The sequence below is a fragment of the Veillonella sp. 3913 genome (genome assembly GCF_003992235.1).
Taxonomy (GTDB): Bacteria; Bacillota; Negativicutes; order Veillonellales; family Veillonellaceae; genus F0422.
In genome coordinates, this window is sequence record NZ_RQVF01000004.1 from 1 (window position 1) to 57671 (window position 57671).

General features: G+C 38.8%; 40 protein-coding genes and 1 tRNA gene (1 of these 41 running past the window's edge). 7 read left to right on the plus strand and 34 right to left on the minus strand.

All coding sequences use genetic code 11. From position 1 onward, the window contains the following. Window positions 1-736: 736 nt before the first annotated feature. The 5 genes from EO113_RS05780 to EO113_RS05795 all read right to left on the minus strand — a co-directional run bounded on the left by EO113_RS05780 (window position 737) and on the right by EO113_RS05795 (window position 8047). On the minus strand, window positions 737-1867 hold the full coding sequence (locus EO113_RS05780) for an efflux RND transporter periplasmic adaptor subunit (protein WP_127135776.1): 1131 nt from the start codon (window positions 1865-1867) through the stop codon (window positions 737-739). 241 nt (window positions 1868-2108) lie between these two features. Continuing rightward, window positions 2109-2189 carry a putative holin-like toxin gene (locus EO113_RS08330; RefSeq protein ID WP_369688082.1) on the minus strand — a complete coding sequence of 27 codons (81 nt, stop codon included), beginning with the start codon at window positions 2187-2189 and terminating at the stop codon, window positions 2109-2111. Between the two features lie 330 nt (window positions 2190-2519). Next, window positions 2520-5411, minus strand: a complete 2892-nt coding sequence (locus tag EO113_RS05785) for an AAA family ATPase (protein ID WP_164726340.1) — start codon at window positions 5409-5411, stop codon at window positions 2520-2522. Beyond that, window positions 5401-6645, minus strand: a complete 1245-nt coding sequence (locus EO113_RS05790; RefSeq protein WP_127135778.1) for a DNA repair exonuclease — start codon at window positions 6643-6645, stop codon at window positions 5401-5403. Before EO113_RS05790 ends, EO113_RS05785 begins: the two co-directional genes overlap by 11 nt. A 1-nt stretch (window position 6646) precedes the next feature. Next, window positions 6647-8047: a PLP-dependent aminotransferase family protein gene (locus tag EO113_RS05795; RefSeq protein WP_127135779.1), complete on the minus strand. Its 1401-nt coding sequence runs from the start codon at window positions 8045-8047 to the stop codon at window positions 6647-6649. 699 nt (window positions 8048-8746) lie between these two features. Between EO113_RS05795 and bioB the strand changes: the two genes are divergently transcribed. Continuing rightward, window positions 8747-9763: a biotin synthase BioB gene (bioB, locus tag EO113_RS05800; RefSeq protein WP_009353994.1), complete on the plus strand. Its 1017-nt coding sequence runs from the start codon at window positions 8747-8749 to the stop codon at window positions 9761-9763. Between the two features lie 283 nt (window positions 9764-10046). Here the strand turns inward: bioB and EO113_RS05805 are convergent, their stop codons facing one another. From EO113_RS05805 to EO113_RS05815, 3 genes are read right to left on the minus strand one after another with little or no spacing between them, the layout of a single operon-like run. Then, window positions 10047-11363, minus strand: a complete 1317-nt coding sequence (locus EO113_RS05805; protein ID WP_127135780.1) for a DUF445 domain-containing protein — start codon at window positions 11361-11363, stop codon at window positions 10047-10049. Beyond that, on the minus strand, window positions 11360-12589 hold the full coding sequence (locus EO113_RS05810; RefSeq protein ID WP_127135781.1) for a DUF445 family protein: 1230 nt from the start codon (window positions 12587-12589) through the stop codon (window positions 11360-11362). The genes EO113_RS05805 and EO113_RS05810 overlap by 4 nt, the downstream gene beginning before the upstream one ends. Next, window positions 12590-13420: an MBL fold metallo-hydrolase gene (locus EO113_RS05815; RefSeq protein ID WP_127135782.1), complete on the minus strand. Its 831-nt coding sequence runs from the start codon at window positions 13418-13420 to the stop codon at window positions 12590-12592. Between the two features lie 233 nt (window positions 13421-13653). On the opposite strand from EO113_RS05815, the gene EO113_RS08335 reads away from it, so the two are divergent. Continuing rightward, window positions 13654-13743, plus strand: a complete 90-nt coding sequence (locus EO113_RS08335) for a putative holin-like toxin (protein WP_370466892.1) — start codon at window positions 13654-13656, stop codon at window positions 13741-13743. A 335-nt stretch (window positions 13744-14078) separates the two neighbouring features. Here EO113_RS08335 and pta read toward each other — a convergent pair whose 3' ends face one another. The 13 genes from pta to EO113_RS05880 form a co-directional block, all read right to left on the minus strand. Next, window positions 14079-15077 (minus strand): phosphate acetyltransferase, encoded by a 999-nt coding sequence (pta, locus tag EO113_RS05820; protein WP_009353978.1) that lies wholly within the window; start codon window positions 15075-15077, stop codon window positions 14079-14081. Between the two features lie 121 nt (window positions 15078-15198). After that, on the minus strand, window positions 15199-15984 hold the full coding sequence (locus EO113_RS05825) for an HAD-IIB family hydrolase (RefSeq protein ID WP_127135783.1): 786 nt from the start codon (window positions 15982-15984) through the stop codon (window positions 15199-15201). A 9-nt stretch (window positions 15985-15993) separates the two neighbouring features. Then, on the minus strand, window positions 15994-16248 hold the full coding sequence (locus EO113_RS05830; protein WP_127135784.1) for a DUF1653 domain-containing protein: 255 nt from the start codon (window positions 16246-16248) through the stop codon (window positions 15994-15996). Window positions 16249-16547: 299 nt separating this feature from the next. Next, on the minus strand, window positions 16548-17243 hold the full coding sequence (locus EO113_RS05835; protein WP_127135785.1) for a hypothetical protein: 696 nt from the start codon (window positions 17241-17243) through the stop codon (window positions 16548-16550). Window positions 17244-17510: 267 nt separating this feature from the next. Next, entirely contained in the window at window positions 17511-27923 is a 10413-nt protein-coding gene (locus EO113_RS05840; protein ID WP_127135786.1) for an ESPR-type extended signal peptide-containing protein, read from the minus strand. A gap of 2612 nt (window positions 27924-30535) precedes the next feature. Beyond that, on the minus strand, window positions 30536-31546 hold the full coding sequence (ilvC, locus tag EO113_RS05845; RefSeq protein ID WP_127135787.1) for a ketol-acid reductoisomerase: 1011 nt from the start codon (window positions 31544-31546) through the stop codon (window positions 30536-30538). Between the two features lie 164 nt (window positions 31547-31710). After that, the gene (locus EO113_RS05850) at window positions 31711-32514 is read right to left on the minus strand and encodes an ABC transporter ATP-binding protein (RefSeq protein WP_127135788.1); all 804 of its coding nucleotides are present in this window, start codon (window positions 32512-32514) and stop codon (window positions 31711-31713) included. After that, the gene (gene ilvN, locus EO113_RS05855; RefSeq protein ID WP_009353959.1) at window positions 32514-33008 is read right to left on the minus strand and encodes an acetolactate synthase small subunit; all 495 of its coding nucleotides are present in this window, start codon (window positions 33006-33008) and stop codon (window positions 32514-32516) included. Before ilvN ends, EO113_RS05850 begins: the two co-directional genes overlap by 1 nt. Further along, window positions 33001-34722 (minus strand): biosynthetic-type acetolactate synthase large subunit, encoded by a 1722-nt coding sequence (gene ilvB, locus EO113_RS05860; RefSeq protein ID WP_127011132.1) that lies wholly within the window; start codon window positions 34720-34722, stop codon window positions 33001-33003. The genes ilvN and ilvB overlap by 8 nt, the downstream gene beginning before the upstream one ends. 32 nt (window positions 34723-34754) lie before the next feature. After that, window positions 34755-35981 carry a threonine ammonia-lyase gene (ilvA, locus tag EO113_RS05865; protein WP_127135789.1) on the minus strand — a complete coding sequence of 409 codons (1227 nt, stop codon included), beginning with the start codon at window positions 35979-35981 and terminating at the stop codon, window positions 34755-34757. Between the two features lie 116 nt (window positions 35982-36097). Next, window positions 36098-37768, minus strand: a complete 1671-nt coding sequence (gene ilvD, locus EO113_RS05870) for a dihydroxy-acid dehydratase (RefSeq protein WP_127135790.1) — start codon at window positions 37766-37768, stop codon at window positions 36098-36100. 1065 nt (window positions 37769-38833) lie between these two features. Next, window positions 38834-40168, minus strand: coding sequence for an NAD(P)-dependent oxidoreductase (locus tag EO113_RS05875; protein WP_127135791.1), 1335 nt, complete (start codon window positions 40166-40168; stop codon window positions 38834-38836). 332 nt (window positions 40169-40500) lie between these two features. Next, window positions 40501-41304, minus strand: coding sequence for a MetQ/NlpA family ABC transporter substrate-binding protein (locus EO113_RS05880; protein ID WP_127135792.1), 804 nt, complete (start codon window positions 41302-41304; stop codon window positions 40501-40503). Window positions 41305-41595: 291 nt separating this feature from the next. Between EO113_RS05880 and EO113_RS05885 the strand changes: the two genes are divergently transcribed. After that, window positions 41596-42879 (plus strand): PepSY domain-containing protein, encoded by a 1284-nt coding sequence (locus EO113_RS05885; RefSeq protein WP_240633670.1) that lies wholly within the window; start codon window positions 41596-41598, stop codon window positions 42877-42879. A gap of 83 nt (window positions 42880-42962) precedes the next feature. On the opposite strand, the gene EO113_RS05890 is transcribed toward EO113_RS05885, so the two are convergent. Both EO113_RS05890 and EO113_RS05895 read right to left on the minus strand, forming a co-directional pair. Beyond that, window positions 42963-43039: transfer RNA gene (locus EO113_RS05890), tRNA-Arg, on the minus strand. A 565-nt stretch (window positions 43040-43604) separates the two neighbouring features. Next, a complete protein-coding gene (locus tag EO113_RS05895; protein ID WP_127061661.1) occupies window positions 43605-43919 on the minus strand; it encodes a hypothetical protein in 315 nt (104 codons plus the stop codon). Window positions 43920-44137: 218 nt separating this feature from the next. Between EO113_RS05895 and EO113_RS05900 the strand changes: the two genes are divergently transcribed. Both EO113_RS05900 and EO113_RS05905 read left to right on the plus strand, forming a co-directional pair. Further along, complete coding sequence (locus tag EO113_RS05900; RefSeq protein WP_127011135.1) at window positions 44138-44386, plus strand: type II toxin-antitoxin system Phd/YefM family antitoxin; 249 nt, start codon at window positions 44138-44140, stop codon at window positions 44384-44386. Continuing rightward, on the plus strand, window positions 44386-44646 hold the full coding sequence (locus EO113_RS05905; RefSeq protein WP_127061657.1) for a Txe/YoeB family addiction module toxin: 261 nt from the start codon (window positions 44386-44388) through the stop codon (window positions 44644-44646). The genes EO113_RS05900 and EO113_RS05905 overlap by 1 nt, the downstream gene beginning before the upstream one ends. Window positions 44647-44727: 81 nt before the next feature. On the opposite strand, the gene EO113_RS05910 is transcribed toward EO113_RS05905, so the two are convergent. The 11 genes from EO113_RS05910 to dnaA form a co-directional block, all read right to left on the minus strand. Then, window positions 44728-46077, minus strand: a complete 1350-nt coding sequence (locus tag EO113_RS05910) for a hemolysin family protein (RefSeq protein WP_127135794.1) — start codon at window positions 46075-46077, stop codon at window positions 44728-44730. Window positions 46078-46290: 213 nt separating this feature from the next. Further along, window positions 46291-46608, minus strand: a complete 318-nt coding sequence (locus EO113_RS05915; RefSeq protein WP_062402264.1) for a YbjQ family protein — start codon at window positions 46606-46608, stop codon at window positions 46291-46293. An 83-nt stretch (window positions 46609-46691) separates the two neighbouring features. Then, window positions 46692-47021: a branched-chain amino acid transporter permease gene (locus EO113_RS05920; protein WP_127135795.1), complete on the minus strand. Its 330-nt coding sequence runs from the start codon at window positions 47019-47021 to the stop codon at window positions 46692-46694. Next, on the minus strand, window positions 47018-47749 hold the full coding sequence (locus EO113_RS05925) for an AzlC family ABC transporter permease (RefSeq protein WP_240633671.1): 732 nt from the start codon (window positions 47747-47749) through the stop codon (window positions 47018-47020). The genes EO113_RS05920 and EO113_RS05925 overlap by 4 nt, the downstream gene beginning before the upstream one ends. A gap of 286 nt (window positions 47750-48035) precedes the next feature. After that, the gene (locus EO113_RS05930; protein WP_127135797.1) at window positions 48036-49478 is read right to left on the minus strand and encodes an amino acid permease; all 1443 of its coding nucleotides are present in this window, start codon (window positions 49476-49478) and stop codon (window positions 48036-48038) included. A gap of 11 nt (window positions 49479-49489) precedes the next feature. Beyond that, entirely contained in the window at window positions 49490-51391 is a 1902-nt protein-coding gene (gene gyrB, locus EO113_RS05935; RefSeq protein WP_127135798.1) for a DNA topoisomerase (ATP-hydrolyzing) subunit B, read from the minus strand. Between the two features lie 108 nt (window positions 51392-51499). After that, on the minus strand, window positions 51500-52393 hold the full coding sequence (locus EO113_RS05940; protein WP_127135799.1) for a DUF721 domain-containing protein: 894 nt from the start codon (window positions 52391-52393) through the stop codon (window positions 51500-51502). Next, window positions 52383-53474 carry a DNA replication/repair protein RecF gene (gene recF, locus EO113_RS05945; protein WP_127135800.1) on the minus strand — a complete coding sequence of 364 codons (1092 nt, stop codon included), beginning with the start codon at window positions 53472-53474 and terminating at the stop codon, window positions 52383-52385. The genes EO113_RS05940 and recF overlap by 11 nt, the downstream gene beginning before the upstream one ends. Before the next feature lie 2 nt (window positions 53475-53476). Further along, the gene (locus EO113_RS05950) at window positions 53477-53701 is read right to left on the minus strand and encodes an RNA-binding S4 domain-containing protein (protein WP_126941295.1); all 225 of its coding nucleotides are present in this window, start codon (window positions 53699-53701) and stop codon (window positions 53477-53479) included. A 16-nt stretch (window positions 53702-53717) separates the two neighbouring features. After that, window positions 53718-54830, minus strand: coding sequence for a DNA polymerase III subunit beta (dnaN, locus tag EO113_RS05955; protein ID WP_062402241.1), 1113 nt, complete (start codon window positions 54828-54830; stop codon window positions 53718-53720). Between the two features lie 268 nt (window positions 54831-55098). Beyond that, on the minus strand, window positions 55099-56739 hold the full coding sequence (gene dnaA, locus EO113_RS05960) for a chromosomal replication initiator protein DnaA (RefSeq protein ID WP_164726341.1): 1641 nt from the start codon (window positions 56737-56739) through the stop codon (window positions 55099-55101). A 523-nt stretch (window positions 56740-57262) separates the two neighbouring features. Between dnaA and rpmH the strand changes: the two genes are divergently transcribed. Then, window positions 57263-57397, plus strand: a complete 135-nt coding sequence (gene rpmH, locus EO113_RS05965; protein ID WP_004692946.1) for a 50S ribosomal protein L34 — start codon at window positions 57263-57265, stop codon at window positions 57395-57397. A 70-nt stretch (window positions 57398-57467) separates the two neighbouring features. Next, window positions 57468-57671: the 5' portion of a ribonuclease P protein component gene (gene rnpA, locus EO113_RS05970; protein WP_062402236.1), read on the plus strand. It continues 150 nt past the right edge of the window; only the first 204 of its 354 coding nucleotides appear in the window; the start codon lies at window positions 57468-57470; the stop codon falls past the right edge of the window.

The window sequence follows — 57671 nt, forward strand, 5'->3', positions numbered from 1 at the left end:
ACAACACTGTGTTGTGGCGACTAGATTATAATAACAGATTCACAATATCGTGTCAACAGTTATTTTTAATCTTTTTTTCATTCAATACTCTTACGAGTATGAACGCTCAGTTCTCTCGAACATGTTTAATAGTATATTCCATTTCCAAGCAAAAAGCAACCCCCAATTTTAAATTTTTATGCCCATCCTCTATATGTATATAATAATTCAACACTCCTAGTAGACAACGAAGTTATACCTATAGCATCTTAAAACTTTCATCAAATAATATCCTTATCTCTACGCAAATAGGATGTCGTACTCTACCAATATTTTATCTCTTCATTAACCAACCCTCTCATGTGTTGAACCTTTATATCTATATTATTAACTACATCATACAAATATATGAACATTCCCCCTACCAACCACTCATAAACTTTCCTTCTGAGGAACGCTGTTTTGAGTAGTAGCCTTGTGGTGTTATTATTGACTAAATCAAGCAAACACAAAAAGAGCACGGCCTACTCCGAACATAATAAGTCTAGGTCACGTTCATATGTATCATAATCGCATATTCCCTAGAAGAGCAGGGCATGTTCCTGAAGAAACATTATGAAATACCGTTTCTGAAGGAATGTGCCCTGCTCTTCTTTTTACTTCATAGAATATTAACTAAACGTGACAACGCTATACAGGGGTATACCGTGCTCTTCCCTTTATCACATATAGTTAAACCACCACAGGCTACATAACATCACAAGTGAACGCTTTCGCCCAGTTCAAAGTTCCCTTTACTTGTGACTACTCGATCTGTCGGATTTAACCCATCAAGTATTGTCACAGCACCATCCACTTCTAATCCAATCTCAATTGTCTTAATATCAATTGTATTTTCATCTGTTAACACATATACAAACTTACCATTCTCACCATCACGAATAACTTCTTTAGGCAAAGTAAGCGCCGGCGCTTTCGCTTTCGTTTCAATCACCAAAGTATAGAACTCACCAATCGTCACTTGTCCAGGTTGTACGTTGAAAGTGGCTTTTACCGTGATACTCGGTCCTGATTCGGTTCCCACAAATGTAATTTGTCCCGGCACCTGTGTTCCATTTACATCTAAATAGACTTCCACGCCACCAGTGATGCTGGGCTGCTTCAAAATAGATCCAAAGCTTTGTGGGACACTCAATGTGGCCACCACTGGAGAATCTTGTTGTATAAGAATAAGTGGCTTCCCTTCGATGGCAATCTTTCTATCTTCATTATAAATAGCTGCTACTCTCCCTTCCATCGGTGAAAGCACTTGCGCTGCCGCCATTTGTGCTTGTATTTTAGCGATGGCTGCTTCAATACCCGAGGTATCCGCCCCAGATCCGCCTGAATAGGAAGGAACCGTTACCACTTGTGATTGCGCCCTCGCCGCAATCGTTTCAAACTCGCGATTCGTAATAATGCCAGCATCACGCATATATCGTGCCCTCTCCACATCCGCTGATGATACGCTACCACCCACCACTGTAGTCGATGCACTCTGTTGTGGCGCTCGACTCCGCGCCTCCTGCAACTGTCCTAATAAAGATTGCAGTTGTTGCTGTAGTGATGTGGTATCAATCATAGCTAGCACTTGACCAGCTTTTACCATGTCACCTACTTTCACAGTGAAAGTAGACACCGGCCCCGATACCGTCGGTTCTACACTAGCCTTATGCAATGCCGTAATATTTGCCTCATGACTGATGCGTACTGGCATTTGACGTTCCACAGGATTCATCACTTGCACCGTTTTGGGCTGCATCCATGTGAATACACCACCTGCAATGAGTAGTGCCGCCACCACTGTTATATATATCCAATATTTCCGTATCCAAGAATAGTTCATCATGCACTCCTCTCATATAGAGAGTATTATACTACTCTTACATCGGAATATCTAGCACACGAACCCCCATCACATATGTTAGTCTTGTAATACATTTATAAATCGTGCTATAATGAAAATAACAAAAGAAGAGCCATCAACGTGTGAAGGCGTTAGGCTCATCTAGAACATTAAAAATGATGGCCTAACGTGCATAAGTAGTGCGAATACTTATTAAATCGTTAGGCCTTTCACATGCTAAAAATTACTTTTTTAAGTATGTGAGTAATGCTAATAATAAAATACCGAAACCAATCATTAATGATAATGCTTCAAATACCGTCATATTACCCACCTCCTTTACTAAGTAAAGAAGATGAACCCAACATTACGTCAATGACTCTTCTGATTTATATTATACTACAAAAATTTCTCGTATCGTGAACTTTTTACTAAATAAATCTATAAGCCAACCTGTGCTATAATGAATCTAACAAAAAAGAGCCCCCCAGAGGAACGCCGTCACGCGTAGTAGCCTTGTGGCGGACCTTTCTACCTAAATCACACAAACACAAGAAGACCGTAACATACCCCTGAACAAACATAACCACTGTATAGTTTGAGAAGGGTGTGTTACGGTCTTCTCTTTATCATATTTAGTTAACCCCGCCACAGGCTACATAGCGTTAGAAGTGATGCCCATACCTATAGCCTCAAGATTATATGTATGCACTTTTTCACTAGCTAACTGGCTCGTCGTCTCATGGCAAGTAAATAAAAATACTTGTGTATGTTCACTAATTCTTTCTATTACCTGTAACGTCAACTTTTGCCGTTCTAGATCGAATCTAACTAACACATCATCTAACAGTAACGGTAAAGATTCTACTTTTTCAGCAAATGACTCCGCCAAGCTAAGTCGCAATGCCAAATACACTTGATCTCCCAGTCCACTACTCCATTTGCCTAAAGGAATCTCTCGTCCCGTTGTATCTTTTACATATGCCCCTTTATGCGCATCATCCATATGCAGAGTATAGATACCACCTGTCATGGCTTTCACATAGGCAGACGCTCTTGCTAGCATCGCCGGTTGCCGATCTGTTTCGTATTCTTGTTGTGCTAGTTCCATGCCATGGTTGATGAATACATAAGTCATCCACTCTTCTAAAGCTTCTCGAAGCTCCGCTTCTAACTGTTCTTTTTTCAACAATGCTTCGGACACTGCATGAGATGTGCTCAAGTGGCGCATAGATTCCTGCAAGGTCCCCCGCTCTTCATACAATGCCTGTAAGGATGATTCAATATTCGCTAATTCCGTTTCACTGCGGGAGTACTCTAATTCCCACTTCCCTTTATCATTGCCTTGTAAACGACGATACCACACATCCTTATGAAATTCTTTCGGTGCCAACAAATCCAATTGTCGCTGACTTTGCCGATAAATCGTCTCCCACTGCTTATATTGATCCTGTTCCAATAAACGCTGACGATATTCTGCCGCACTCTTAGCACCACCTTTTTGAATCAACTCTTCTTGGGCTAAGAATAATTCTTTTTCTTTCTTGCTCCACGTAGCATATTCTTCACGATAGTTTTTACGCTGGCTTTCCTTTTGCTCCCACCGCGCACGATTCTGCTTATGTAATTGCAATTGATGATAGACTACACGCAGCTCTACGATAGATGGCAATGTCTGCAACTGCAAGGAGCTCCACAATTTTCGACACCGATTCACAATCGCATCCAATTGTTCATGATGCAAGCCCACTTGCTTTTGGTAGCCCTCAAACTCACGTAATCGCTCATGATACGCTTGATATTCTTCTTTCATGCCATAGAATGCATCATCTCGGTTCGTCTGTTTGGCCGCCTTTGGCAACCAGGCTTCCCAGACATCCATGGCCTCAGTGCCTGCCGCTTCCAAGGTTTTACCTTCCGTCACCCACTGCGCTTTCATTACTTCGTAAGCTTTAAAATGGCTTACATCCTCTTCATAGCCTTTGATTTGTTCCGCTACTTCCTGTATATCTGAAAGTAAACTTTCATACTCCTCTTCCATAGTTGGCATAGTTCGTTTGGCTATCTTTTCCAAACTTGAGAAGTCTTTAACAGATGTGTTCGCACCTACTGAATCTGTTTTTCTCGCCTTATATTTTTGAACTATTAGAGCCACGCCTAGCAATACCCCTAGGATGCCCGCTATAGCCTGTATACCAAACACATCTGCATAAGTCATATGCCAAGCTAATAGGATTATACCTAACACTACTAATACTATTCCACCTATATAGTAAGCTCGTCCCGATTTCACTATTACCTCAGGTTCAGCCTGTTGTCCTAATAGGTATGCATTCTTGAGAGCTTCTAGGGCAGTTTGTTTTTCTTCTAGCCCTCTCACTGCATCAGCTACCTGAAGGGCTCTATCATCCTGCGGAAACGGCTCTCGACGTTGCCATGCCTCATAGGCTTCACGAGCACTTCGTAATTGCCGTGCTGCTTGTTCCCCATCATGCCAATTCACATCTCTAGGAAACTCTTCTACATCACGCCAATACTTATGAGATTTTCCTATGATTGCCAGTTGCGCCTGTACTTTTTCTAGATAGAGATCTCCTTCACGGCATTCTTTTTCTAACTGTGTCCACTTAGATATCTCTTGGTACAAACTTTCAATTTCTTGCTCATACATTCCAAGCCTATCTTCGGGATCAAAGTTATCTGGTACTAGCCCTTCCTCTTTACCACGCCACACACGCATATACTCTTGGCAGCGACGAATTTCTTCATCTAACGCTAAAAACGTTTCTCGTTCTAAAGGCTCATTCACATGGAATTGATGCATATGTTGTTTTGCTTCTTCTGCCCGTTTATACGTATCCCAAGCACGCAAAACACGTTCCACTTCTTGTAGATACTCCTTGCGCTCTTGCCGTTGCTCTTGCAATGTAGTTTCTTTCTGTTCTAGCTCTACTAGAGAAGCTTGCCATGTATAATACTCCTGTTCTCCTTGCTGAAGTTTACGGATTTCCTGTTCTGACTCTTGCAAACGGTCCAACAAAGCATTAATGGTTCGCTTACCAGTAGGTGATGCTACTAATAACTGACTGGCTAATTCATCTACATCTTTCACAAGTGTACCCAGAGATTCTCCGCCCTCAGCACCAAAAAACCGAGTTCTCACGTCTACTTCCTGTATGATGTCTACCCCTTGTAGATCATCTAAGGTAATAGCAAAAATGCGATCGTACGTCTTTTTATCTAGTCCTTGCCACCATAATTCTGCTGGCTCTACGGTATAGCGCTCTCCTCCTACCTCGTAAAAGTCTAGTTCTTTTCCTTTACGCCCAATATGGTATGTGTGACCTTCTCGCTCCACTAGAATATATCCATCTACAGGCTCTTCTTTCCTCTTTGTTCCCAGTAAAATACCACGAAAGGCTTGGAGCAATGTAGTTTTTCCACTCCCGTTCGGTCCGTACAACACATGTAATCCTGTATCATAGGGTTCAAATCTCCACTTAGTATAGGGGCCATATTGTTCTATATATATTTCTTTAATCTTCATGATCATTCCCCTGTAATAAACGGACTCCATCACGTCTCGCTTTTTCATAGGCGGATTGCAACATAGCCTCTGTCACTAGTCGACTATGCGTTCCTAATCGCTTCCATTCTGGGCGAACTTTTACAATCATTTCTAGTGCTTCTATCCCCGTATGCATGGAGTCGATAGCTTTCACATAATCCCTAATCATCCCAGGTGCTATACTTGGATGACTAATACTGCCTAATTCACAATCGATACCGATAATATACACTCCATATTTACCTGTCTCTTCAGCATGAGATTCCTCTATCCAAGTAGCTCGAACCTTGCTATCTCGTGCCATCTCTGATAAAGGTCCTGCTCCTATCAAGCGAATCGATAACAAAATAGATATATTAGATTTCCGTAACATCTCTTTTTTGTGACGCAACATTTCTAACATCTCCAATACAGATTTTACTTGTCCTAAATCAATAGTCTCTTCAGCAAAACGGATGGTATTCGTCTCATAAAATTGCGTTTCTACAGTACCACGACTAGATACGTCCACTACATAGCAACCTTTTGGTCCGCTTTCACCACGATGCAATCCTTGTGTGTTTCCTGCATACACAATATATGGATGATCGCTAATAATTTGACGCTTATGAACATGTCCAAAGGCCCAATATTGAATAGGAATACTACGCAAGGATTCCAGTGTACAAGGTCCTGTCTGATCATGCCCTTCATGGATGCCTACCGTACCATGCACAAGGGCAATGGAAAAAGGATCGCTCCGTAACGGATGAATAGTAGAGGCCATATCTTCATATTGAGTACTATGGTCAATACTCCGGCCATACAGACCCGCTACCTCTTGTCCTCGCACTAGAAGCGAAAACCGTTCCACCCGTTCAGATGAAAAGACATGCACATTCTTTGGCAACGGCATATGTCGCTTCCAACTATCAGCAGGGTCATGATTACCTTGTACTACATAAACAGCAATCTGTTCCTTATCCAAACTTTCACATCCACGTACAAAATGCATCTCTGCTTCTAAAGGATGGTCTACTCCATCATATACATCACCTGTAATCAGAACTGCTGCTACACGCTGACGAATAGCTAGATTTACAATATTCTGAAAGGATGTATAGGTAGCACGTACCATGGCTGTATCTAAGGATCTGCCAAATGATTTTAAATAGCGAAAAGGCGCCCCTAAATGGAGATCCCCACATTGTATAAATCTAAATGGTATACCCATATTATAACCCTTTCCATGCCTTTGCTAATACCTGTACTGCCCGTTCTAATTCACAGGTAGGAATACCGCTAAAAGACAATAAAACCTCCACCATATCGGTGTCCACCGTATCTAACACCTTAACATCACAAGCCGATGCTAAGGCTCGTAATGCCAACTGTTCTCCATCCACATACCTGAGTCGCACCCCTGCATAGACTCCTCCTTCAGGAGCAACCACTTCATAAGTATCACCCAAATAGCGTCGCAATAAACTAGTAAAATACTTACTTTTTTCTAAATAGTGTTTTCGAAGCCGACGAATTTGTTTATTCCATTCCCCTGCATTCATATACATAGCCCATGCCAACTGTTCTAGGACACTAGCACTTTGCCCGTAATCTTTACGATGACTATGAAAGTCTTTATACAAAGTGATTGGCAATACAAGATAGCTTAATCGAATAGAAGGTGGTAATACCTTCGATGGTGTGCCCATGTAAATCACACAATCATTTCTATCCATTCCTTGTAAGGATAATACAGGCTTCCCATAATAACGAAGTTCACTATCATAGTCATCCTCGATAATATATGCCTCTTTATGCTGAGCCCATCGTAACAATTCCATTCGTTCTTGTATCGTCATGATGCGTCCCATACTATCTCCATGAGATGGCATACAATAGACCACATCTATCTGCGCTTTTTGAAGAGTATGGATTCGCCCCGGAGAACGCATATCTAGTTCTAGCACAGAAAATCCATAGTCCTTCCAAACTGCTTTCGCAAAACTAGGACTTTGACGATCCAAAGCCACCTTAGATTTTCCTTGACGTTGCAATAAAGAGACGATCATTTGCAAAGAATTAAGAGTACCACTAGTCACAAGAATACGATCTACTGTAGCTCTTACACCTCGTGCCTGCTGCAAATATTGATTCAACGCACTCCGCAGTTCTGGTTCCCCTTCTAATTGACCATAGGTCATAAGACGTTTCGTATCTCGTAAGGCATATCCAATAAAACGCTTCCATCGCTTAAAGTCAAATCCTTCTGGGTCCATGGCACCGGTAGCAAAATTGTAAAGAATCGGAGATTTCACTGGTGAAAGACTTCCTTCACAGGACATATTCCATGTAGGATGATTCTGCATCATAGTATCACAGTCGCCACCTAGAGGCTGGACAATCTCCAATACCTCATAAGGGGCCTTTTTATGAGCTTGAATATATCCTTCCGTGGCCAGTTGTAGATAGGCTTGTTCCACCGTAATCTTACTGACCCCTAACTGTGCCGCCATAGATCGTATAGAAGGAAGCCGTTCCCCTGGACGGAATAAGCCCTGCTCAATATGTACTTTTACAGCCTCATATACCTGCTCGTACATGGGAATCCCTGCATTTGCATCTAGGACAATCATCTAGGCCCTCCAGAACAACAACCTTACGCCCTTACATGTATATATCTATCTTTAACTCTCAGTTCTTGGGCGGTTCCTTTTATTACTCCATTATCCCCAAAAATTAAGCTATTATTTCTAAAATATATTCTTACTCTCTATTATAAAAGTAAACACGAAAAATGACTACACCCAAAATTACAACGATTTTTCTCCATATATTCACGTAAAGTCTAGTGATATTTGCATTTAGCAATAAACAATGCTATACTTATCTTATAAAAAAGAAGAGCTAATAACGTGTGCTGGCGTTAGGCTCATCTTAAAGATACTGAAACTGAATTTGCCTAACGTGCTAAGGTGTGTGAGACCTTATCCGTTAGGCTTTTTCATTGTCTATTTTACTAGATCAATGAATTGAATTGCTAAACTAGCAATAGAAATCATCAAGGAGATTTTTTCATACTTAGTCATAGCAACCACCTCCTCCCATATTAGGAAGAGATGAGCCTAACATCACGTCATTAACTCTTCTACGAACCCATTATACCACAAATTCTACATATGGAATAAACTTCTATAAGCGCAGAATACCTGCATAGCAAAATAATCTCCGCTCTCTGTTAACGCTTATACTATTGACGCAAGTTAACAATAGATATATAATGTAGTCATTATGATGTAGTCATTAAAATCAAACAACTATTACGAGGTGTAATTATGGAAACTGTATCCAAATCTATTTCCTATGAAACAATCATAGCCTACGCGCAAAAAGTATTAGATGGTGGCGAGATCACTCGTGAAGAGGCAGAGCAGCTGATTCACACATCTGACGAAGACACTATGATTCTTTTAGCTATGGCTGATAAAATCCGTCAAAAGTTCAATGACGATACAGTAGACCTATGTGCCATCGTGAACGCCCGTTCCGGTAAATGCCCAGAAAACTGTAAATTCTGTGCTCAATCCGCCCATCATGACACTGGTGTTACTGTGTATCCTTTCATGGAAGAGGATGAAATCGTTAACGCTGCTAAAAAAGCGAAAGAAGCTGGCGCTATCCGCTTCTCCATCGTTACAAGTGGCCGTAATACAAACAACCCAAAAGAGTTCGAGCAAATCTTGAGCGCTCTCACTCGTATTCGTAAAGAAACTGGGTTAGAGATTTGTTGCTCCCTTGGTTTATTGACCTACGAGCAAGCCGTTCAATTAAAAGAAATTGGTGTGACACGTTATCACTCCAACATCGAAACAGCACCAAGCCATTTCCCAGACATTTGTACAACACACTCTTATGAAGATAAAATGTTCACTATCTCCAATGCACAAAAGGCAGGCATTCGTGTTTGCTCCGGCGGTATCTTGGGATTGAATGAAACCAAAGAGCAACGTGTTGAAATGGCATTCGAGTTAAAACGATTAGGGGTAGACTCCGTTCCTTTGAACATTCTTAACCCTATCAAGAACACACCATTCGAAAACAATAAACCAATTCCTCCATTGGAAATTCTTCGAACCTTTGCTGTGTTCCGCTTCGTATTGCCAAAGGCTTTGATTCGTACGGCTGGCGGTCGTGAAGTGAACCTTCGTGACTTACAATCTTACGCATTAAAAGGTGGTTTGAACGGTATTATGGTGGGTGGTTACCTAACAACAGCTGGTCGCTCTCCATTAGATGATCTACAAATGATCAAAGACTTGGAGCTCAACCTTAACACCGTGCAAGAAGCATAATCCTATCACTGTAACAACGAAACTTTTCATTACCTATATGTCTCAATTAGAGAGCTGCAACCATATAGAACTTTCAAATGAGAACAGGGGACCCGATTCCATCGAATCTGGGTCCCCTGTTTTTTAATATATATTCGATTTGCTAAACAATGCGCATCACAGAACGTGTACCCTATATACTATTAATCCAATCAGAAAACAGCCATATACATTCTATTCCAATCGAAATACATCCACACTATAGAACTGCACTCCGCTTACACTATAAAATATTTTCTAGATATTATAGTATTCCTAGTCCATGCAACACTGGCTCATACACATAATACAAGAACAACCAGGTCCCCAATCCTGCTACGCCGCCTACGAGGGCACCGTTAATGCGGATCCAAGCAAGGTCTTCTTCCACCTTACTTTCAATAAAATAAATGAACCGTTCTGTACTTAAGCTTTGTAGCACTTCACGGATGATGATGCCGATAAACCCATGGCTCTTCGAAGCAATATGCAGCATAATATGAGTTAAGGCTTCTTCTAACCGTTCCACCATGCCCGGCTCTTCACAGTAATGATTCCACAACTCTTGAAAACTCGATTCCAACGCAATGGCCATTGGCGATGTCCCATCCGCAGATACCATGCCTTCACGAATCCGTGGGCATACATACTCTTCTAACATGAGCTCCCAATCTTGCACATCGATCCACTGTTGAATAGCATCGTCCAAGGTCTTTGTGATGCTTCGGTTCGACGCCATATGTTGCAAAGGTCCTACCCATTGATGCAACCACACGAGGCGTTCCGTACTGTTCGGCTGTTTCCAGCGCTCCAACATTTGATGCACTTCTTCGATGATGGCCCGTGCCATTTCTTCGACGTTCACGATGTTCAATCCTTCTGAAAGTCCAATGAGCATGGCAGACACTACATCTTTCTTGCGCTTTTCGATTTCTTCCTCAATAACCGCTTCTAGCCATTGCTGTGCCTTCGGTGTATACAGAGCCCTCTGCAAATAGTCGATGCCGCGAATGACCACACTTTCATAACGATTGTGCTCACACACATGCAGTAAAGTCTGTTGCATAGGACCGATAAAAGACTGATTATGCAAAAATTTCCGCAACCGTTGTGCACCCCATTGGGCCCACTCCCGATCACTACGTCGCTCCCACAACTCCGACAGCACGGTGGCAATCCCTTGGCGCACCGTATTCCGTCCTACATCACTACGAATATATTGGTCTATAAACGGTACAAACTGTACCCGTTCAATAGCCCTTTTACATTGATCATAGGTGAGAAGTTTCGTATTCACCATGCGGATAATCCCCTCAATAAGGCGATTCTTATTCCGTGGAATCAGTTCAGTATGAAAGGACACACCCAAAGGTTTTCGAAATAAAGCAGTCACCGCAAACCAGTCCGCTACGCTACCGATGAGGGCCGATTGGACAAACCAATACAAACCATCATACCAAGGAGCTGTGATATACCACTGTCCCCACCACACCAAGCCAAACAAAACCGCCATGGTGAGCAGCAAGCGATTCGCATAGGTTGTATAGGGCGTTCTTGGTATTTCTATAACACGAGGGCTCATACAATCCCTCCTTTCAGCAAGGTCAATCCGTAGAAGAGACCACCTAAAATAGCACCTACCAAGGACCCATTAATGCGTATCATCTGTAAATCATAGCCCAATTTAGATTGTAATATGCGGGTAATTTCCTCTGCCGTGAATCGATTCATCTCGCGCACGACGATCTGTTCAATCCAAGGGCGTACGTAATTTAAGACATGCAACAATTGGAATAGAATAAATCGCTCTGCCTTACGACCTTTCACAGCATTCGTTTCCAAGCGCTCAAAGAAATGATACAATTCCGTTTCCCCTTGCTCTACATAGCGCGTAAGATCTAACGTATCTTCCAACACATAGCCATCTTCGATGAACTCCCGGAACCAAGCATTTTTTTTATCTTCTAATTTCCGTTGCCACTGTCCATTCTGTGCTAGTTCATCCACAGCCCACCGAGCCTTCGTGTATACCGCAGACCCCAAGGGCGACTGCAAGGATTCTTGGCTCATTAAATAAGCACAGCCTTTCACCTGTATCATGTGTGTAATGTATTCCGGTGAAAGTGACTCCCCACCTAATGCTAATGCCAATTCTCGCAAAAATGAATTGTCTGCATAGCGATTCATCACAGAGGATACTAGCCCTAATAAGTAGGGGCGAATCCCTTCCGCCGCTAGCAATCGTTGAAGCATACGGTTGATGTGCATCCATAGCACCTCTGCTCGTTCTCGTTCTAACAGTTGACGACACAAACTAACCACAAAAGGTGTCACTCGCCAAGATTCCACACCATTCTTGATATGCCCTAGCAATTGCTCTTGTAGTAAATTTTCTTTCACATGAGGCAACACATGGTCTTTCAGTTCCTCAAAACACACATGAACATACCCCCGACCAGTGGCACTATTCATAAATGACACAATCCGCCCTGGTACACGTTCCTGTTTCAGTACCTCGTACATATGAGATACCCGAAGGAGTTCGTCCACCATCATATGCCGTGCCATTTCCACGAACCGTTCCTTATTCCTAGGGATGAGCGCCGTTTTGAAAGGAATCCCCAAGGGTTTCGTAAACAGTGCTGTCACCGCATACCAGTCAGCTAAGCCACCAATCATGGCAGCCCCTGAAATATGCGTGATGAGACCCCATAAAGGATCTCTATGCAAGGGATAGGAGACTAAGAATATGACACTCATCAGTACTAGTAACGCCGTTGCTCCATGACGTTGTAACCACACTATCATTTAGTTCACATCCTCTAGCACATCACCCGGTTGTTCCGGAATCCAGCAACGTTGGTTTGGGTATGTGTGGCGGAATGTTTCCGAGGGCACCCAAATAGATCCATTGGCATGCATAGGAATAAATAGTTTCGTGTTCATTATACCTAACACTTCTAAGGCTCCCCACTCACGAGCTACTTCTAATCGAGCATCTACAGGAAACATCATAATATCCACAGACAAACCTATTAGAGGTGCAAATTCTTTCTCCTTTAACGCTTTTGCCTCTGCAATATTCTCAGGCGTATCTCCAGACCAATGCCACCAGTTTAAATCTCCTGCGTGAAAGATGCGATGCGTACCTGTATCCACCAAGAATGAACCGCCTTCATCAGTGGAACCAAACATGGTGACAGTCAGATTATCTGATTCTAATGTGTCGCCTACTTTCATGGAGTGCAAAGAAAACACATGTTGTACCAATTCTTCTGTTAGATGTTTCTCTGTCATATTTTGGCCTTGATTAGAACACCCTTGTTTGATTCTTTCTAACACCAAACTAGCTTTCTCAGCATCTTGCTTATCCCCTGCTGTCTCCTGCAATTCCTTGAAAATATCTCGCAAAGCTGGCACATCTTCATGGTACCAAACACTGTGTATATATGGTAAATATTTGAAAATTGATTTCACGTAATGGTCATGATGGATATGGGATACAAAAACATGTAACTCGTAACCTTGTGCTACTAATGTATCTATCACTCCGGCTGGATCTTTCCAGTAATCAAATACATAGGCCCGTCTGCCATCTTCAATGACAAAACCGCTATGTTCTAAATAGGTAACTTTCATATTAACTCCTAATTGATAATTTTATTGATTACCTTCATTATAACATATTTTCCTTTTCACATATATAAAAAGGCAATCTGTCACGCCCAATCAACCTACAAAAGATTAGAAAACGGATTGCCCTTTTATTAGTAATTACTTTATTTTTCACATTACGAATATTATTATGATATACTATAGCCATGAGAGTCTCTAACGTGAGTTAGGTTCATCTTTCTTACTTAGTAAGGGAGGTGAGTAATATAACCGTATTCGAAGCAATTTCTATCATGATTTTATTCGCTATGTTCGTATTAGCATTACTCACTTATTTGAAGAAATAATCTTTAAATATGTGAAAAGCCTAACGCTATAATAAGTATTCCTACTACTTATGCACGTTAGGCCCATTCTATATCCCAGATGAGCCTAACGCTACCACCACGTTATTGGCTCTCTTCTTATATTCCCATTATATCACATGTCAGGTAACACTAAAAGCACAAATTAGAAAAACCCTCCCAAGGTATGCACCTCAGGAGGGTTTTCTTATGAAAGTCTATGACCTTTCGTTGTGGGGAATAGAATTGCTCCTATTATTTAATACCCATGTGAGCCATAAGCATTTTAGGACTTCTTTCTCTGAGGAAGACCGTTAGGTCTAGTAGCCAGAGACGACTTAGTTTGCTTCCACTGCAGCAATTGCACAAAGGTCAACGATATCACTTACGGAGCAACCACGGCTAAGGTCATGGATTGGTTTTGCCAAACCTTGGATGATTGGTCCGATAGCAGTAGCGCCAGCAAAGCGTTGTACTAATTTATAACCAATGTTAGCAGCTTGTAAGTCAGGGAAAATCAAGATGTTAGCTTTACCAGCTACATTGGATCCTGGAGCTTTACGTTCTGCTACAGATGGAACGATGGACGCATCTAATTGCAATTCCCCATCGAATGCGAAGTCAACGTTACGGCCTTTCAAGTCTTCTACAGCTGCTACCACTTTATCAACTTCTGGAGAAGAAGCAGATCCTTTTGTGGAGAAGGACAAGAAGGATACGCGAGGCTCTTTCATACCTGCCACGGAACGAGCTTTACCAACGCTGGACTCAGCGATATCAGCCAATTGTTCAGATGTTGGATTAGGAATAACGCCGCAATCGGAGAAGATTAATAGGCCATCATCGCCATACTCTTTTTTATCAGTGATCACAAGCATAGAGCTGGATACAGTTTTCAAACCAGCTTGTGTACCTACTACTTGGATAGCTGCACGAAGTACGTTTGCTGTAGGGCTAGCAGAACCTGCTACCATGCCGTCAGCCAAACCTAAACGCACTAGCATAGCACCGAAGAATAACGCATCGCCAGTCATAGTAGCGTGTGCTTTTTCAGGTGTCATGCCTTTTTTCGCGCGCAATTCTACAAATGTATCTACCATTTTGTTTAATTCGCCGAATGTAGCTGGGTTGATGATTTCAGCACCTTCCAAAGATACACCAGCTGCTGTAGCTGCCGCTTGAATTTTATCTTCTGCACCAACCAATACAGGCACGCAGAAACCTTCTTTCAAAATCGCAGCCGCTGCTTCGATGACACGGCTATCTTCGAATTCTGGCAATACAATTTTTTTACCCAAGCCTTTTGCTTGCTCTTTTAAACTTTGAATTAAATCCATGGTATGTCCTCCTTTTAAGACCCATTTCGATATATCTACGCTTTATTATACTATAACTAATTTTGATGTTCAAACCGCTTCATATAGTTATGATGAAAGTATACTATCTACTTCATTCATACTAAAACTGCTTCGGTATAAAACCAAAATGTTGTAATGCTTTATAAATTCCATCATCATAGCAAGATGCAGTCACATAGTCAGCTTTTTCTTTCAGAGCATCACGGCCATTTCCCATGGCAATGTTCAGCCAATCTGGTCGGAACATGGACAGGTCATTATATCCATCCCCAAATACGATCACATCTTGGTAGGATGCACAAAAACGATCCATCATTTTCTGGATTCCATAGGCCTTATCCATAGGTTCAAACAAAATGCATCCTTCCCCATAGCGAATTAAATCCTTCGTCATATGTACAATGCCACGGCGCTGTTCCTCTTCTTCTGTAATGAATGCATAGACCTTGTAAAAGTGTTCAATATCCTCAGGTACCAAGTCTGGTACGACTTCATTTTTTATCATCTCCCACTTCGGATCCCATGCTAGGACACTTTCATAAGGAGTAATGCGAACAAATTCGTTTTTATGTGTGACCCCCCAAGGCACATTGTGGCTTGTTAAATACTTAAGGTACTGCACGCAGCGGTCCCTGTCCATGCCCTGCATCCATTGCACTTCATAATTTTCTGTAATGCTATAGCCCCCATCAGCCACAAAATTCGGAGTCTTTGCCATCTTGGCAAAGCGCATAGCATCTGCCTGTAAACGGCCCGTAGCAAGCGCCACGTGATGCCCTGTATCCTGCAAATACTGCAAGGAGTATTGAGCACTTTCAGGAATCGTTCCATCAGGCCACACTGCTAGTGTATTATCAATATCAAAGAAAAAATATTTCCTATTCACAGAACCTCCTTACCGCAACTGCTGTTCTACATCCCAACCATTGACCAACTGAAAGCGATCTTTCTGCTCCACATCAGGATATTTTTCACGGTCCACTTCACTAGCAAACATCACTAGAGGACGTACAAACGTTTTGCGCTCACCATACAGCTGTTGGTACACCACATGAGGCTCATCTGTTTCGGAATGAATAGCAATGTCAATCACATAATATAACATGCCTTTAAAATGACGATATAAACCGCCTACTACAATCTCTTGCATAGGTATCCTTTCTTATACTTATATAGCGTATACAATAGTATATAGTATAGTGTTATAACACATCATCTTTCTTACAACGAAAGTACTTTCAATATTCCAAGTATTCCATATCATACATATAGTATACACTATTCCTCTAACGATTTATATAGCTTTCCTTAGTACTATAGCAGCTAGTTTTTATAATGAATGCTATAGGATAACACATGTATCCAATATAAAAATAGAGAATGATTGCCTTCTGACAAATCATTCTCTATCACTTCAAATAGGATACTACAATCCTATGAATCTCTCAATTATTTTAAAACATGAGATAATTCTTTATTTGTTTCTTTTACTGTTTGTTTTGCAGTGTACCAAACAAGTTCGTTAATGTAGTAACGAAGTTCTTCGTTATTTACAGTCATTGCATTATTGCTTGCTGCAGCAAGAATTGCTTTTGCAATATCTTCGCCACGAACAGTCTCACCTTGTCGATCCAATACTGCTTTTACATTGGATAATGCATCTTGACGCACATTGCGTAACACATTCCAACCATAGCTATTGCTATAACCATTTACAGCTTCTGTAGCCTTTTCATTATCTTTATTAAGGAATGTTTCATAGTTACCAGAATGTTCGTATTTGTTATCACCATTCCAGTTATGAGCACGTTTGAAGAATTCCACACGGTTAGTTAAGTTGCGATCTAATACAGTAAGGAAGTCTTGGTTTACATCATGTTTAACAAAACGATCTTGACGATCTGTCAAACGTTCACCAGCTACTTGGCGTTTTACCAAATCTTGACGAACTTCATGAGCACGTTCCAATACTTTACCTAAATCTTCCACAGCTACTACTGTTTCTTGCATTGGTGCTACTAATTCATAGCCAACAGCTACGCCTGTTACGTTTGCTGGATTCTTTTGGCTATACAATTCATCGCTCATAGCAAAGCTAGAGCCTACTGTTACTAATAACGCTGCTGTTAAAATTGCTTTTTTCAATGTTATTCTCCCATTTCAAACATTACATAATATAATTCTAGTCTAGTATAAGTGTAAGTCAATAATACATATTATACACCATATCAATATCTTTTGTATACTATAATTTTCGATATACACTAATATTTTATCAATAAATTACGTTAATTATGCAAAATCGATAAAGAGCTGCAATACAATATGTCATTACATATCCATTGCAGCCCTTTTATCTTAGTCACAGATTTCTATATCATTCTTCTAAGAAATATACCTCTGTAAGAAAGATTAGCCTTTCTTAACATATTGAAGCACTTCCGCTAATTGTGCTTTTAAGTTATTAATTTCATCTTTTTGCACTTGGTTTTGTGCTTCTAAGGCTGATACTTTATCTTGTAAAGTATAGGAAGAACTGATAGGACCTTGACGGAATGTGTCTTTTACTGCCGTTTCATCTGCACGGGATCCAAATTTCCAGCTTACACCTGCGTTCGCCATTAATTCATCACCACGGCTACCGATAGATGCTCCTGCATGGAATAAAGTAGACTCATTTTTGTAATGTGCAATACCTAATGCTAAGGCAGCTTCACCTTTATATGCACCCACGCCAGCCATAATTGTTGTTGGCTCTAATGGATCATATTGTAAGTGACGTAATGCACCCATAGCTGCAGCTTGCGCACCCATACGGTTCATACGCATATTGATGTTATTGGCTACACCTTTTAATTGAGATACGTTAACTGCATCTGTATCTGCCACACCTGGCGCTACATTAGACATCACTTGGCCGCCAGCAGAAATACCGGATTTCATCACTGGTTTTCCAGTCGCTGGATCTACCATAGGTTTTCCAGTTTTTGGATCAGTCACAGCAGTTGGAGCTCCGAAGGATACTACTTTTGTAGCATCTACTTTTGGATTACCATCTTTATCAAGGATTGGTTTTCCAGTTTTTGGATCTTTCAATTTAGCTGTTTCAGGAGTGATGGATAAGCCATTACCAGTAATCTTAGTAGAAGTTCCATCTGGGTTCTCAAAATTAGCAGAACTCATTTTCTCTAAATCTTTTGCTAATTGAATAGATAATTTACCATTGTCATGAAATACGCCAATATTGCCTGTTGTTGTATCTGCTTTCGCCACTGGCTTACCATTTTCACGGTTACCACCTGTAAATTCCATAGTAGAATTCAACGGTTTACTGATAGTTTCCCCATCATCACCTACAAAACGAAGGCCATCATCCATAGTAGCTACATTACGAGGTTTACCATCTGTACCTGTGTATTGGATACGATCCATAGTTGGTGCATTTGGAATCGGAGTTTTACCTGCTTTTGGAGTTACTACAGTTTTTCCATCTTTTACTTCTACTGTAACATCTGCCGGTGCATACCAGTTACCATCATTAGCACGAACTGCATCTTTTGGTGTATTTTCCAAATCAGCAGGTGCTTTTGCTGTAGAAATATCTACTTGAGAAGCATCTTTACCATCTTTGCTAGCATCTTTCAATGTTAAAGTACCTTTACCATCTTTAGCTGTTGCAGATACGCCATCGTTACCTTTAGCGTCCTTCACAGTCATAGCACCATCTTTACCATCTGCTAACTGATCTTTTGGAGTCGCTGTTAATGGTTGTGCTACTGGAGCTGGTTTACCATCTTTTACAACAGTATTTGTTTGACGATCTTTAGCAGAGCCTGCTGGATATGGTTTACCATCGATTATCACTGTACCTGCTGGGTATACTTTTCCATCATTTACCAATGCATTTTCTGGATAGTATTCACCATTGATTTGTTTCAATGGGTTACCAGCTTTATCTTTTGCAGGACCACCAGTTGTTACACTGTCGATATGAAGGTCACGGTTTACATCTACTTTTACATACGTAGTTGTTACTGTAGCACCATCTTTATCTTCCGCTGCATCCACTACCATAGATACTGTTGTATTCGCACCATTCACATATTTTACGTTATCCTTAGGGTTAACTCTTTCATATGTTTTAGCCTCTTCACTGAAAGCTTTATCTGTGGAGCCAATACCAATATTCCAACCAGATTTTTGGATAGCTGTAGCTACAGAGTTACCTGTTACATACCCATCACCATCGTTTCTTACTGTGTCTGTTGGTTTTATTGGAAACTCTTCTTTCATGGCTTTACCAGTTTTAGGGTCTTTTTTATAGATTTTACCATCTTCACCACGTACAGCCTTAACTTCTTTACCATCTGCATCAGTAATGATCACATTATTTGTTACACGGCCTTCTTTTAAAGCTACAGTAATTTCACGAGTACCATCAGCTAATGTTTTACCAGTTACTTGTACACCATTATCACCTTTGAACTCTACTTTATTGGCATTACGCATTTGCTCTGTATAGCCATTATCTTTGGCAGATACAACAAAGCCCATGTTTTGTAAATCTCCCACAGTAGCTGCGTTGTTAGGGTTAGAGTTTTCAAAGTTAATCAATCCTGCTTTATCAGCATTTTCTGGTTTTTCCTCTGGGAATTGTTCCTCTGCATTAGGCTTAGGTTCACCTTTTTCTAAATCACTAGCTTTATACCAGTTACCATCATTACCTTTTTCAAGAACATCACCAGCTTTATTTTTTGCTACCAATGGGCTAGCAACAGGTGTAGCATCCTTTTTCGGTTTACCATTAGGCTCTACTTGATCTGCTGGATACCATTTACCATCATTCGCTAATTTTACATCATCAGCAGGTTTGAATGTTTCCGCACCATTCGCTACATTACCTAATTGAGTTGGAGTCGTAGTTTGATTATTTGGTGCATCTGCTGTATTAGCAACATTCGGGTTAACCATATTAGATTTCAATGGATCTTTTGCTGTATCAATTGGTTTAATTACATTTCCATCTTTATCTAATAAGTCACCATTTGGAGCTGTTTTAACAGCTGGTTTACCATCTGGACCAATTGGTTGACCTTTTTCATTTACTGGATAATATTTATCGCCCACTTTAGATACTGGTTTACCATCTGCTGTTGTATATGTAATTGGTAACCCTGTTACATTGAAAGTCACATCGCTTGTTGTGCCATCTGCTGCTGTAGTTACCACTGCAGTTGTATTGCCACCGTTTACAAAGTTTACAGTATCAAATGGTTTCACAAAATCACGAGCTTCCCCATTATTTTGTAAATTCCAACCAGCATTTAATACATCAGATACTGTAGCTGCATTGTTACCAGCAAAGTTAGGGTTAGGTTTTCCATCTTTTGTTGGTTTCAATAAGTCAGCTGCTTCCGTTGCTGTCAATGGAGCTTTGTTGATATTGTTTACATCTCCTGCAGTTCCTTTTTCTGTACCATCAGGGTTTGTAACTTTTTTATCAGCATCATTCACTGCTGGGATATTGTTTTTCACATTATTCAATGTTGTTGGAGTGGTTGTACCTTCAGGACCATTTAGAGATGTATTCACATCACCTGCTGGTACTGTTTCATCTCCTGCACCTTTTCCATCCGGAGTTGTATGGTAAGTTACATTGCCATTTTCATCTTTTACTGGATATACTTTTTTACCATCTTTATTAGTATAGTTCACAGGTGTTTGTGCATTATTCGTAGATACTTGGTCATCTACTTTTACAGTGATAGTACGTACACCGTTCTCATCTGTTTTACCAGTAACACTCGCTGTACCTTCACCTACGAATTTCACTTCGTTAGCATTACGCACTTGATCAGAGTAGTTATTACCTTCTGCAGATACAATCCAACCTAAGTTTTGTAAATCACCTACCGTAGCTGCATTATTAGGGTTAGAGTTACTGAAGTCAATCAAACCTGCTTTACCAATGTTAGCTGGTACGTCTACTGGTGCTGCCCCTGTTTTAGGTTGACCATTAGGCTCTACTTGATCCGCTGGATACCATTTACCATCATTAGCCATTTTTTTGCCATCTACTGGAGCAAATGTGTTAGCACCGTTCGCTACATTACCCAATTGTGTTGGACTTGTCGTTTGGTTATTTGGTGCTTCCTTAGAGTTAGCAACATTTGGATTCACTAAATTAGTTTGTAATGGATTTGCTTTTGTATCGATTGGTTCAATAACAGTACCATCTTCTGTAACTGGTTTACCTTCTGCATTAGTTTTTACAGCTGGTTTGCCATCTGGAGTAACCGGTTGACCTTTTTCATTCACTGGATAGTATTTATCACCAATTTTAGATACTGGTTTACCATCTTTATCTGTAAACGTCACAGGCAATCCTGTTACATTGTAGGTAACATTGCTTGTTGTGCCATCTTCATTAGTAGTTACTACTGCTGTTGTATTAGCACCATCCACAAAGTTTACAGTGTCATATGGTTTTACAAAGTCTTTCGCAGTACCGTTGTTTTGTAAGTTCCAACCTGCATTCAATACATCAGATACTGTAGCTGCATTGTTACCAGCAAATTTAGGATTTGGCTTTCCATCTTTTGTTGGGTTCAATAAGTCAGCTGCATCTGCTGCTGTAATAGGAGCTGCTGTATTGTTTTTACCGTCAATTGGAGCACCATTTACATCGTATGCTTTTTTATCAGCATCATTTACAGTTGGTAAATTACTTTTCACATTACCCAATTGTGTTGGAGTCGTAGTTTGATTATTTGGTGCATCTGCTGTATTAGCAACATTCGGGTTAACCATGTTAGATTTCAATGGATCTTTTGCTGTATCGATTGGTTCAATAACAGTACCATCTTCTGTAACTGGTTTACCTTCTGCATTAGTTTTTACAGCTGGTTTACCATCTGGAGTAATAGGTTGACCTTTTTCATTTACTGGATAGTATTTATCACCAATTTTGGATACTGGTTTACCATCTTTATCTGTGAACGTTACAGGCAATCCTGTTACATTGTATGTAACATTGCTTGTTGTACCATCTGTATTAGTTGTTACAACTGCTGTTGTATTCGCACCATCTACAAAGTTTACAGTATCAAATGGTTTCACAAAATCACGAGCTTCGCCATTATTTTGTAAGTTCCAGCCAGCATTTAATACGTCAGATACTGTAGCTGCATTGTTACCAGCAAAGTTAGGGTTTGGTTTTCCATCTTTTGTAGTTGGTTTCAACAAGTCCGCAGCTTCTTCTGCTGTCAATGGAGCTTTGTTGATATTGTTTACATCTCCTGCAGTTCCTTTTTCTGTACCATCAGGGTTTGTTACTTTTTTATCAGCATCATTCACTGCTGGAATGTTGTTTTTCACATTTTTCAATTCTGTTGGACTTGTTGTACCTTCAGGACCATTGATAGATGTAACAACATTATTATTTGGTACAACTTCATCATTATCGCCTTTTCCATTTGGAGTTGTGTGATATGTTACAGTACCGTCATCACCTTTAATTGGATATACTTTCTTACCATCTTTATCTGTGTAGACTACAGGTGTTTGTGCATTATTTGTAGACACTTGGTCATCTACTTTTACAGTGATAGTACGTACACCATTCTCATCTGTTTTACCAGTAACTGTAGCTGTACCTTCACCTACGAATTTCACTTCGTTAGCATTACGTACTTGATCAGAATAGTTGTTACCTTCTGCAGATACAATCCAACCTAAGTTTTGTAAATCACCTACAGTAGCTGCATTATTAGGGTTAGAGTTGCTGAAGTCAATCAAACCTGCTTTACCAACGTTTTCTGGCTTCGCTACTGGTTGTACATTCTCTTTTGGTTGACCATTTGGAAGTACGTCCGCTGCATTATACCATTTACCGTCATTACCTAATTTTTTGCCATCTACTGGATCAAATGTGTTAGCACCATTCGCTACATTACCCAATTGTGTTGGACTTGTAGTTTGATTATTTGGTTTTTCTTTTGTATTTTCTACATTAGGATTCACCAAATTGGATTGTAATGGATTTGCTTTTGTATCGATTGGTTCAATAACAGTACCATCTGCTGTAACTGGTTTACCTTCTTCATTAGTTTTTACAGCTGGTTTACCATCTGGAGTAACCGGTTGACCTTTTTCATTCACTGGATAGTATTTATCACCAATTTTAGATACTGGTTTACCATCTTTATCTGTGAACGTCACAGGTAATCCTGTTACATTGTACGTTACATTGCTTGTTGTACCATCTTCATTAGTTGTTACTACTGCTGTTGTATTAGCACCATTCACGAAGTTTACAGTATCATATGGTTTTACAAAATCACGAGCTTCGCCATTGTTTTGTAAGTTCCAACCTGCATTCAATACATCAGATACTGTAGCTGCATTGTTACCAGCAAATTTAGGGTTTGGTTGTCCATCTTTTGTTGGGTTCAATAAATCAGCTGCATCTGCTGCTGTAATAGGAGCTGCTGTATTGTTTTTACCATCGATTGGATTACCATCTACATCAGATGCATTTTTATCAGTATCATTTACAGTTGGTAAGTTATGTTTCACATTGTCCAACGTAGCTGGAGTTTTTGTACCTTTTGGTCCGTTAATGCTTGTTTTCACTGGACCAGTTACAGTATCGCCAGTACCATTTGGATTTTTCTTGAAGATTGGGTTACCTTGTGGATCTTTTTCACCAGTAGGATATACACGATCGCCATTTTCATCTGTGTATACTACAGGAGATACCGCATTATTTGCAGCTGCTTGATCGTCCACTTTTACAGTGATAGTACGTACACCTTTATCATCTGTTTTACCAGATACTGTGGCTGTACCTTCACCTACGAATTTCACTTCGTTAGCATTTTTCACTGTAGCTGTATAAGGTGTATCTAGACTACCAGTTGTTTTATCAGAAGATACAATCCAACCCATATTACGTAAATCACCTACAGTAGCCGCTGTGTTATCGCTAACTTTTGGCTCACTACCATCTGCTGGTTTAGATAAATCTACTAATCCATTATTCGCAGGTGTAGATCCTGGTACTTGTGTACCATCAACTGTATCACCATATTTATTCAAACCAGATGTTACATTATTTAATGCTGTTGGATCTGTCGTATTTGTTTTATCTCCTGCTGGAGTTGGATTTACTAAAGCTGTTTTTAACGGTTTTGTTGTATCAACAGGGTCAATTACATTGCCTTGTGCATCTAATGGTTGACCTTTGTCATTCACTTTAGTACTTGGATTACCATCAGCATCTACTGGTTGACCTTGATTATTTACTTTGTAATACTTGTCGCCTACTTTTGCTACTGGGTTACCTTCTGCATCTGTATATGTTACAGGTAATCCTGTTACATTGTATGTAACATTGCTTGTTGTGCCATCTGTAGACGTAGTTACTACAGCTGTTGTATTAGCACCATTTACGAAGTTTACAGTGTCATATGGTTTTACAAAATCTTTTGCAGTACCATTATTTTGTAAATTCCAACCTGCATTTAATACGTCTCCTACAGTAGCTGCATTGTTAGGATTTACATAATTAGGAGCTGCTTTATCTGTTGTATTAACAGGAGCATGGTTAGTAGTTGGCGCTTGTGTATCTTTTTTAGCACCATCTAAGTTACCTGCTACATTAGATAATGTAGTTGGTGTCTTAGTACCTTCTGGACCATTGATAGAAGCAATCACATTCTCTTTAGGGATTTCAGCACCTTTTCCATCTGGAGTTGTATGGTAAGTCACATTGCCATTTGCATCTTTTACTGGATATACTTTCGTACCATCTGCAGTTGTATAACTTACAGGTTGCTCAGGCATTTCTTGAGCCTCTGCTTTCACAGTAATAGTACGAACACCATTTTCTGTTTTACCAGATACAGTAACGCCACCCTCTCCTACGAATTTTACTTCGTCAGCATTTTTTACTTGGTCTGTGTAGGCTTTTGTTAATTCACCTGTTGTTTTGTCAGAAGATACAACCCAACCCATATTACGTAAATCACCTACAGTAGCTGCTGTAGTATCAGGAACTGGAGTACCTGTAGCTGGTTTACTTAAATCTACAAGACCTGCTTTTGGTGTTCCAGGATCATAATTTGTCAAACCAGATGTAACATTTTTAATTGTTTTGCCACCATTATCTAAGCCATCTTTTGTTAAAGATACTGGCTTTGCTGACGCATCTTTTGGCGTGATTGTCATGCCATTGCCATTGATCACAGTGGTATCACCAGCCGCATTTTTGAAACCAGCACTCGTTAAACCTTTCAATTCAGGTTGTAAGGAATAGATAAAGTTTTTACCATCTTGTTTAATAGCAAGGTTGTCACCAGCTTTGAAAGTAACTAAATCGCCAGCTTTAATTTTTTCTTCTGATTTACCTGTTTCTGTACCAGAATCAACGCTTCCAGCAGTTGCTTTCCAAGCAGCATTATTCACAGCATTTACCACTGTATCTACAGTGGCTAATTTATTTCCATCTCCTGTATTAGGAGCTGCTTTTCCATCATTACCAGTATTAATAGTACCAGTATTAGCTTTTAGTTTGCCATCTGTTGTTTTGCCAATTGTATCACCATCTGTATTCACAGAAATACCATTTGCATCTGATGTAATAGATCCATCTGCAGCTTTAACATCGAATTTTACATTCGCACCTTTAGCTGTGGTTACAGTAGTACCATTTTTTACTTCTTCTTGTTTCGTAACAGTCACAGTAGTACCATTACCATTTACAAAGTTTACTTGGTCTTCTGTACCAATACCAACCACTTTAGTTTTAGAATCACCAGCAATGTTCCAACCTGTAGCTAATTTTTTAGAAATAGAGTTTAACTGAGAACCATTGATAGCATCTGTAGAATCATCTGCTACACGACCAGCTGCTACGTTTTTCAATTGACGTTCTGCCCCAGAACTACCAAAGGATACTACGTCACCTTCAGCTGTATTGGTACCACCAGCCCAGTTGAACGTATACGCCTTATTTGGTGAGTTATCGTCAACAATATTGCCTTCTTTATCGTAGCTTACACTTAATTGACGTGTGCCTACTAAATCAGTAGTAGAACCAGTACCAATAGCCACCGCATTTTGACGTGTAGCATGAGCACCTACACCTAAGGCTACAGAGCCAATTGCATCAGAACGAGAACCAGCACCAATAGCTGTACCTAAATCACCTCTAGATAATGCATGTACACCTAAGGATGTGGAGGCGTGACCATTTTTATATTTATTATCCGCGAAGTTAAGCGCACTCGTATCCATAGTAAGACCAGTCAATACTTTATACGCCTCAGCTACCGTTCCTGTACTTGGAGTCGTACCAGCAAAAGTATATTCCCGTTTTACATCTTTACCATTGATTTTTTCAGTGACAGTTTTTTTCTCAACCTGTCCATTATCTTTCTGGAAGTTTGTCGTTTGAGCCGCTGCAGAGGCGATATTTGCACCACCGATCATGATGGAGGAATCACCTTGTGCATTTGTAGCACGACCCATAGCAATAGCGCCATCTTTACCAGTAGCTTTTGCTTGGTAACCTAAGGCAATATCACCATAATCTGCCCAAGATGCTGTACCACCTGCTAACGCATAGGCACCATTCGCTACGGAAGCCATACCAATGGCTACCGCAGCTTCTGCATTTGGTTGCACTGTAGAACCAGCACCGATAGCTGTAGCACCGAAAGCACCCATACGAACTACGGAGTTAGTACCGATAGCTGTACCCAAAGCTGTAGTGGAATGGGCTTCCATACCGATAACTACGGAACCAGATTGACCATACGTAGATCTATATCCAGTTGGCATATCACGGCCTACTAGTTTTTTATATTGTCCCGCTACTGTTGCAGTGCTTTCAGTATAGGCTAAATTATAGTCATCAATGGTATTTACATTCGTTCTGTTCACCGCATCATTTGTTACCACTTGGTATTTATTATTACGCAATTGATCTGTATCATTACCACCTAAGGCAACAACACCGTCACCAGCAACCACTTGTCCACCGATAGCAATAGATTGGTCACCGATGGCACGAGCCTCTGCACCTAGGGCAGTCGCTTCATTGATATGATTTTTACGATAAAATGTTAAACCATTATCGACATTGCCCCCTTGTAATGCTGTTTTCGTATCTGCAGGAGCCTTCTCATCTAGACCATAACCAGCTTTTACAAGTACATTTGCATTATTATCCGCATTGGTTTCATTATTAACTAATTTATTACCATTGCTAGGATCTGTACGAAGACCCGCACCTGCTTGGAAACCAAATGCTGTAGCCGCATTCAAACGATACGTCCCATTTTCACCAAATCCTGTGTAGGCACCACGACCAACCACTGTGTTAGGGCGCCCCCCATTACCAGATCCTTCACTGAATGCATCACGGCCGATAACCACAGTACCTTCTGCATTATTTGTGGTTTTAGCATTTTTACCAATAACAATACTAGTGTTACCTTGTACCTTAGTCTCAGTACCAATCGCAATGGTATCTTGACCATTAGTAATCGTTGCGCTCTTACCTATAGCGACAGCACGTGCCTGATTCGCATTTGCCGCTTCACCAAGGGCTACAGCGTCATTAGAACCTGTACCAGCTTGATTCAGAGCTGCACCAACTGTACTTGTTAAGACAGGGCTTACCGCCATAGCCATAGCAGCAGAGCTAATAACAATCGCTTTCGCCTTATTACGACCTACACGCTTTGCTAATTCAGACACTACTACGTAGCATCCCTTAGTTTTGTTCCAAACTACTTTATAAATCCGATTTAATCCCATATAAATCTCCTTTACAACATTACTTATAAACTAAGTCCTATATATCGACTACTATAGAATAACTTATATTCCTCTCACCCAGTATTCTTCTACTATCAAAATAAACCTTCAGTTTCCTAAAGGTTCTTTCGTGGAAAGCAATATTTATACACGAACCATACACTCTACATATACTTGTTAGCCACGACCTAGCAAATAATCTGTTGTGTAAATCTAGTTCAAATTATTTCGATATAATTATACATGAATTTGTATACATTATCAATAACTAATTTAAAAAACTTTCACAATTTATCTGTAATCTATAGAATAACAGTATTCTTACTATCTACCACTATCTTCATACACCATTCATTTATTACATATTAATTCATTTAAGTTTTAATTTTATGTATAAACTATCAATTTTAAGCAATAGTTCGCATTTTTATTCCCAAATGAAATTAGGCATCAACAGATATGGATTGTTACATCCCAATCCAACAATTTTACACTATTTATTCAAAATGTTTATAATTGAATTATTGTGTATATTATTGTAGAAGAATTTAGATATTATGTTTCTATTTTGCTGAAATTTCTTCATCAATTTACACGATTAAAATTTGCACAATATATTGTATATTGCATTCAAAAAACTGTGTATTTATATAGTATAACTAGAGAAAACAATTATTATCTTCCCTAAGGAACACCAATACGAGTAGTAGCCTTTGTGGCGTTCCTACTACCTAAATCACACAAACGCAAAAGACCGCAACATGCTCCTGAACAAACCTAACCACTGTATCAGTTTGAGAAGGGGTGTGTTACATTTTTCAATTTCCTAAGGAACGCAGTTATGCGTAGCAGCCTTTGTGGCGTTCCATTACTACTCGAATTACACAAATACAAGAAGACCGTAACATACCCCTGAACAAACCTAACCACTGTATAGTTTGAGAAGGGGTGTGTTACGGTCTTCCCTTTATCTTATTCAGTTACAAACGCCACAGGCTGCATAGCGAAACAAATGACGATTGTATTGTACCTATAACCTATGCTATAATTAAGTCAATAAAAGAAGAGCCATCAACGTCTGCTAGCGTTAGGCTCATCTCTGGGAATTACAAATAAGAAATGGCCTAACGTGCTAAGGTGTATAAGACCTTATACGTTAGGCTTTTTCATTGTCTATATTACTAGATCAATGAGCTGAATTACTAAACTAGTAATAGAAATAATCAATGAGATTGCTTCATACTTAGTCATAGCAACCACCTCCTCCCAAACTAGGAAGAGATGAGCCTAACAACACATCAATGACTCTTACAATTTCAATTATAGCACAATCTATTCGTACTGTTTATATGAACTAAATACTCTGAGGAACGCCGTTATGAGTAGCAGCCTTTGTGGCGTTCCTTTTTACCTAAATTACACAAACGCAAGAAGAGCACGACATGTTCCGGAGCAAACCTAACCACTGTATCAGTTCGGGTCGGAATATGTCGTGCTCTTCCCTTTGTTTCTATTTAGTTACAAACGCCACAAGGCTACATAGCGAAATAAGTGACAATTGTATTTAACTCTGAACTATGCTATACTTGGGGTATCAAAAAGAGAGCCATTAACGTGCGGTTAGCGTTAGGCTCATCTCAAAACAACAAAATGTGATGATGCCTAACGTGTATAAGTACTGGTTATACTTATCTTTACGTTAGGCATTTTCATTATCTATTTAAATAGATCTTTAAACAGGTCAATGATACTTACTATTACAGAAATTAGATAAAGCAATAAAGTATACTTTTCATACTTTCTCATAGTATCACCTCCTCCTAAATTAGGAAGAGACAAGCCTAACTCACATTAGTGACTCTCATACCACCATTATACACCTAGATATACATTATGCGAATTAACAATATTATGAATATCATCTTAAGGAACGCCGTTACGCGTAGTAGCCTTTGTGGCATTTGTAATATTCCTATTAACTGTGCTATAATTAAACCAACAAAAGAAGAGCCATCGACGTCTGCTGGCGTTAGGCTCATCTCAGAAGAATAAAGAGAAATGGCCTAACGTGTATAAGTACTGCGAATACTTATTGTTACGTTAGGCTTTTTCATTTCTATTGAAAGAAACGATAAATATCTATAATCAACTTAAAAAACTTTATCAATAAAGATAACTTTCTAAAATTTCTCATAGAAATCACCTCCTCCCATAATAGGAAGAGATGAGCCTAACAACACGTCAATGACTCTTACTGAGGAACGCCATTACGAGTAGTGGCCTTTGTGGCGTTCTCTTACTACCTAACTCATACAAACACAAGAAGAGCACGGTGTGCCCCGAACAAACATTATGAAATACCGTTTGTGAGGGGTATACCGTGCTCTTCCCTTTGCCCTATTTAGTTACGAACGCCACAAGGCTACATAGCGGAATAAGTTCCGTCACAAAAAGCCCCCAAAAGTAAATAGCCTTCTTTTCCTCTAAGTATCCTGTAAGCAAAAAGCACGCAACATGCTCCTGAGCAAACATTATGAAATACCGTTTGTGAAGGAGTGTGTTGCGTGCTTTCCTTATACTACTTCATGATTTATATGAAGGCTATTTACTTTTTACTTTTTGATCCAAGGCATCAATTTACGTAATTCGCCGCCCACTTCTTCTACTTGATGTGCTGCAGATTGTTTACGTTGTTCGTTAAGGTATGGGTAGCCTGCTGCATAGTCACCAAGGAATTGATCAGCAAATTTGCCATCTTGGATATCTTTTAATACACCACGCATAGCTTCTTTTGCAGATGCTGGGATTACTTTTGGTCCTGTAATATAGTCACCGAACTCAGCTGTGTTGGAGATGGATTTACGCATTGTTTCGAAACCACCTTCGTAGATCAAGTCGATGATTAATTTCATTTCATGAACACATTCAAAGTATGCGTTAACTGGGTTGTAACCAGCTTCTACCAATACTTCGAAACCAGTTTGCATCAATGCACATACACCACCGCAAAGTACTGCTTGTTCACCGAATAAGTCAGTTTCAGTTTCTTGACGGAAGTCAGTTTCCAAAATACCGGAACGGCCACCGCCTACACCAGATGCCCATGCTAAGGCCACTTCTTTAGTGTCTCCGCTTGGATCTGCATATACAGCGTACAAGCAAGGAACGCCAGAACCTTCTTGGAATGTACGACGTACTAAGTGACCAGGTCCTTTAGGAGCTACCATGAATACGTTTACGTCAGCAGCTGGTTTAATTTTACCGAAATGAATGTTGAAACCATGAGCAAATGCCAAGTACGCACCTTGTTTAAGATTAGGAGCGATGGATTTTTCGTAAGTTTCTGCTTGCAATTCATCTGGAATCAAGATCATCACAACGTCTGCACCTTTTACAGCATCCCCTGTTTCTTTTACTACGAAACCAGCTTCTTCCGCTTCTTTCCAGGATTTGGAACCTTCACGAAGACCGATTTGTACGTCCATGCCGCTTTCTTTCAAGTTCAATGCATGCGCATGACCTTGGGAACCGTAGCCAAGAACTGTAATTTTTTTACCTACTAATGCTTGTAGATTGCAATCTGCATCATAAAATACTTGTGTGCCTAAAATGTTACCTGCCATTGTGATAACCTCCTACTTTGTAATACATGTGTTAATGTTTATAATTTACTAGATTTTCTAGTGAAATTCAACTGATTTTCAGCCTTTCGGCTTACTGATTTACCATACTTAGTATGATAAATTGGTATAATTAAAAATATCTTTGTACACTCTATAAAAACATTTTATGAAAGTACTTGCAGCCAAGGTCGATCTTGGACCCAAGTCACTTTCACAGACAAACCATAGAGCGCCGATAAAATATCATCGGTAATGACCTCATATTTCGGCCCCGATTGAAAGATTTTGCCTTCTTTTAATAGTGCCACATGGGTCACTGTGGGAAGGATTTCCTCGATTTGGTGCGTCACATAGATAAACGAACAAGGACTGTCCTGAGTCCCACGTTGATTGAGATGACGGAGCAATTGTTCTCGGCTCGGTACGTCTAACCCATTGCATGGTTCGTCTAAGATGAGCAAATCTGGTCTCGTCATCAAAGCACGACCGATTAAAACACGACGTTGCTCCCCTGTGGAAAGTACCCCAAAGTGGCGATATTGTAAATGTTGTAATCCCATACTTGCTAGGACCATATCACAGCGTTGTTCTTCTTCCTCTGTCACTTCTCGATACACACCGATGGTGCCATGCGCTCCCGATAGCAAAATTTGTCGCACCGTTTCATCTCGCATAGTACGTTCAAATTGCCCCAAGGTAGAGCTGACGAATCCAATACGATCTTTCACATCTTTCCAGACGCATTGTCCAAAGGTATGCCCTAGGACACGCACCTCACCACGGGTGGCACAGGTGTAGGCCATAATCATGCCTAGCAAGGTGGACTTGCCTGCTCCATTAAGGCCGAGTAATGCCCAGTTTTCCCCTGTGTTCACATGCCAGTCCACACCTTGTAAAATCGCTTCCCCATTGCGGACAAAGGTAACTCCTTCGTAATGTAACAACTCACCTTGCTTTGGTATAGCCATTACATTTTTTCTCCACGACTCATAGCGGTGCAACCTGTTTTTGCAATTTCCAGAATGCCATATTCTTTCATAATTTCTATGAAAGCATCTAGTTTCTGCGTTTCTCCTGTAATTTCCATCATGATAGAGTTAGGACCTACATCGAGTACATTACCACGATACACATCTGCTAATTGGATAATCTGCGGTCGCACAGACACATCTGCTTTCACCTTAATAAGCATCAATTCACGGCGCACCACTTGTTCTGGAGAGAAAATTTTGACCTTAATGACGTCAATCAATTTATAGATTTGTTTTTGAATTTGGTCTAATTGCACTTCGTCTGTTTCTACGGTCAATGTGATCCGTGCATGATGATTAGGGATAGATATGCCAGATGTCATTTGTGTAACGGAGTACCCACGACGATTAAAGAGGGACAGGATACGAGCCCCGATACCTGGTTTATTTTTTGTAATGACTAGCACTTGGTGTTGTCGTACTTTACTCATTGTCAGGGCCTCCTTTCAATCCAATCATATCTTTGGCGCTGCAACCTGCTGGAATCATTGGGAACACATTTTCTTCTTTTTCCACAATGCAGTTAATCACCACTGGCTCATCGGATAGGATAAGGTCTCGTAATTGACTACGCAAGTCTTCGATAGTGGACAGTGTCACTCCTCGCACGCCATAAGCTTGTGCCAACACTTCAAAGTCTGGACTAATGGATAAATCCACGAAGGAATAGCGATGGTTATTAAAGAGTTCTTGCCATTGGCGAACCATGCCCAAGAAACCATTGTTGATGATGACCACTTTCACAGGGATATTGTAAGCTTTTAATAGGAGCAATTCTTGGCTATTCATCTGTAGGCCCCCATCACCTGTGATGAGCACCACTTTTGTATCTGGTTGTGCCACTTGCGCACCGATGGCTGCAGGCAAACCAAAGCCCATCGTACCCGCTCCACCAGATGTAATGATGGTATTCGGTTTCGAATAGGTAATGAATTGAGATGCCCACATTTGATGTTGCCCTACGTCTGTGACCACGATGGCGTTGCCCTTCACAATGTTATCGATTTCTTGAATTACTTTTTGTGGTAATAAAGACTCTCCCTCATGAGGGCGAACGCGAATTGGGTATTCCTCGCGCCATTCACGGATGCGTTCCAACCAATCTTCATGGGTTTGCGGTGTCAATTCATGGTTCATTTCATTCAACACATGTTTCAAGTCCCCTACGATAGGTACGTCGATTAATTTATTTTTTTCAATTTCTGCTGGGTCAATGTCTACATGTACAATTGTTGCCTGCGGGCAAAATTCTTTTGGCACTCCTGCAATACGATCATCAAATCGTATACCCAATGCCAAAATTACATCCGCTTCATTGGTGGCATAGTTCGCATACACAGTGCCATGCATTCCTAACATCCCCAAGGATAATTGATGTTCTCCTGGGAAAGAACCCAATCCTAGTAAAGTATTTGTGACTGGAATTTGACAGGTAGTGGCTAATTTATATAGCTCTTCTGTAGCGCCTGATAATAACACCCCATGGCCAGCGATAATCAACGGTCGTTTCGCTGCTTTTACAATTTCGATAGCCTTTTTGATTTGCTTTTTATGTCCAATATAGTTTGGATCATAGCCTTCTAGGGAAATCGGTTCATTAAAGATCGCTTCAAATTCTTCATAAGAGATTTCTGCTAATTGCGCATCTCGTGTGATATCTACTAGCACAGGGCCTGGACGACCGGTTGTGGCCAAATAGTAGGCTTCTTTCACTGTTCTCGCAATATCTCGGATATCTTGTACCAAGTAATTATTTTTCGTCACTGGCATGGTAATCCCAATGATATCGGATTCTTGGAACGCATCTTTTCCTAACAAGTGGCTAGCCACCTGACCTGTTATGGCCAAGAGAGGAATAGAATCCATATGCGCCGTCATAATGCCTGTCACAAGGTTCGTCGCCCCTGGACCAGAGGTAGCTAAGCACACACCACATTTGCCAGAAGCACGAGCATAGCCGTCTGCCTCATGAGCCGCCCCTTGTTCATGGCGTGCTAAGTAATGGTTGATGCCCTCAAAATCATAAATTTCATTGTATATAGGAATTACGGCGCCGCCGGGATAACCAAATATGTCTGTCACTCCCAAGCGCTTCAATGTTTCTAGGAGTATGCGAGCTCCTCGAATCATCTTCTGTTCACTCATAGTTTGTCCTCTTTCTATATCCATCTCATCCATTAGTCATGTTCATTAAATTCATTAGAACTAATACGGTGAATCGTATATCCACGGTCCGCCATGGCAGCCGTAATTTTTTTAATATGATCTTCCCCATTCGTTTCTACAGTCACCACTAACTCCACTTCATGGAAGCGATCTAGGTTCTTAAACTGATTATGTTCTAGTTTGATGACATTCGCATTTTGTTCTGCTAAGATTTCAGATACTGCCACTAATTGACCTGGTTTATCTGATAAATTCACAGCAAATGTAAAAATACGACCTCGTACGACTAAACCTTTAGTAATCATGGACGCAATGGTCAATACGTCGATGTTACCACCGCTCAAAATACTAACCACTGTTTTGCCTCGCACTCTTAATTTTTTCAAACCTGCCACTGAAAGTAAGCCAGCATTTTCACCGATGATTTTATGTTTTTCCGCCAATAATAGGAAAGCTTCCATCAATTCATAGTCCGATACGGTTACGATTTCATCTACATAATTTTGGATGTATTCCAAATTCTTGGAACCGATTAATTTTACGGCTGCCCCATCTGCAATGGTACTCACCGATGGGAGTGCTACTGGTTTTCCCTCTTCTACAGCAGCTTTTGCACTGGCTGCGCCCTCTGGTTCTACGCCTATGATCTTTACTTGTGGATTTTTTAGCTTAGCTGCTGCTGCCACGCCGGAGATCAATCCGCCACCACCAACTGGTACTAAAATAATATCTGCATTGGGTAATTCTTCTAAAATTTCTAAGGCAATCGTTCCCTGCCCTTCGATAACATCTTCATCATCGAAAGGATGGACGAACACATAGCCGTGCTTCCCTTGTAGTTCACAAGCCTTTTCATACGCTTCGTCATAAACTTCACCAGCGAGCACTACTTCTGCTCCGTATTGGCGCGTCGCCTCTACTTTAATGAGCGGTGTATGGCGTGGCATAACGATAACTGCTTTAATGCCCAATCGTTGTGCTGCTAGCGCCACACCTTGCGCATGGTTACCGGCAGAGGCTGCAATAACGCCGCACGCCTTTTCTGCTTCTGTTAATTTGGAAATTTTATTGTACGCGCCTCGCAATTTGAAAGACCCTGTACGTTGTAAATTTTCCGGTTTTATATATACATTGTTGCCTGTTTCTTGCGAGTACACAGAGCTATGAATTAATTTTGTTTTCACGGCGATGGTAGCGAGTCTCTCCCTAGCCTCCATGAAATCGTATAATTTATGCATATAAACGTCCTTTCCTAAGTATGTATTCTATCTACGGACCTGTACTTCCCTCATAGATATGTCTATCTTGACTGCATTCCCTCATAGATAATTCTATATCCTGACTACATTCCCTCTTATGCTTCGTCTAGGATTTCGATGGCACCTTGTGCTGCAGAGGATACATGCATAGCATATTTTTTCAAGTACCCTGTGACATCTGATTTGTACGGTGCTAAATTTGCTTTTCTTCGTGCAATTTCTTCCTCTGAAAGTTTCACATTCAAGGAACGATTTGGAATGTCGATTTCGATGATATCTCCATCTTCTACGATGGCAATAGTGCCACCAGATGCTGCTTCTGGAGATACGTGACCAATGGATGCGCCACGAGTAGCACCAGAGAAACGACCATCTGTAATCAAGGCTACGTCTTTACCAAGACCCATACCTGTGATCGTCGCTGTTGGTGTCAACATTTCACGCATACCTGGACCACCTTTCGGACCTTCGTAGCGAATGATGACTACATCGCCTTTCACAATTTTGTGACCCATGATCGCTTCTACTGCTTCTTCTTCGCTGTTGAAAACTTTCGCTGGGCCAGAGTGAACCAGCATTTCTGGATCTACAGCACCTTCTTTGACCACGGAACCGTCCGGAGCTAAGTTACCTTTCAGTACAGCGATACCACCTGTGGTGTACACTGGGTCACTCCAAGGATGGATCACATCTTCGTCTAGGACTTTCACAGTTTTAGCAATCGTACCTTGATCCACCAGGCTCACAGATTTTGTATTTTCATGTAAATGTCCTTGTTCTTGCAAACGATGCATTACCGCATACACACCGCCTGCAGCATGTAAGTCTTCGATGAAATATTTACCAGATGGAGACAATTTAGCCAATTGTGGTGTCTCTCCTGCAATGCGATTGAAATCGTCCAAGGTTAAGGATACACCCGCTTCATGAGCAATGGCTGGTAAATGTAGCGCCGTATTAGAAGAGCCACCCAATGCCATATCTACAGCTACCGCATTTTCAAAAGCTTCTTTCGTCAATACATCTTTTGGACGTAAGCCTTCTTGCAAGACTTCCATTACTTGCATGCCCGCACGTTTTGCTAGACGCAAACGCTCGGAGTATACTGCTGGGATCGTACCATTACCAGGTAATGCCATACCCAATGCTTCTGTTAAGCAGTTCATCGTGTTCGCTGTATACATACCGGAGCAAGATCCGCAAGTTGGGCATGCTACGTTTTCAATATGTTCTAATTCTTCTTCGGAAATGAGGCCTGCTTCAAATTTACCTACTGCCTCAAATACATCGGATAAACCAATTTTTTTACCATTGTGCACGCCTGCTAGCATCGCACCACCAGAGACGAATACAGATGGTAAGTTCAAACGAGCCGCCGCAATCAACATACCTGGCACGACTTTATCACAGTTAGGAATAAATACCATCGCATCGAATGGTGTGGCCATGGCAGAGGCCTCGATGGAGTCAGCGATAATATTGCGTGTCACCAAGGAATATTTCATACCGATGTGGTTCATAGCCAATCCGTCACAAATACCGATAGTATTAAATTCCATAGGAATACCGCCAGCTTCGCGGATACCATCTTTTACAGATTGAACGAGATTTTTCAAATGTACATGACCTGGAATAATTTCATTGAAAGAATTGGCAATACCGATGATTGGTTTTCCAATTTCCTCGTTGATGAAACCTAATGCTTTTAATAATGAACGATGAGGAGCTCGTGTAGCTCCTTTTGCTACTCTATCACTGCGTACCATATAATGATCCTTTCTACTTATATAAACATGATTTATAACACTTGTTATAGTCGCATATTGTTGTCTATATACTATGTGCATAACACTGAAATAATTGAATGGGATTTCTATTGAATAGTTCTATGATTTTATATCCAACAGGTTCCCAATCCACATCTAGTATTCTGACATACTATATTAGACATAAAAAAGGGCGATCCCTAAGGAATCGCCTTTTCATATATATGTATGCACGTTAATCAAATAGACTACAACAACCTAGATTCCTTATGTTGTACACAAAGAAACCTAAGATGGTAGCTCTACCGAAGAAAAGGCGACCTCTATGGAATTGTTAGTTCTAATGACGTTCACTAAAATGAACAGGACGAGCACGAGAATTGCTAACAATGCCATGATAATCTCCTTTCTGTACGATATGCGTACGAATCTTAACTATAAGTGTAATACTATAAAAATAAAATAACTGTCTACTATTGTAACACCTTTGTCCACTGTGTGCAAGTACATATCTATATTTTTTTACTCTTTCAGATGTATTATTTTCCACAATTTGTTATACTATAAGTGTTACTTCCCCTATACTGGTAACAGAAAGGGGGTGAACCTAGTGTTAACATTAATTATTACACTTTTTATCTCGATTACGGCAAATGTCCTCGCTTACTACATTTGTAAATGGCTAGATCGAGTATATAAGAAGTAACTAGCCTAGCCTTGTCAGCTATATAGACAAATAAAAACACCCAGGTCTCGCCACCTGGGTGTTTTTTGTGAACCTAATGTTAACTATTTTCACACTTTTTTCGCTTGCCCACATTATATCATAATTACAAAAAAATTAAAACCCCACGGTTGGCAGACCGTGGGGTTTCTTTTGTTTGCAATTAGAAAATCCTCAAATTTATTCCAAATCCATTATATCACTTTCCTAGTATATTTTCTAGTATATAAGAAACACCCAAGTCTCGCCACCTGGGTGTTTTTTTTGGTGAGCTTTATGGAATCACCATTACTCTTTTTCGCTTGTCTTTATTATAGCATAGTTAAGTAAAGAATAAAACCCTATTCCCCTAAAAAGCGTTTTGCCTCACAGTAGTTTACGATACCTTCTACTACTTTTTTTGCTTCACGCATAGCCAATACCACGGTAGCTGGTTTATGCACTACGTCACCGCCTGCGAATACACCTTGACGGCTTGTCATACCATATGGCATATCTCGTGTCACCACATAGCCAGACTCATTCACTTCAATACCATTACCAGGCCCCACTAAGCGTGTGTTTGGTTTGTGACCGATGGCCACGATGATTTTATCCGCTGGTAATGTAAAGTCTTCGCCAGTGCTTTTCACAGATCCATCTTCTTGTAATTCTTGTCGTGTAAATGTCAACCCTTCCACGATATCTGAACCAGTTACTTCTTTTGGAGCGGCTAAGAATTCAAAATGAACGCCTTCTTCTTTTGCTTCTTCAAATTCAGATGGGTTTGCTGGCATTTGTTCTTCTCCACGGCGATACGTCACTGTTACACTTTCAGCACCAAGACGAACACAAGTACGAGCCGCATCCATCGCCACATTACCAGCACCGATGATGAGAACTTTATCACCTTTATATACAGGAATTAATGATTCTTCAGCTCTACCATTTTGTACTAATTGTACAGATGTCAATAATGCCATCGCCTGTAACATACCTGCTTTGTCATCACCTGGTAAAGAAATTTCCATTGGCACATGAGTACCGGTAGCAATAAAGATAGCATCAAAACCTTCTTCAAACAGAGCATCTAAGTTACGATCTGGACCGATAGTGACATTACATTCAAAAGTAACACCTAATGTTTCTAAACGCTTCACTTCACGACGCACAATTTCTTTACTTAAACGGAACTCAGGAATCCCAAACAATAGGATACCACCTGGCTCATCTTGGCGTTCAAATACTGTCACATCATAGCCTAATTTTGCCATATCTCCAGCCACTGTTAATCCAGCAGGGCCAGAACCAATAATAGCGATTTTACCTTGGTCTTTACGATTTGGTTTTACCTTACGAAGATTGTTATTGCTTTCAAAATCTGCAGCAAAGCGCTCCAATTTACCGATATTAATGGGTTTGTTCGCACGATTTAAAATACATGCCCCTTCACATTGTTTTTCACGAGCACACACACGGCCGCACACCGCTGGCAAGCTGCTACGCTCTGCAATAATATCGTTGGCTAATCCAAAATTACCATGTGCAATAGCTTGGATGAAACGAGGAATTTCATTTTCAATAGGACAACCTGTACGGCACAATGGCTTCGCACAGTTCAAACAACGCTTTGCCTCTGCAAAGGCCTCTTCCATCGTATAATCTTTATCAAATTCTAGTTCATGTCTTAACTCCATAAAGACCTCCTTGCACCACTCTGGTGACACACTTTTCCTTTATATACTCTATGTATAGGTTCTTATTGATTCCGATATCATATCTATAGTATACCATAGGCAACTATACTTCACTGTAACAATGGCTACACCCTTGCTATATCTATGACTATAAGTGCTCCTTTTCTTAGTGAAAGTACTAAAAGATATATTCTATAGTATATCATATGTGCGCACTGTGTGTAACTATGTATTTTTATATATTATGAAACGATACGCCTATCGTTTCACTATCCTTGCAACGATGCAAAAAAGAGGTCCACCTCATGGGTAGACCTCTATATTCATAGTGATTAGTTTGCAGATGTAATGGTTCCTTTGAAAGTTTCTGCAATGAATTGTTTAATGGCCTCAGACTGATAAATCTCTGTAATTTTTTTGTATGTTGCGTTGTCTTTATCTTGTTCACGTGTAGCCAAGATCATCACTGCTAATGGCTCATCTTTTGGTTCTAAGTACAATCCTTTTTCACCTACGTTGATACCTGCGCTTTGCACGTAGTTCATCGGAATCGTCGCTAATGTCACATCATCTAAGCTACGAGGTAATTGTGCTGCCTCTAGCTCTTGAATTTTTAGGTTCTTAGGATTTTCCACAATGTCTGCTACTGTAGCTTTAAAACCAACGCCTTCTTTCAATTTAATAAGACCTGCTCGTTGTAACAAGGCTAAGGCACGTCCACCATTCGTTGGATCATTTGGAATTGCTACTGTGTCGCCGTCTTTCACATCGATAGGAGATTTTACAGAATTACTGTAGATACCCATTGGCATTAAAATGGTTTTGCCGATTGGCACTAGTTTAGAATTATTTTGCTTGTTAAAGTTTTCCAAGAACGGCACATGTTGATATGCGTTCAATTGGATATCTCCGTCTGCCAAGGCTTTATCTGGTGTGATATAGTCAGAAAATTCTACTACTTTCAACTGGATGCCTTGCTTTTGTGCTTCCTTCGCTACCGCCTCAGCCACTTGTGCATGAGGACCTGCCGTAGCGCCAATTTTAATTTCTTGCGTTGTTGTCGATGTACTACAGCCCGCAATACCTAACGCCAATATACCCACTAATAGGGGTGTGAATAGTGATTTTAATTTCATAATTCTATCCTTTCATAACTACAAATATTACTAATAAAAATTATATTTCAATTCTGAGTATACAGAATATCATAAGAATCTTCTCTTGCCCAATATAAATTTTATTACACTATTAATAGGTAAAAACTATAAATTATATACATTAAAACTTTTTTTCATAGTCACAAATAATTGAATTTCTAAAATATTTAAGTTATTATAATCATGTTTTTATATGAAAGGAGTAACTATATGTCAACTTTTTACAAATGGCATAAGAGAATATCTATCTTTTCTATTATATTTTTTCTTATGTTTTGCATTACCGGTTTATTATTATTATTTAGAAATGAATTAAATGCTTGGTCTTTAGGACAACCCTCTCATAGTACATCTACTATGACAATGAGTCCATACTCATCCTCTATATTTGATGCAGCAGATGCAGGTGCTGCATTAGTAAAACAACAATATCCATCCAAAGATATTTTAAATATTTCTCCAACCATGAATAGATCTAACCTATTACGCTATAGAATTATTGATTCATCAGCCACATCTGCCCCACCTGCACGAATGGGTATGGGAGGAGACTATACCTTATATAACCCAAATTCTAATACACTTGTTGAATCTCATCGTGTCACCCCTGCGCATCCATGGGTACGAAGTGCACTACACACAATTCATGAATTACATACTCGATTAGCCTTAGGAAAATTTGGTATTTATCTTGTAACTATTCTATCTATGATATGCTTCTTATCCATCCTTAGTGGTATCTTTTTATACGGCCCTTTCAGTTCCGCCTATAAACGAAGTAGACAAACATCAAATCGATTACAAATCAGCGCTCTGCATCGTGAATTTTCTATGATTGCTTCTGTTTGGGGAATTGTATTATCTCTAACTGGTGTATGGATTGGTGGTTTTTTTATTGCTAATGATTATTACACAAAAAATGTAGCCTCTATAGCAACACAAGAATTAGCTAATCATACATCCGAAATTTTATCTCCTTCTGAAGCAATTCAACGAATCCTATCAACCTATCCTAATCGTCAACTTATTTCTATGGATTATCCTTCAAGATTTAATAATTATCACTATGCCTTTTATTTAGGTAGCCAAAATGATGACGATCCTGCCATGTTTTTAGGTCAGCCTGTATATGCCAATTTATATAGTGATTCAACTCTCGATCAATATGCAACAAAAGAAATTCCTTGGTATTTCACCGGAATGAAAACTATGATAAACTTACATATTCATAATCATAATTCCATGGTATTAAAAATATTATGGGCCATATGGGATACTATTATCATCATTGGTATGTTATTAGGTATTATCCTAACGATTATGAAACGATATCATATCCCTATGAAAACTACATCTATAAAATCTACCTTATCTCCTACTCATATTTGGAGAATTCCTGCTATATCTAGTGTATTCATCGCTTGTGGTCTTATCATTCCAATGTGGCCTAATTCTATGACAGAAACAATTGGTGCTATTTGCTTATTGATTCCTTTAGTACTATTTATATACTCTTTATATCAACACTATACTCGAATACGAGAAACTCTATAATATATTCATGGTAGTCTTTCTTATAAACCCATGAAAAAACCGATGTCACAGATATATCTTTCTATGACATCGGTTTTTATCTATGGTGCGCCCAGAGGGAATTGAACCCCCGACCTGCAGTTTAGGAAACTGTCGCTCTATCCTACTGAGCTATGAACGCAAGTATACATCTATTATAGTCTAACTGTACTATACCTAGCAATATGAAATCTAAAATAAGATTCGATCTGTATCCTATGTGCATATCCACAATACAGAACATTTTTTCTAACCTTTTAAGATTCAATAAAGCCTTATTTTACAAGGGTTATTCACTTTTTGTGTATAAGATGTGTATAACTATAGAGTTATTAACATCAAATACACAAGGTATTAACAATCTACTCACAACCTATACTCATAGTTATACACTTAGTTATCCACAGTTTAGTGGATAACTGTTCTATATGTACGATAAAAGTATCTTTTTTGTTCTATTTTTACACTATATCCACTAGTATTGTCTATCTACCCATGACATAGATGTACTATTACTTACATATACGATAATACAAAGCTATATCTCATCATCTACTACATACACAATAAGCCTATAGAACATAGCTAACCTGTTCTATAGGCTTTATCATATACATGGTATATATCAGATTTTCTCTTACCAGGATACTTTCAGTATGCACCGCATCGTATCTTGCAAGTACTGACTATCCACCATATGCTCTCACTTATTCAGCAAAGTGTAATTGACCATCTACTTCTACTGGAATCCCCCAGTCAACTTGCACGCCATTTTTGTTCCACATGCGAGTTAAGGCTAATTTTAAGTTATCGTAGGAGTCCAATGGTTGCACTGTCAACTCATCATATGTATTTAATCCTGTGGCATGCATTACTGTTTGTTCTGCTTGCAAATAGGATTCTACTTTCTCTTTCCAAGTTACATCCTCTAATACCACTTGGCATTCTTTTGTTTCTTTGTTATACGCAATATGACCACGCTCATTATCTCCATAATGAATTGCTAAATATACCCATTCCATGGTGTACCCTCTTTCATGACTAACATAAGTTATAATGTATACTATACTCATACTTTGATGTATTCTGTTCCTATTATATCGTATCTTTCCAAGTAGTGGCAATATAGATACTTCTAATTCTATTGCAGTTTACTCCAAATGATTACAATACTTTCAATATCCATACCATTGCTTTTTATTTTTACGTACATTATAATGTACATAAAGAGGTGATACACATGGCAATTATTAATATTACAAATTTTAGAAAAAATATTTTTGAGTATTTAACACAGACTATTAAATACAATGAACCACTCAGCATCAGCACTAAAGATGGTAATGCCGTCCTATTAAGCGAAGATGATTATTTATCCTTGTTAGAAACTTTATATTTAACATCCAAACCTAGTATGAAAGAAATTTTACTAGAAGGAAAAAACACTCCATTATCCGAATGTATTTCAGAAGAAGAGGTTATTTGGTAATGTATACGTTAACTTATACAAAATCTGCTATAAAAGATATACCTAAGTTAAAATCTGCAAAACTTGATACAAAAGCAAAGGCATTACTAGAGATTATTAAAGTAAATCCTTACCAAACACCGCCAAGGTATGAAAAATTGGTGGGCGATTTAGAAGGTCTATATTCACGTCGCATTAATATCCAACATCGACTTGTGTATGAGATTTTTGAGGAAGAAAAAGTTGTTAAAATAATTAGTTTATGGACACATTATGAATAGAATAAAACGGAGGAAAGTTGTACTATATCATCAACTTTCCTCTGTTTTATTTATATTCATTGTTTGTATTCAATAATTATACTAGTCTGAACTACTCTCCAACCCTACTTTTCGTGTCACCATTACTTTATCCACCCGCGTGTTATCCATATCCATGACCTCAAATTGCAATGGCCCATAGTGACAGCGATTAGCTTCTTTAGGAATACGACCGATTAAGTAGGTCACGAATCCCCCTAATGTTTTATACAGATCCTCTTCTTCACCTGGTAATAATTCATCCACTTCAAAGTATTCTTTCAGTTCTTCAATGCTGATAAGACCATCCACAAGATACGTACCATCTTCTCGTTGGACGATGCGATTTTCTTCTTCTTTCTTTTCCTCTTCCCCAGATGGCATCAATCCCACGATTTCTTCCATAATATCGTGGAATGTAATCATCCCACTCATACCACCATATTCGTCTAGCACAATGGCTTCATGAGTACCTTCTTCTCTGAAAGTAGATAATACTTTCATCAAGGACAAAGATTCCGGTACCAGCACGGGTTTACGCATACAATAGGCTAAAATATCTTTCATCGGACGATGTCTTTCTTTCATCTGTTGTGCCAACACATCTACAGAAGAGACTAAGCCTTTCAACTCATCTAAGGAATCATCACCTACTGGAATGCGATGTTCATTGCATTCCATAATAGTTTCCAGAATTTCCTCATCACTAGCGTTGATATCGATCCACGTTAACTGCGTACGAGGTGTCATAATATCGCTGGCATCGAGGTCAGCTAAGCGGAAAATATTTTCTACCAACACTGGCTCTTCTTCTTCATAAGCACCTAGTTCCACACCTTGTACGAGCATTTTATTAATTTCCGATTCCGTTACCGGTGCTTCTTCCTTGTGTTTAACGCCTAATACTTTCAGTAGCATCGTCGTAGACATACTGAGAAGTGCCACAAATGGTTTTGTGATGGTGGCAAAGTATTTCATAGGAATTGCCATCATGATGGCAATGGATTCTGGAGAATTGTATGCCAACCGTTTCGGTACTAATTCCCCTATGACTAAGGATAAATAGGTTGTTAAAGATACGATAAAAATAGGGCTCACTGTATCGGCATAATCAGCTAACCACAAGATATGTTCTTTGATATAGGTCGCCATAGGATCGGAAAAAATAGCCCCTGAATACAAACCAGTGACGATACTAATTAAAGTAATACCAATTTGTATAGTGGAAAACATTTCATTCGGATCTTCTGCGAGCTTAATGGCCATGCGAGCTCCACGATTACCGGCTTCTGCCTTTTCTTCTAATAATCCTTTACGAGCATTAATAATGGCTAATTCCGTCATGGAAAATAAACCATTTAAAATTATGAGTATGACTACAATTAAAATTTCTATACCTATGTCACTGCCCACTGATTCTATCTCTCCTTATCGATTCCTATCTATAAAACTTTACTATATGTATCTAACTAATCATCTACTAACTTTAAATAGTTATGTATTCTAGTACAATGCTTACTGTCTATTTTTACTAAATTATATTTCAATACTTAAAAATATATTGAAATACTTCTGCATTCTTATATAATACTTGTTTGCTATTTGTAAAAGTAACTCTAATAGATACTAAATAACAACTGCTGTTCCTGTGCATGTTACCATGAGCATACCATTCGTTTCACCTAATGTTTCATAACTCACAGATACACCTACGATCGCATTAGCTCCCATATCTTTCGCACGTTTACTCATTTCTTTTAAAGATGCCTCACGAGCGCTAGATAAAGATGATTCATAACTATTGCTACGACCCCCTACAACATCTCGAATAGAAGAGAAAAAGTCTTTCACAAAGTTACGACCTTCTACAACTTCTCCAAAGACGATTCCTTTATATTCTTTAATTGGTTGTCCTTCAATTTGCATCGTTGTTGTAATAATCATAGGTGTCTCCTTTATTCTCATATTGATATGATTTAAACCTTATTATTCGTATTATATCATATTTAGAATACTTCCAGATAACACTATATAAATACTTGTTGAACCAGTACCATATACAGAATTGTTCCACCCCCAATGGATAGGAACATATTTCCTTTCCATAGGTGTAGTAATACTGTCACAGCTACTGCGATTATGTCCGGCATACCATGATATACGCCAGATAAATCTACATGTCGTAAGGAAAATACTACTAACAAACTCATCGTTGCCGACGGCAATACTTTCCCTAAATACTGCACATAAGCAGGTGTTTTCGTTTTCGAATTAAATATGACAAATGGTAAAAACCGTGTTGCCATAGTGCCTAGCACAACAATGGCAATGGTTATGATTTGTTCCGTGAAAGTCATTGCTCTCCCTCCATTGTTCTACGTAACAGACTTAATATGACTACGATTCCAATCATAGCAGGAATCATAAAGTGTTCACTGCCAAAGACAATCAAGGCAACGCCAGGAATCACTAATCCTATGCCAGAGCTAATCAAATTTCGTTGCATTTTATATTGTTCCAAAGCCAATACAATAAAGAGTGCAGTTAGTACAAATTCTAATCCTTTCGCATTAAAAGATAATACAGATGCAAAAAGATTACCTATGACAGAACCCACAACCCAATATAACTGATTCAATAGAGTTACAAAAAAATAACACCATTTCTTGGAAATTTCAGCAGGAATTTGTGATGTATAGTTAATGGAAAAACTTTCATCCGTCATTCCAAATATGAGATATGGTGTTAGCCATCCCATATGTCTATATATAGTTAACATAGAAATTCCATAAAATATATGACGCCCATTGACCATGAGTGTAATTAAAAAAGCACCTACTGGATCGAAAGGAGATAGTAACATAGCTACTGTTACAAATTCCATAGATCCTGCATAAATGAGAGCACTCAATGCCAATGTATAGCCCCAGGAAAATCCCATAGAATTCATATAAATGCCATAGGATAGTCCTAAAAATAAAAATCCCAATAATAACGGTGTTGTTTTAAGAAAACCATATCGAAAGGCAGATATTATTGTATTTTTTGTTGGTTTAGGTTCCATATATACTATCCTTTCTTTCATCGTGTATCATTAGTATTACTAGATTATCAAATTTTATAAAATACTGACAATTATTTTATATAAATGATTAAATACATATATATTCAAAATATGTACATGGATACAAATAACTTAGTGCCACTTTTACTATACTATCAAATTCTAGAATACTTATATATTTATATAATATATAATAGGTTAATAAAAGATTATTTTTTAACCTATTTCCTGTAGTATCCTATTTTAATTATAAAATTAATGAACAGAAAAACAGCCCATGGGAACTTCTTCCCATAGGCTGTTTCTATTAGTCCTCAAAATCGCGAGATAAATCCACTTCTTTTAGAGGAACTACTTTTGTTTTATGTTTTGCTTTATACCATAAGTATACAGCGAAGAATACTGGAAGACCAATATAAGCAACGGATACTCCGTACCAGTCAATACTTTCACCCATGAAGGCTGTATAGTTTTGACCAGCAATAATGATCAAGCACAATACTAAAGCAAACAATGGACCAAATGGGAACCAAGATGCTTTGTAAGGCAATTTGGATACATCATAACCTTGTGCCACATAAGCGCGTCGGAAACGATAATGTGCAATCGCAATCCCCACCCATGTGATGAATCCACTCATACCACTGATATTAATCAACCAAGTATAGGCTTGACCTTCCCCAATTAAAGATGTTAAGAAAGCAAACAAACCAAAGGCTGCTGTTGCTAACAATGCCGGAATTGGCACACCACGTCGGTTAATAGAGCTAAATAATTTTGGTGCATCTCCTGATTTAGATAATGCGTATAACATACGTGTAGAGGAGAATAAACCAGAGTTACCAGCCGATAATACAGCGATCAACAAAATAGCATTGATGAAATGTGCCGCCCAGTCAAATCCAAAACGGTCAAATACCAATGTAAATGGACTGATGGACACATTTTCTACAGAACTGTTCAATAAATTTGGATCATTGTAAGGGATTAAGAAACCGATGACTGTGAAAGAACCAATATAGAACAGTAAAATACGCCAGAAAATAGAGTTAATGGCTTTAGGAATATTTTTTTCTGGATCCTCAGACTCACCAGCAGCAGTACCGATTAATTCTACCCCTTGGAAAGAGAAACCAGCAATCATAAAGATAGCTAAGATAGAGGAGAATCCCCCTACAAATGGAGCCTCTTCGATAGTCCAGTTATGGAATCCTGGAGATTCAGTACCAACCCCAAGAATCAATAAAGATCCTAATAATAAGAATACAATAACAGTAATAACCTTGATGCTAGAGAATAGATATTCACTTTCACCAAAAGAACGAGCTGATAAATAATTCAACACAAACAGAATCAATAAGAACAAAGCAGACCAAACAATAGCTGGCACATCAGGGAACCAGTATTTCATGATGAATGCACTGGCTACCAATTCCGCTGCTAATGTAATAGCCCAGTTAAACCAAAAGTTCCAACCTAAGGCAAAGCCCAAAGCTTTATCTACATAGCGAGAGGCATGAGTACCAAAAGAACCAGATACTGGCAAATACGTAGTCATTTCCCCTAAACTAGTCATCAAGAAATATACCATGATACCGATGAAGCTATAAGCAATTAACGCGCCACCAGGACCTGCTGTACTCACTACTTCACCACCGGCTACGAATAAACCTGTACCAATAGCACCGCCTAAGGCAATCATATTCATGTGGCGGGATTTCAAACTTCTTTTTAATTTGTTATTTTCCATGAGACTTCTCCTTATAAGTCAAGATTTCGTACATATTCTGCATTATCTTCGATAAATTTTCGACGAGGCTCTACCTTATCCCCCATCAAAACGCTAAATATCTTGTCTGCTACAATACTGTCTTCCATGCTGACTTGTAGGATGGTTCTATGTTCAGGGTTCATAGTTGTATCCCATAATTGTTCTGCATTCATTTCACCAAGACCTTTATATCGTTGGATCGTAATACCTTCACGGCCAATTTCATCCAATCTATCTGAAAGTTCTTGGTCACTGTAGGCATACCATTGTTTTTGACCTTTTTTAATTTGGTACAACGGTGGTTGTGCAATAAATACATGACCTTCTTCAATCAATGGTCGCATATAGCGATAGAAGAATGTCAATAATAAAGTACGAATGTGTGCGCCGTCCACGTCCGCATCTGTCATAATGATGATTTTATTGTAACGGCTCTTCGTAATATCAAAGTCTTGTCCGATACCTGTACCAAAAGCAGTAATCATAGAACGAATTTCTGCATTGGCTAATATTTTATCGAGACGAGCTTTTTCTACATTTAGAATTTTACCGCGCAATGGTAAAATTGCTTGGTAACGGCGATCACGACCTTGTTTTGCGGTACCACCCGCAGAATCACCTTCGACAAGGTAAATCTCTGTCATAGTTGTATCTTTTTCAGAACAATCTGCTAATTTACCAGGTAAGGAGCTCACTTCTAACGCATTTTTACGGCGTGTCAATTCACGAGCTTTACGGGCTGCTTCACGAGCACGACTCGCATTGGTTGCTTTTTCGATAATTTTCTTCGCTTCTGCTGGATGCTCCTCTAAGAAGACACGCAATCCATCAGACACGATAGTATCTGTAATCCCTTTGACTTCGCTATTGCCTAGTTTACCTTTTGTTTGGCCTTCAAATTGTGGTTCCAATACTTTTACACTTACCACAGCTGTCAAGCCTTCACGCACATCTTCCCCAGTCAAGTTGCTTTCATTTTCTTTCAAAATGCCAGCCTTGCGACCATAGTCGTTTAAGGTACGTGTTAAAGCTGTACGGAAACCGCTCAAGTGCGTACCACCATCAATGGTGTTGATATTATTAACGAAGGACAAAATCGTTTCGCTATAACTATCGTTATATTGTAATGCCACGTCTACTACCACATCGTCACGAGTATTATCGATGGAAATAACACTTGGTGTAATAGCTTCTTTCGCTTCATTTAAATATTCAATGAATTGTACTAAGCCACCTTCATAATGGAAACTTTCACTGCGACCTTCTCCACGTTTATCAGACAAAGTAATACGTAAACCTTTATTCAAGAACGCCAACTCTTGTAAACGAGTTTTTAATACATCAAACTCAAAGATGGTGGTTTCAAAAATTTGTGCATCTGGTTTAAATCGTACTGTCGTACCTGTGCGATCCGTCGTACCGATTTGTTTCAAATCAGATGTTTTGTTACCACGTTCAAAGGAAATTTCTTGAATTTTTCCATGTTGGTATACATCGACGATAGTCCACTCACTTAAAGCATTTACTACGGAAATACCTACCCCATGAAGACCACCGGACACTTTGTATCCACCACCGCCAAATTTACCACCTGCGTGAAGTTTGGATAATACTAGTTCTACCGCAGGCATACCTGTTTCATGCATCCCTGTCGGAATCCCACGACCATCGTCAATAACTTCAATACTATTATCTTCACAAATGGTCACTTCAATATGCGTTGCATACCCCGCTAGGGCCTCATCCACACTATTATCTACAACTTCATACACCAAGTGATGTAATCCACGGGCAGATGTGCTACCAATATACATACCAGGTCGCATACGAACGGCTTCTAAGCCTTCGAGGACCTGTATATTACCGGCATCATAATTTGTTTGTTCTGCCATCTGACATCCTCCTACTATTTATATAATGACATCCCATACTGGTCACCATATTCTATATAATACATTCTATTATACAATACTTTACTATCTCTGTGAAAGTCTAAGCCTTTATTTCACTTGCATTTTATCTGTTTCGTTCCAACGATACTTATTTGTAATATTTACAACTTGTTCATAAGACAATTCTTCTTGCGATTTTGATGTAATTAACATAGTAGCCCAATACATATCATTCGCATCCGTAGATCCTTGGAACAAGCGAGTTAAATAATAATAAATACTTTCTTCTTTTGCCACTTCATACCATTCGTAGGTGCACCAGGGAGCAATCACTTTCATTTGGTCATACTTATAATGAGGATAATCCTTCAATAAACCTTTTACCGTACGAATGATATGTCTATACTTTTTATATTCACACTGAGGGCATACCTTCGCAGAACCTTCCGATTGCCAACGACCACAGGTAGGACATTGATGAAAATGCTCTTGCTGTAGTACAAACTCTTTCTTCGCTTGCTCCATACGTGTTTGTAATACCTTTTGTCGAAGTTCCTCATGACGGATCACACGAACAGATTTTTCTATACTTTGTACAATCTCAGAGGGCAACACAATTTGATGAAAGTCTATAATTTCCTCATAAACAGGTGTCATATCTAAGGCATCCCCTGATACAAGCTGATCTTGTAAAGCACGTCGTGGGAGCTGTACTTTGATATCTGTAATAATAGATTCTCCATAATACTCATGCAATGCTTCCAATAACTGTGGTTTGCGCATAGTCATCTCTTGCATCCATACAGTATGACCAATTTCAACTACGATAACAGGTGGCTTTATGTGCACTAATTTTGCTTGTCCATTCACCATAGGTCCTACGACAGATTCCCAATCATGATAGAGTTTCATAAGTCGATACATTTCATAAATGCCTAGTTCTTGTAACATAGCATCACGAAGATCCATTACTCCTGTAAAAGATTCTAGATTACTCTCCATGTATCATTTCCTCCGTCAAGTCTATATACTGCACCTTGTCTAAGTCCATTGTATCTGTTGTATCAGTAGTAGTAATAATTGTCTGTACACGTTTATGAATGAATTTGATTAAATTAGATCGACGTTCCTGATCTAATTCACTGAGTACATCATCTAATAGTAAAATAGGATATTCTCCTACTTCCGATTTAATATATTCTAATTCACTTAACTTAACTGATAAAATTGCTGTCCGTTGTTGTCCTTGTGATCCAAATCGTTTTAAATCCATAGAACCTGAATAAAAGATAATATCATCACGATGAGGTCCCACTGATGTTTGTAACCGTCGCCGATCCTCTGATAAATTTTCTTGTAAAGCCTGTAATAAAGCATCTTTTGTTACTAATAGTTGTTTCTTACTATAAGGTTGAGTATATTGCAATCGCAAATCTTCTTTACCATTGGTTAGTTTCCGATTCATTAAATCCATTAATTGATTTAATTTTTTTAAACTTTCCAATCGTTTTTGAATAATTTGTGAGCCTAATGTAGCTATTTGTTCATCCCAATCTTGTACTGGTACCTTACTCGTATGACTATATTCTTTAAGTATACGATTTCTCTGTTGTACAGCTCGCTGATACATCGTAAGCTGATGATAATATTGAGGACTAGTCTGACTAATTTCCATATTTAAAAAACGACGACGTAAGGAAGGAGTTCCCTTAATTAAATCTAAATCTTCTGGAGAAAAAATGACTGTATTCAAAGTACCTACTAATTCTTTTTGCGATAGAGGATTATCATGCAAACGAATGACTTTTTTTCCTTGACGCCCCCATTTAATCTGCAACGTATGAGGCGTATCAGCTTTCATAAAGTGAACGATAATACTAGCCTCATCCTCATTCCAAGAAATGACATCTTTCATATCCGATGTACGATGACTATGTCCCATCGTGGCAATATAAGCAGATTCTAGGATATTTGTTTTCCCTTTTCCATTAGGACCATGGATGACAATGATTTCTGGTGTGAAAGTAATAGTTTTATGACGATGATTGCGAACATGTATGAGTTCCAATTCAGTCACATACACAATTAAGCCTCCTTCACCACAGTAATTCTTATTTCATTAGCAATGGTTACTACATCATTAGGATAGATTTTTTTACGTTTTTCTGTAACTACTACATCATTTAAAGTGATTTTATTTTCTTCTAATAACACTTTAACTTGACCACCTGTTGATAATACATTGGCATATTTTAACAGTTGATCTAATTGAATATACTCTGTATGAATGGATACAGTTTCTTGATTCATAATTTCCTCTTTTCTCTTAATTATGTGTATGAACTGGTGTTACCACATAGGTGTAATGGTCATTATTATCTTGACGAATTACCATAGCCCCTTGTTCTTGTAAGTACATATGAATTCTTTCACCTGTGCTATGTTTCAATAATTCATCTATATATTTACCATTAAAATTAATAGTGAAAGGATTTCCTTCAAAGGTACATAAAACAATATCTTTTACCATACCAATATCAGCACTTTGAGAACTTAATGTAACTTGATTCTCTTCCCAGTCATAGCGAATGGCAGAATAACTCATATCTTTCGCCATAAAATAGACACGATCTAAGGAACTAGCAAATTCACGACGATTTAAAATAGCACTAGCATCGAATTTAGCAGGAATAACACGTTTATAATCAGGATATGTACCTTCAATTAATCTTGAAATAATATATACAGTATCAAATACAATAGCTACTTGATTTCTATTCCAAATTAATTTAACCATAACAGGTTGATCCGATGGTAATACTCTGGATACTTCTTCTACAGTGCGTTTTGGAATGACAATACGCATTGGGTTTTCAAGAGCTGCATCTAAGGTTACTTTTTTAACAGCCATACGATGTGTATCAGTGCCTACCATAGTAAGCTCATTGCCTTCAATTTCCACTAAGGTACCACAGAAGATAGGCCGATCTGTATCCGTAGAAGTAGCATATACAGTTAAGTCGATTAATTGTTTTAGCTGTTCTCCATCAATCATAATACTATTATCATCTTGGATTTGTTCCACCAAGGAAAAATCTTCTACTTGCATAGTCACAAGTTTAAATTCAGAATGATCGGATTTAATCTGTAATTGATTAGAATTGTCTGGCTTATATAATTCTACTTGTTCACCTGGTAATTTTTTTAGAATTTCTTGAAAGTATTTAGAACCTACTACAATAGTACCAGGTTCAAGAATAGTAGCATCTACTTGGGATCTCATTCCAATTTCAAAATCGTTAGCTTGTAATTCTACGTAGTTATCTTTTGTAGAAATGTAGATAGATCCTGGTAAATTAGAGCTTGTTTTATTACTTGCTACACGTTGGAATAGTGACATGGCTTTCACTAATTCATGTTTGTTAAATTGAAGTTTCATTATTAACTCCTTATGACTAATATAACTATGTTAAAGTTTTTTTATTTAAAGTAGTAGACGTAGTAGTAGGACGCGTGTATAAGTGGATAGGTCCATAAAACTTATAAATTTCAATGTTTTACACATGTTTACAACATTGGGATTAGAAAATTTTATATATCCACATAGTAACAGGTCTATAAATACCTTGTGTGTAAGTGTATGTTTGTTAACAATGTAATCACAAAATGTAAACAAGTTAAACACATACTTATACACAAATTTAATATTACTTTGCTTCTTCTAATTCTTTGCGAATGCGATCGATAGTATGTCGTAAATCTTGGTCTTTTTCTATTTCTCTAGAAATTTTTTCATATGCATGTAATGCGGTAGTATGGTCTTTTTTACCAAAAGCAAAGGAAATTTGAGGATAACTTTCATTGATTAATTCACGAGCTAAATACATAGCAATTTGGCGTGGATGAGCATATTGCTTATTTCGTTTTTGACTTACTAAATGTTCTAGCTTGATTTTAAAGTAATCTGCTATAAATTCTTGAATATACTTAATGGATAATACAATTTTTTCTGTATGGATGATAAAGTCTTTAATTGCCTTATTTGTAAATTCTACATCAATTGTTTCTAATCGATTTGTAATAGCCGCTTGTGTAATTAATGTTTCAAAGGCGCCTTTTAGTTCACGAATATTTCGCTTATTAAAATACTGTGCAAATAGGTGGATAACCTCTTTTGGAACATATAAGGTTGGGTATTCACTACGACGATGATCGATTTCCTCATGGATGATGGCTTCAATCATCTCAGGATTTGGTGCTTCAATTTCTACAGTAAGACCACTGTTGAATCGTGTGATTAAGCGTTCTTCCATTTCTTTATAATCTTTTGGTGGTTTATCGCTAGACAGGATAACCGCTTTATTGTGACTCAATAAATGATTGAAGGTATTAAAAAACTCTTCTTGCGTCGTTTTCTTATTTTTTTCTTCTAAGAATTGTACATCGTCAATGATGAGTACATCGATATCTCGGAAGTTACGACGGAATTGATCCGGTGTTTTTGTCCGTAATGATTCAATAAAACTATTCATAAAATCTTCACTGGTAATAGACATAATTTTAGCAGATGGATTGAGGGCTAAAATTTCATTGCCAATAGCATGCATTAAATGGGTTTTACCAAGACCAGATTGACCGTGAATATATAGTGGATTGTAACGAAGTCCTGGATTTTCAGCTACTGCTTTCGCAGCACTGAAAGCCATACGGTTAGAATTAGATTCGATATAATTATCAAAAGTGAAAGCACGATTTAGATGTGATTTTGAAGAACTACTCATGTTTCGTTGTACAGGTGGTACAGGAACGGTTGTTTTAGAAGCAAATAAATCGGCAGGGACTGGTCTTTGAATGCCTTGTGAAGGAGAAGTATTTCTTTGAATGATGACAGGAGAATCATAACTAGGACGGCTTACTCCTTCTGGTAATACTTCATTATACTCTTCTGCATCCCAAGGAGGAGGGATGATAGGAGATGGAGAGCTTTCCATTGTTGTATCTTCAATAGAAGGCATATCGATAGATGGTATAGGAGGAATATCGATAGATGTATTTTCCATGCTATCTATGGAAGAAGCATCTACAGTAGATGTATCTGTTAAATATTCTATTTTTTGTAAGGTAGGGAGTAAACTTTTTGCTGCCTCTACGATTTGGTTATGGACTAATGGGGTTTGAATATATTTTAGCTTGCTAGGATCCATAACAAATAAGGTCAAAATAGTAGATGTCATAGAATAGGGCATCAATGAATTAACAACCAAGGAATCCCACATTTGCTGGGGCATTTTCGTTTTTGTTTTTTGCATCACTTGGTCCCATAGGGAGTAAAGATCTAAGTCACTCATAATAAACCTTCCTGCATGTGTATAAGAATTATTTGTCCACATCATCATAATGTGGATAACTAAAAATTAGACAAAGAAAAAGAGTTCATAAACAAGATAATAAGTAGAATTGTTTCTATCCACAATAATGTGAATAAGTCAGTGGATAACATGTGAAAAATAAAAATACTTGTTTATAACCCTTCGTTGGTGTATGTCATTATTATACCAAAAACTTTTTTGCTTTACTATGCATTCTCTGGGATTCATTTTTACTTTTCTATAGTTCTTCCCAAAAATCTTTACTTATTACTATAAAAGTTATAATGAAAGTAAAGAATTTAGCATAAGGAAATAAAGAGTATGAAGAATAATAAGAGACATTTGCAGATGTATTAAGATATGTACTACAGCAATATTACAAATCGTTTATATATATGCTAATAAAAACAAGGTTTATATTGACAGAATTAGGGTTTATACATATAATTACTATGTTATGGTATACGAAAAAATAAACCTATCATGAGGAGGTGTTGTTGTAATGAAACGTACTTACCAACCAAATACACTTTGGAGAAAACGTACTCATGGTTTCCGTGAACGTATGAAAACCATCGGTGGCCGTCTAGTGTTAAAACGTCGACGCGCTAAAGGCAGAAAACGCTTATCTGCATAATCAAATATACAGCAAGAGAACTTGGCGACCTAGCCAAGTTTTTCTGTATGTACGGTATTAAAGGATAACTATGAATAGTTTAACAAAAGATAGAAGAATACGGAAAAACAATGAATATCAATTAGTGTATAAGCACGGTCGCTATGAAGTGGGACGTCTTTGTGTGGTCTATCATATGCCGGTGGCAAAACAAAAGAGTAAGATTGGTTTCGTCACAGGGAAAAAGGTAGGAGGCGCTGTACAGCGCAACAGAGCACGACGTTTGATGAAAGAA

Coding starts and splice junctions, on each gene's coding strand:
- EO113_RS05780 (WP_127135776.1), bottom strand. CDS start 1,867: ATGATGAACTATTCTTGGATACGGAAATATTGGATATATATAACAGTG.
- EO113_RS08330 (WP_369688082.1), bottom strand. CDS start 2,189: ATGACGGTATTTGAAGCATTATCATTAATGATTGGTTTCGGTATTTTA.
- EO113_RS05785 (WP_164726340.1), bottom strand. CDS start 5,411: ATGAAGATTAAAGAAATATATATAGAACAATATGGCCCCTATACTAAG.
- EO113_RS05790 (WP_127135778.1), bottom strand. CDS start 6,645: ATGGGTATACCATTTAGATTTATACAATGTGGGGATCTCCATTTAGGG.
- EO113_RS05795 (WP_127135779.1), bottom strand. CDS start 8,047: ATGATTGTCCTAGATGCAAATGCAGGGATTCCCATGTACGAGCAGGTA.
- bioB (WP_009353994.1), top strand. CDS start 8,747: ATGGAAACTGTATCCAAATCTATTTCCTATGAAACAATCATAGCCTAC.
- EO113_RS05805 (WP_127135780.1), bottom strand. CDS start 11,363: ATGAGCCCTCGTGTTATAGAAATACCAAGAACGCCCTATACAACCTAT.
- EO113_RS05810 (WP_127135781.1), bottom strand. CDS start 12,589: ATGATAGTGTGGTTACAACGTCATGGAGCAACGGCGTTACTAGTACTG.
- EO113_RS05815 (WP_127135782.1), bottom strand. CDS start 13,420: ATGAAAGTTACCTATTTAGAACATAGCGGTTTTGTCATTGAAGATGGC.
- pta (WP_009353978.1), bottom strand. CDS start 15,077: ATGGATTTAATTCAAAGTTTAAAAGAGCAAGCAAAAGGCTTGGGTAAA.
- EO113_RS05830 (WP_127135784.1), bottom strand. CDS start 16,248: ATGCAAGAGATTGTAGTAGGCGGTTTATATCGTCATTTTAAAGGCATG.
- EO113_RS05840 (WP_127135786.1), bottom strand. CDS start 27,923: ATGGGATTAAATCGGATTTATAAAGTAGTTTGGAACAAAACTAAGGGA.
- ilvC (WP_127135787.1), bottom strand. CDS start 31,546: ATGGCAGGTAACATTTTAGGCACACAAGTATTTTATGATGCAGATTGC.
- EO113_RS05850 (WP_127135788.1), bottom strand. CDS start 32,514: ATGGCTATACCAAAGCAAGGTGAGTTGTTACATTACGAAGGAGTTACC.
- ilvN (WP_009353959.1), bottom strand. CDS start 33,008: ATGAGTAAAGTACGACAACACCAAGTGCTAGTCATTACAAAAAATAAA.
- ilvB (WP_127011132.1), bottom strand. CDS start 34,722: ATGAGTGAACAGAAGATGATTCGAGGAGCTCGCATACTCCTAGAAACA.
- ilvA (WP_127135789.1), bottom strand. CDS start 35,981: ATGCATAAATTATACGATTTCATGGAGGCTAGGGAGAGACTCGCTACC.
- ilvD (WP_127135790.1), bottom strand. CDS start 37,768: ATGGTACGCAGTGATAGAGTAGCAAAAGGAGCTACACGAGCTCCTCAT.
- EO113_RS05875 (WP_127135791.1), bottom strand. CDS start 40,168: ATGGAGTTAAGACATGAACTAGAATTTGATAAAGATTATACGATGGAA.
- EO113_RS05880 (WP_127135792.1), bottom strand. CDS start 41,304: ATGAAATTAAAATCACTATTCACACCCCTATTAGTGGGTATATTGGCG.
- EO113_RS05885 (WP_240633670.1), top strand. CDS start 41,596: ATGTTTTGCATTACCGGTTTATTATTATTATTTAGAAATGAATTAAAT.
- EO113_RS05895 (WP_127061661.1), bottom strand. CDS start 43,919: ATGGAATGGGTATATTTAGCAATTCATTATGGAGATAATGAGCGTGGT.
- EO113_RS05900 (WP_127011135.1), top strand. CDS start 44,138: ATGGCAATTATTAATATTACAAATTTTAGAAAAAATATTTTTGAGTAT.
- EO113_RS05905 (WP_127061657.1), top strand. CDS start 44,386: ATGTATACGTTAACTTATACAAAATCTGCTATAAAAGATATACCTAAG.
- EO113_RS05915 (WP_062402264.1), bottom strand. CDS start 46,608: ATGATTATTACAACAACGATGCAAATTGAAGGACAACCAATTAAAGAA.
- EO113_RS05920 (WP_127135795.1), bottom strand. CDS start 47,021: ATGACTTTCACGGAACAAATCATAACCATTGCCATTGTTGTGCTAGGC.
- EO113_RS05925 (WP_240633671.1), bottom strand. CDS start 47,749: ATGAAAGAAAGGATAGTATATATGGAACCTAAACCAACAAAAAATACA.
- EO113_RS05930 (WP_127135797.1), bottom strand. CDS start 49,478: ATGGAAAATAACAAATTAAAAAGAAGTTTGAAATCCCGCCACATGAAT.
- gyrB (WP_127135798.1), bottom strand. CDS start 51,391: ATGGCAGAACAAACAAATTATGATGCCGGTAATATACAGGTCCTCGAA.
- EO113_RS05940 (WP_127135799.1), bottom strand. CDS start 52,393: ATGGAGAGTAATCTAGAATCTTTTACAGGAGTAATGGATCTTCGTGAT.
- EO113_RS05950 (WP_126941295.1), bottom strand. CDS start 53,701: ATGAATCAAGAAACTGTATCCATTCATACAGAGTATATTCAATTAGAT.
- dnaN (WP_062402241.1), bottom strand. CDS start 54,830: ATGAAACTTCAATTTAACAAACATGAATTAGTGAAAGCCATGTCACTA.
- dnaA (WP_164726341.1), bottom strand. CDS start 56,739: ATGAGTGACTTAGATCTTTACTCCCTATGGGACCAAGTGATGCAAAAA.
- rpmH (WP_004692946.1), top strand. CDS start 57,263: ATGAAACGTACTTACCAACCAAATACACTTTGGAGAAAACGTACTCAT.